The sequence below is a fragment of the Pseudomonas sp. TE24901 genome (genome assembly GCF_054058375.1).
Genome location: NZ_JBSSAF010000008.1, coordinates 286,826 through 343,811, shown reverse-complemented (window position 1 = coordinate 343,811; position 56,986 = coordinate 286,826). Strand labels below are relative to the sequence as shown.

The 56,986-nt window shown below is 59.8% G+C and carries 54 protein-coding genes, 1 tRNA gene and 1 pseudogene (2 of these 56 cut by a window edge); 18 read left to right on the top strand and 38 right to left on the bottom strand.

The genetic code is table 11. The features are described from left to right. From ACVWVP_RS18540 to ACVWVP_RS18525, 4 genes are all read right to left on the bottom strand, one after another. A protein-coding gene (locus ACVWVP_RS18540; protein ID WP_178921834.1) for an OmpA family protein crosses the window boundary here: on the bottom strand, positions 1–536 show its 5' portion. The gene continues 385 nt to the left of window position 1, outside the view; only the first 536 of its 921 coding nucleotides appear in the window; it begins with the start codon at positions 534–536; its stop codon lies off the left edge, out of view. A gap of 135 nt (positions 537–671) precedes the next feature. After that, positions 672–1,595, bottom strand: coding sequence for an OmpA family protein (locus ACVWVP_RS18535; protein WP_259174630.1), 924 nt, complete (start codon positions 1,593–1,595; stop codon positions 672–674). A 135-nt stretch (positions 1,596–1,730) separates the two neighbouring features. Next, a complete protein-coding gene (locus tag ACVWVP_RS18530) occupies positions 1,731–6,041 on the bottom strand; it encodes an Ig-like domain-containing protein (RefSeq protein WP_457407525.1) in 4,311 nt (1,436 codons plus the stop codon). 277 nt (positions 6,042–6,318) lie between these two features. After that, on the bottom strand, positions 6,319–6,990 hold the full coding sequence (locus tag ACVWVP_RS18525) for a response regulator transcription factor (RefSeq protein WP_259174631.1): 672 nt from the start codon (positions 6,988–6,990) through the stop codon (positions 6,319–6,321). 392 nt (positions 6,991–7,382) lie between these two features. Here ACVWVP_RS18525 and ACVWVP_RS18520 point away from each other — a divergent pair, with 392 nt between their 5' ends. Both ACVWVP_RS18520 and ACVWVP_RS18515 read left to right on the top strand, forming a co-directional pair. Beyond that, entirely contained in the window at positions 7,383–8,924 is a 1,542-nt protein-coding gene (locus ACVWVP_RS18520; protein WP_178921826.1) for a catalase, read from the top strand. A gap of 88 nt (positions 8,925–9,012) precedes the next feature. Then, complete coding sequence (locus ACVWVP_RS18515; protein ID WP_178921824.1) at positions 9,013–9,837, top strand: mechanosensitive ion channel family protein; 825 nt, start codon at positions 9,013–9,015, stop codon at positions 9,835–9,837. Positions 9,838–9,904: 67 nt separating this feature from the next. Here ACVWVP_RS18515 and ACVWVP_RS18510 read toward each other — a convergent pair whose 3' ends face one another. From ACVWVP_RS18510 to ACVWVP_RS18490, 5 genes are all read right to left on the bottom strand, one after another. Then, on the bottom strand, positions 9,905–10,321 hold the full coding sequence (locus ACVWVP_RS18510) for a C40 family peptidase (RefSeq protein ID WP_256732864.1): 417 nt from the start codon (positions 10,319–10,321) through the stop codon (positions 9,905–9,907). A gap of 242 nt (positions 10,322–10,563) precedes the next feature. Continuing rightward, a complete protein-coding gene (locus ACVWVP_RS18505) occupies positions 10,564–12,003 on the bottom strand; it encodes a lactate dehydrogenase (protein WP_178921849.1) in 1,440 nt (479 codons plus the stop codon). A gap of 267 nt (positions 12,004–12,270) precedes the next feature. Further along, positions 12,271–13,557, bottom strand: coding sequence for an OmpP1/FadL family transporter (locus ACVWVP_RS18500; RefSeq protein ID WP_457407523.1), 1,287 nt, complete (start codon positions 13,555–13,557; stop codon positions 12,271–12,273). A gap of 247 nt (positions 13,558–13,804) precedes the next feature. Continuing rightward, positions 13,805–14,035: a hexameric tyrosine-coordinated heme protein gene (locus tag ACVWVP_RS18495; RefSeq protein WP_259174635.1), complete on the bottom strand. Its 231-nt coding sequence runs from the start codon at positions 14,033–14,035 to the stop codon at positions 13,805–13,807. A gap of 35 nt (positions 14,036–14,070) precedes the next feature. Further along, on the bottom strand, positions 14,071–15,060 hold the full coding sequence (locus ACVWVP_RS18490) for a catalase family peroxidase (RefSeq protein ID WP_457407522.1): 990 nt from the start codon (positions 15,058–15,060) through the stop codon (positions 14,071–14,073). A 156-nt stretch (positions 15,061–15,216) separates the two neighbouring features. Between ACVWVP_RS18490 and ACVWVP_RS18485 the strand changes: the two genes are divergently transcribed. The 5 genes from ACVWVP_RS18485 (at position 15,217) to pstB (ending at position 19,710) form a co-directional block, all read left to right on the top strand. Beyond that, positions 15,217–15,837 carry a helix-turn-helix transcriptional regulator gene (locus ACVWVP_RS18485; RefSeq protein WP_259174637.1) on the top strand — a complete coding sequence of 207 codons (621 nt, stop codon included), beginning with the start codon at positions 15,217–15,219 and terminating at the stop codon, positions 15,835–15,837. Between the two features lie 148 nt (positions 15,838–15,985). Then, positions 15,986–17,002 (top strand): phosphate ABC transporter substrate-binding protein PstS, encoded by a 1,017-nt coding sequence (gene pstS / locus ACVWVP_RS18480; protein ID WP_178921814.1) that lies wholly within the window; start codon positions 15,986–15,988, stop codon positions 17,000–17,002. 64 nt (positions 17,003–17,066) lie between these two features. After that, positions 17,067–18,062, top strand: coding sequence for a phosphate ABC transporter permease subunit PstC (pstC, locus tag ACVWVP_RS18475; protein WP_176994412.1), 996 nt, complete (start codon positions 17,067–17,069; stop codon positions 18,060–18,062). Further along, the gene (pstA, locus tag ACVWVP_RS18470; RefSeq protein ID WP_178921813.1) at positions 18,059–18,931 is read left to right on the top strand and encodes a phosphate ABC transporter permease PstA; all 873 of its coding nucleotides are present in this window, start codon (positions 18,059–18,061) and stop codon (positions 18,929–18,931) included. Before pstC ends, pstA begins: the two co-directional genes overlap by 4 nt. After that, entirely contained in the window at positions 18,931–19,710 is a 780-nt protein-coding gene (gene pstB, locus ACVWVP_RS18465) for a phosphate ABC transporter ATP-binding protein PstB (protein ID WP_457407521.1), read from the top strand. Before pstA ends, pstB begins: the two co-directional genes overlap by 1 nt. A gap of 126 nt (positions 19,711–19,836) precedes the next feature. Here pstB and ACVWVP_RS18460 read toward each other — a convergent pair. The 18 genes from ACVWVP_RS18460 to ACVWVP_RS18375 all read right to left on the bottom strand — a co-directional run bounded on the left by ACVWVP_RS18460 (position 19,837) and on the right by ACVWVP_RS18375 (position 33,588). Next, positions 19,837–19,912: transfer RNA gene (locus ACVWVP_RS18460), tRNA-Lys, on the bottom strand. Positions 19,913–19,975: 63 nt separating this feature from the next. Further along, a complete protein-coding gene (gene queC, locus ACVWVP_RS18455) occupies positions 19,976–20,650 on the bottom strand; it encodes a 7-cyano-7-deazaguanine synthase QueC (RefSeq protein ID WP_457407531.1) in 675 nt (224 codons plus the stop codon). A 16-nt stretch (positions 20,651–20,666) separates the two neighbouring features. Beyond that, positions 20,667–21,314 (bottom strand): 7-carboxy-7-deazaguanine synthase QueE, encoded by a 648-nt coding sequence (queE, locus tag ACVWVP_RS18450; protein WP_176994303.1) that lies wholly within the window; start codon positions 21,312–21,314, stop codon positions 20,667–20,669. A gap of 165 nt (positions 21,315–21,479) precedes the next feature. Then, on the bottom strand, positions 21,480–22,316 hold the full coding sequence (ybgF, locus tag ACVWVP_RS18445; protein WP_178921807.1) for a tol-pal system protein YbgF: 837 nt from the start codon (positions 22,314–22,316) through the stop codon (positions 21,480–21,482). A gap of 6 nt (positions 22,317–22,322) precedes the next feature. Then, on the bottom strand, positions 22,323–22,823 hold the full coding sequence (gene pal, locus ACVWVP_RS18440; protein ID WP_003209827.1) for a peptidoglycan-associated lipoprotein Pal: 501 nt from the start codon (positions 22,821–22,823) through the stop codon (positions 22,323–22,325). A 55-nt stretch (positions 22,824–22,878) separates the two neighbouring features. Beyond that, entirely contained in the window at positions 22,879–24,159 is a 1,281-nt protein-coding gene (tolB, locus tag ACVWVP_RS18435; RefSeq protein ID WP_178921805.1) for a Tol-Pal system beta propeller repeat protein TolB, read from the bottom strand. A gap of 17 nt (positions 24,160–24,176) precedes the next feature. Next, positions 24,177–25,250 (bottom strand): cell envelope integrity protein TolA, encoded by a 1,074-nt coding sequence (gene tolA, locus ACVWVP_RS18430; protein WP_178921803.1) that lies wholly within the window; start codon positions 25,248–25,250, stop codon positions 24,177–24,179. Beyond that, the gene (gene tolR / locus ACVWVP_RS18425; RefSeq protein ID WP_161634127.1) at positions 25,250–25,702 is read right to left on the bottom strand and encodes a protein TolR; all 453 of its coding nucleotides are present in this window, start codon (positions 25,700–25,702) and stop codon (positions 25,250–25,252) included. Before tolR ends, tolA begins: the two co-directional genes overlap by 1 nt. A 23-nt stretch (positions 25,703–25,725) precedes the next feature. Next, positions 25,726–26,421, bottom strand: a complete 696-nt coding sequence (gene tolQ, locus ACVWVP_RS18420; RefSeq protein WP_010208111.1) for a protein TolQ — start codon at positions 26,419–26,421, stop codon at positions 25,726–25,728. 1 nt (position 26,422) lies between these two features. Continuing rightward, on the bottom strand, positions 26,423–26,878 hold the full coding sequence (ybgC, locus tag ACVWVP_RS18415; RefSeq protein ID WP_015885610.1) for a tol-pal system-associated acyl-CoA thioesterase: 456 nt from the start codon (positions 26,876–26,878) through the stop codon (positions 26,423–26,425). A gap of 139 nt (positions 26,879–27,017) precedes the next feature. Further along, positions 27,018–28,076: a Holliday junction branch migration DNA helicase RuvB gene (gene ruvB / locus ACVWVP_RS18410; protein ID WP_176994308.1), complete on the bottom strand. Its 1,059-nt coding sequence runs from the start codon at positions 28,074–28,076 to the stop codon at positions 27,018–27,020. After that, positions 28,077–28,688 carry a Holliday junction branch migration protein RuvA gene (ruvA, locus tag ACVWVP_RS18405; RefSeq protein ID WP_178921801.1) on the bottom strand — a complete coding sequence of 204 codons (612 nt, stop codon included), beginning with the start codon at positions 28,686–28,688 and terminating at the stop codon, positions 28,077–28,079. It abuts the gene before it with no gap. Between the two features lie 67 nt (positions 28,689–28,755). Beyond that, entirely contained in the window at positions 28,756–29,280 is a 525-nt protein-coding gene (gene ruvC, locus ACVWVP_RS18400) for a crossover junction endodeoxyribonuclease RuvC (RefSeq protein WP_065908840.1), read from the bottom strand. Between the two features lie 158 nt (positions 29,281–29,438). Continuing rightward, positions 29,439–30,185 carry a YebC/PmpR family DNA-binding transcriptional regulator gene (locus ACVWVP_RS18395; RefSeq protein ID WP_178921799.1) on the bottom strand — a complete coding sequence of 249 codons (747 nt, stop codon included), beginning with the start codon at positions 30,183–30,185 and terminating at the stop codon, positions 29,439–29,441. A gap of 135 nt (positions 30,186–30,320) precedes the next feature. Beyond that, positions 30,321–32,096: an aspartate--tRNA ligase gene (gene aspS / locus ACVWVP_RS18390; protein WP_178921798.1), complete on the bottom strand. Its 1,776-nt coding sequence runs from the start codon at positions 32,094–32,096 to the stop codon at positions 30,321–30,323. Between the two features lie 107 nt (positions 32,097–32,203). Then, positions 32,204–32,425 (bottom strand): FmdB family zinc ribbon protein, encoded by a 222-nt coding sequence (locus ACVWVP_RS18385; protein WP_178921795.1) that lies wholly within the window; start codon positions 32,423–32,425, stop codon positions 32,204–32,206. Between the two features lie 165 nt (positions 32,426–32,590). Further along, positions 32,591–32,932 carry a ribbon-helix-helix domain-containing protein gene (locus ACVWVP_RS18380; RefSeq protein WP_178921793.1) on the bottom strand — a complete coding sequence of 114 codons (342 nt, stop codon included), beginning with the start codon at positions 32,930–32,932 and terminating at the stop codon, positions 32,591–32,593. Positions 32,933–33,114: 182 nt separating this feature from the next. Continuing rightward, complete coding sequence (locus ACVWVP_RS18375; RefSeq protein ID WP_176994313.1) at positions 33,115–33,588, bottom strand: Dps family protein; 474 nt, start codon at positions 33,586–33,588, stop codon at positions 33,115–33,117. A 417-nt stretch (positions 33,589–34,005) separates the two neighbouring features. On the opposite strand from ACVWVP_RS18375, the gene ACVWVP_RS18370 reads away from it, so the two are divergent. Continuing rightward, a complete protein-coding gene (locus tag ACVWVP_RS18370; protein WP_083356990.1) occupies positions 34,006–34,608 on the top strand; it encodes a cold-shock protein in 603 nt (200 codons plus the stop codon). An 81-nt stretch (positions 34,609–34,689) separates the two neighbouring features. Here ACVWVP_RS18370 and ACVWVP_RS18365 read toward each other — a convergent pair whose 3' ends face one another. After that, complete coding sequence (locus ACVWVP_RS18365; protein WP_015885618.1) at positions 34,690–34,896, bottom strand: SlyX family protein; 207 nt, start codon at positions 34,894–34,896, stop codon at positions 34,690–34,692. Positions 34,897–34,912: 16 nt separating this feature from the next. Beyond that, a complete protein-coding gene (locus ACVWVP_RS18360) occupies positions 34,913–35,338 on the bottom strand; it encodes an HIT domain-containing protein (protein WP_178921791.1) in 426 nt (141 codons plus the stop codon). Positions 35,339–36,093: 755 nt separating this feature from the next. Between ACVWVP_RS18360 and ACVWVP_RS18355 the strand changes: the two genes are divergently transcribed. Next, the gene (locus ACVWVP_RS18355) at positions 36,094–37,365 is read left to right on the top strand and encodes an OprD family porin (RefSeq protein ID WP_178921789.1); all 1,272 of its coding nucleotides are present in this window, start codon (positions 36,094–36,096) and stop codon (positions 37,363–37,365) included. A 191-nt stretch (positions 37,366–37,556) separates the two neighbouring features. Here ACVWVP_RS18355 and ACVWVP_RS18350 read toward each other — a convergent pair whose 3' ends face one another. Together ACVWVP_RS18350 and ACVWVP_RS18345 are read right to left on the bottom strand one after the other, a co-directional pair. After that, positions 37,557–38,399 carry a mechanosensitive ion channel family protein gene (locus tag ACVWVP_RS18350; protein WP_178921788.1) on the bottom strand — a complete coding sequence of 281 codons (843 nt, stop codon included), beginning with the start codon at positions 38,397–38,399 and terminating at the stop codon, positions 37,557–37,559. 136 nt (positions 38,400–38,535) lie between these two features. Continuing rightward, entirely contained in the window at positions 38,536–39,021 is a 486-nt protein-coding gene (locus ACVWVP_RS18345; protein ID WP_457407520.1) for a YajQ family cyclic di-GMP-binding protein, read from the bottom strand. 123 nt (positions 39,022–39,144) lie between these two features. Here ACVWVP_RS18345 and ACVWVP_RS18340 point away from each other — a divergent pair, with 123 nt between their 5' ends. The 3 genes from ACVWVP_RS18340 to ACVWVP_RS18330 are packed head-to-tail and all read left to right on the top strand — an operon-like array spanning position 39,145 to position 42,726. Further along, positions 39,145–40,062, top strand: a complete 918-nt coding sequence (locus ACVWVP_RS18340; RefSeq protein WP_457407518.1) for a putative 2-dehydropantoate 2-reductase — start codon at positions 39,145–39,147, stop codon at positions 40,060–40,062. Positions 40,063–40,108: 46 nt separating this feature from the next. Continuing rightward, entirely contained in the window at positions 40,109–42,145 is a 2,037-nt protein-coding gene (locus ACVWVP_RS18335; RefSeq protein ID WP_259174642.1) for a sensor histidine kinase, read from the top strand. 2 nt (positions 42,146–42,147) lie between these two features. Beyond that, positions 42,148–42,726 (top strand): cob(I)yrinic acid a,c-diamide adenosyltransferase, encoded by a 579-nt coding sequence (locus ACVWVP_RS18330; RefSeq protein WP_259174643.1) that lies wholly within the window; start codon positions 42,148–42,150, stop codon positions 42,724–42,726. A gap of 124 nt (positions 42,727–42,850) precedes the next feature. Here the strand turns inward: ACVWVP_RS18330 and ACVWVP_RS18325 are convergent, their stop codons facing one another. The 3 genes from ACVWVP_RS18325 to secA all read right to left on the bottom strand — a co-directional run bounded on the left by ACVWVP_RS18325 (position 42,851) and on the right by secA (position 47,886). Beyond that, entirely contained in the window at positions 42,851–43,795 is a 945-nt protein-coding gene (locus ACVWVP_RS18325) for a Nudix family hydrolase (protein ID WP_457407516.1), read from the bottom strand. A 13-nt stretch (positions 43,796–43,808) separates the two neighbouring features. Next, positions 43,809–45,026 carry a bifunctional glutamate N-acetyltransferase/amino-acid acetyltransferase ArgJ gene (gene argJ / locus ACVWVP_RS18320; RefSeq protein WP_178921777.1) on the bottom strand — a complete coding sequence of 406 codons (1,218 nt, stop codon included), beginning with the start codon at positions 45,024–45,026 and terminating at the stop codon, positions 43,809–43,811. Positions 45,027–45,150: 124 nt separating this feature from the next. Further along, on the bottom strand, positions 45,151–47,886 hold the full coding sequence (gene secA, locus ACVWVP_RS18315) for a preprotein translocase subunit SecA (RefSeq protein ID WP_178921775.1): 2,736 nt from the start codon (positions 47,884–47,886) through the stop codon (positions 45,151–45,153). A 305-nt stretch (positions 47,887–48,191) separates the two neighbouring features. Between secA and ACVWVP_RS18310 the strand changes: the two genes are divergently transcribed. Further along, complete coding sequence (locus ACVWVP_RS18310) at positions 48,192–48,647, top strand: DUF721 domain-containing protein (protein WP_178921774.1); 456 nt, start codon at positions 48,192–48,194, stop codon at positions 48,645–48,647. Between the two features lie 4 nt (positions 48,648–48,651). On the opposite strand, the gene ACVWVP_RS18305 is transcribed toward ACVWVP_RS18310, so the two are convergent. Next, positions 48,652–50,130, bottom strand: coding sequence for a helicase HerA-like domain-containing protein (locus ACVWVP_RS18305; RefSeq protein WP_457407515.1), 1,479 nt, complete (start codon positions 50,128–50,130; stop codon positions 48,652–48,654). Between the two features lie 204 nt (positions 50,131–50,334). On the opposite strand from ACVWVP_RS18305, the pseudogene ACVWVP_RS18300 reads away from it, so the two are divergent. After that, positions 50,335–51,366 (top strand): annotated as a pseudogene (locus tag ACVWVP_RS18300) (HAMP domain-containing protein); the annotation flags it as partial. Positions 51,367–51,459: 93 nt separating this feature from the next. Further along, on the top strand, positions 51,460–52,224 hold the full coding sequence (locus ACVWVP_RS18295) for a methyl-accepting chemotaxis protein (RefSeq protein WP_405046581.1): 765 nt from the start codon (positions 51,460–51,462) through the stop codon (positions 52,222–52,224). A 13-nt stretch (positions 52,225–52,237) separates the two neighbouring features. Here ACVWVP_RS18295 and ACVWVP_RS18290 read toward each other — a convergent pair whose 3' ends face one another. Then, a complete protein-coding gene (locus tag ACVWVP_RS18290) occupies positions 52,238–52,408 on the bottom strand; it encodes a hypothetical protein (protein ID WP_178921768.1) in 171 nt (56 codons plus the stop codon). An 86-nt stretch (positions 52,409–52,494) separates the two neighbouring features. Further along, positions 52,495–53,343: a formyltetrahydrofolate deformylase gene (gene purU, locus ACVWVP_RS18285; protein WP_176994328.1), complete on the bottom strand. Its 849-nt coding sequence runs from the start codon at positions 53,341–53,343 to the stop codon at positions 52,495–52,497. A gap of 351 nt (positions 53,344–53,694) precedes the next feature. On the opposite strand from purU, the gene mvaT reads away from it, so the two are divergent. Beyond that, positions 53,695–54,069 (top strand): histone-like nucleoid-structuring protein MvaT, encoded by a 375-nt coding sequence (gene mvaT, locus ACVWVP_RS18280; protein WP_178921766.1) that lies wholly within the window; start codon positions 53,695–53,697, stop codon positions 54,067–54,069. 90 nt (positions 54,070–54,159) lie between these two features. Here the strand turns inward: mvaT and sbcB are convergent, their stop codons facing one another. Continuing rightward, the gene (sbcB, locus tag ACVWVP_RS18275) at positions 54,160–55,587 is read right to left on the bottom strand and encodes an exodeoxyribonuclease I (protein ID WP_457407514.1); all 1,428 of its coding nucleotides are present in this window, start codon (positions 55,585–55,587) and stop codon (positions 54,160–54,162) included. A gap of 166 nt (positions 55,588–55,753) precedes the next feature. Between sbcB and ACVWVP_RS18270 the strand changes: the two genes are divergently transcribed. Both ACVWVP_RS18270 and ACVWVP_RS18265 read left to right on the top strand, forming a co-directional pair. Further along, positions 55,754–56,446, top strand: a complete 693-nt coding sequence (locus ACVWVP_RS18270) for an RDD family protein (RefSeq protein WP_178921762.1) — start codon at positions 55,754–55,756, stop codon at positions 56,444–56,446. Further along, positions 56,443–56,986, top strand: the 5' portion of a protein-coding gene (locus ACVWVP_RS18265) for a stage II sporulation protein M (RefSeq protein ID WP_178921760.1). The gene runs 437 nt beyond the window's last position; only the first 544 of its 981 coding nucleotides appear in the window; it begins with the start codon at positions 56,443–56,445; its stop codon lies beyond the right edge, outside the window. Before ACVWVP_RS18270 ends, ACVWVP_RS18265 begins: the two co-directional genes overlap by 4 nt.

The following is a 56,986-nucleotide window of genomic DNA, read 5'->3' as shown; positions in this document are numbered from 1 at the left end:
AAGCGCGATTCGTCCACCAGGTAGTCGTAATGCCGGCACGCTTCGACCGACGCCGCGCGGGACACGGCGTGCACCTGGGTGCGCGAGGTGGTCAGTTCGGCCTCGGCCGCATCGCGGGCCACCGGCAGCGGGAAGGTGTTGCCGTCTTCGCGTACACGCAGGTAATAGGTCTTGCCGCCTTGCAGCGTGGCCTGGTACAGGTCGCTGTGCTTGCCTTTATAGGTCGGCATATCGTCCAGGTAAGCGCCCAGGGTATGGGTGCCCGGTGCCACGCAAAACGTGGTGTGGCCGCCCGGCAGCAGGCCGGCGTGGAACTCACGGTCGACGTACACATGGGCCGCGCCTTTGCGCTGCACCCCGCCCAGCGCGCGGTAATACACGACCTGGGCCTGGTCTTCGCCGATGGCCGCCACCGGCTCGTAGGTGGCATCGAACACTTTGCCGGCCACGGGTGCCGGCACATTGGCCAAGGCCTGGAAATTGAACAAGGCTGCGCCGATCAGCACGGCAGCTCGGTTCCTGTTAAGTAAAAACATGGGCGTCACTCCGCCGTGGCCACCAGCGAACCGGTGACGGTTTATTGAGTCGAGAAAAAGGCCGCAAACGCACAGCGCTTGCGGCAAAGAACGGGAAGCCCGAAGGCCTCCCGGGGCGGTTTTAGCGTGAGGGCGTTACTGGCCGCTCACGTCCACGCGGACCACGACGCGACGGTTTGGCGCGTTGCACGCCACTTGCTCGGCCTTGCTGCCGTAGCATTCGTCGGTCACGGGCTCACTGCTGCCGGCGCTGCGCGCAATCACGGCGGTGGACGGAATGCCACCGTCGATCAGCAGGCGGCGTACGGTTTGCGCACGCTTGAGGCCCAGGGTCTGGTTGGCCTGGTAGGAACCGATCGGGTCGGTATGGCCCACCACAACCACGCGGTCGAGCTTGGCGTGTTCGCGATTGAGTTGGGTGACCAACTCCAGGATCGCCACACGGCCACGGCTGCTGATGTCCTGGTAGCCCGACTTGCCGAAGGCAAACAGTACGTCGCCGGACAAGGCGTAGTCCTTGAAGGCCTCGGCCGGCTTGTCGACGAAGTTGCACTGCTGCACCTTCGAAGCACGGGACAGCGCCTGCACCTGGGCACGGCTGCCGGCCAGCTCGCGCTCGGCGTCGGCACGGGTCACGGCCAATGGCGCGCCGTTACCGTTTTCACGAACCTTGAGGAAGTAGGTCTTGCCGCCTTCCAGCTTGGCCGAGTACAAGTCGGTGGTTTTGCCACGGTAGCTCGGGGCATCACCGATGTAGGCACCCAGGGTACGGCTGCCCGGCTCCACGCAGAAGGCGGTGTAGCCGCCTGGCAGCAGGCTGGTGTGGAACTCGCGGTCAACGTAAACGTTGGCCGAACCGCGTTGCTGGCCATCGGTGCCACGGTAGTAAATCACCTGGGCCTGACCGTCGGAGACCGGGGCCACCGGCTGGTAACCATTGCCGAACGACTGGATGTCCGCCGACCGGTAGGTGTATTGCTGTTCTGCGTGAGCCAATGGCATCGCGCAGACGGCCGCCGCGAACAGCGCAGCGGTAAGGGTGTTGTTGCGTGTAAACATGATCAAAACTCCGCACGGGTGCCGCTGGGCACCCGGGCTAAAAAAGTAAAAGACAATTGAAGAGCGGCAGTCACCTGCCTGGATCAACCTGGGCACCCGAGCCCCGGGACAATCCCCGGGGCCGGGTGGGCCGGCTTACACCAGGTTGGTGGTGACGCCGTCTTGAACCAGCAGTTGTGCGTCCTGGGACGAGTGTTGGTAGACGTTGTAAACCACGCCCGCCACCGTCGCGGTGCCCGCACTGGCCCAATCACCCGGATCGGTGCCGTCTGGCAGCAGATCCGCGAGGTTGACCACATCGCCGGCATTGCCCTTGATCATCATCTGCGTGCTGTCATCACCGGTGAACAGACTGTTGCCACCCTGTGCCAGGACATCGCTCAGCGACAGGTTCAACACGTTGTCGCCGGTGCCGGTGATGTCGATGACTTCCATCGACGTCACTTGGCCTTCAGCCAGGGCGGTCAGGTTGAGGACCTGGTTTGCGCCGGTGAGGGTAAGAGTGTCTATATTGTCGCTTCCATCAATAACGTATTCATTGTTTTCAAGCTCCGTAACGTCAGTTAATGAAAACAACGTTTCAGAAACCTCACTACCCAGCACTTCATTTACAGTCGGCGCCCCCAAGCTACCCCACTCAAGATTATCAAACAGCACCCCTAGTTCGTCATCAACTGACACTTCAAAGTAAGCAATATTCGCAGTTGAAGAAGAAAACAAACACGTATTCGTTTGATCATCTAGCACCGCAAAAATCTCTTCCACCCCAAGTAAATTTCCGTCAGCATCAAAATATTTGGCAATAGCTTTACTGGTAGGGCTACTCCAGCCGTTCATACTAAAACTAACGTACTCTGTCGGGCCTTTAATATCAAATCTTGTAATAGATTCATCCCGCAGCATCATGATTCTATCACCAAACTCAGGGATATAAGGGATACCAATAATAATACCGACAGCAGCATTACTTGATAAATTTGTCACTGTCAAATCACTAGTAAGCGAGGTTGGCTTATTGAAATCAAAGAATTGAAGCGGCAAGTTTTCAAAATCAAAAGAACCGGAAGCAACTACTACAAACTCAAATGGAGCACTCTCTTCACTAACATTCCCCGCCGAATCCTTTGCAGTGACAGTAACTTCGTGAGAACCAAAAGATAGTGGAGAATCGATTTGGAAAGTCCACACACCTGTATCATCTACCAAAACGGTGTCAAGCTCCTTACCATCTAGGAAGATAGTAACAACGCTGCCAGCTTCAGCTGTTCCCGAAATTTGCGGCAGTTGATCGTCTGTAGTACCGCCAGAGCTGATGGGGCCGGTACTCGAACCTACATCATCCATCAACGCCGTAATGAGCGGAGCCAGCGGAGCCGTGGTGTCGACAATCACGGTCCAGGGCGCAGACGGCGCACTGGGATTACCGGCCGGGTCACGGGCGATTACGGTCAGGTCGTGCTTGCCATCGTTGAGGGAGGGCGAAGGGGTGAAGCTCCAATGCCCATTCTCATCGACCTTCTCAATCCCGAGCAGCTCGCCATTGTCGTAGATTTCGACCGTGTCACCGGGTTCCAGGCCCTCACCGCTGAGGGTCGGGGTGTTGTCGTCGGTGCTCTGGCCATTTCCGATCGGGCCCTGGATCGTGCCTACGTCGTCTGTCACCGCGCCAATCACCGGAGCAGACGGCGCCGTGGTGTCGACGATGACGGTGAAGGCCGGCGTCGGTGCACTTTCGCCGCTCGCCGGGGTGGTGACAGTGGCCGTCAGGTTGTGAGTGCCCTGGGTCAAGGCAGGCATCGTGAAACTCCACGCACCGGTCACTGGGTCGGCCACAACGGAATCCACCAAGGTGGTGCCGTTGTAGATGTTGACGGTCGCACCCGGAGTGGCCTGGCCATTCAGGGTCGGGGTGGTGTCATCGGTGGATTCACCGCTTTCCAGCGGACCTTTGTAGAAGCCAGCGTCGTCGACCACGGAGGTGATGGAGATCTCCACGGCCGTGGCATCCACGATGAACGTCATCGCCGGGCCCATCGGGCCAACGTTACCAGCGGCATCTACCGCCTGGGCAGTCAGCGAGTGCGGGCCGTTCTCCAGAGCTATGGTCGGGGTGAAGCTCCAGTTGCCGTCGCTGTCAGCGGTACGGCTGTCGAGCAGGGCGCCATTGTCATAGATCATGACCACGGAGCCAGGCTCCGCCATGCCTACGAACGTCGGGTTGGAGTCGTCGGTGGTTGCGCCGGACGGAATCGGGCCGGTCACGGCGCCAACGTCATCGATCAACTGCTGCTGAGTGGGAGCGGCCGGGGCGCTGGTGTCCACGATAATCGTGTAGACACCCGTGGCCGGGCTCAGGTTATCGGCAGGGCTTTTGGCCTGGGCGGTCAGGTTGTAAGTGCCGTCCACCAAAGCCGTTTCAGGGGTGAACTCCCACTGACCATTCTCTACTTTGGCAGTGCCCAGCAGCTGGTCACCGTTGTAGATCAAGATGGTATCGCCCGTTGTGCCGGTACCTGTGATGGTCGGCAGGTTATCGTCCGTCGTTGCATCTTTACTCACGTTGCCCTGGATGCTGCCTTGATCGTCCACCACACCGGTGATGGCAGGCGCGGACGGCGAGCCGCCAGTGACAATCTGCAGATCGAAGGCAGGGGTAGGCAGGCTGACGTTGCCGGCGCTATCGGTCGAGGTCACCGTGAACGAGTGCGGGCCGTTGCTCAATGGCAATTGCGGCGTGAAGCTCCAGCTACCATCGGCACCTGCCGTGACACTGTCAAGGATGGCGCCGTTGTCGTAAATGGTCACCACGGAGCCAGGCTCGGCGGTGCCAGTCAGCTCCGGGCGGGCGTCATCGGTAACGTCACCTGGGTTCAGGTTGCCGGTGGAGTCACCTTCGTTATCGATGACCGCACCGAGGGTCGGGGTAACCGGTGCCTGGGTGTCGACGATGATGGTGATCGGATCGGAAGGCTCGCTTGGGTTGCCCGATGGGTCTTTGATCACGACCACGATTTCGTGGCTGCCTTCAGCCAGCTCTTTGCCAGTCTCCGGAGTGAATTCCCACTTGCCGTCGTCGCCCACAACCACGCTACCGATTGGCTCGCCGTTGTCGATGATGACCACGGTATCGCCCGGCGTTGCGCCGCCACCGCTGAAGGTTGGGGTTTTGTCGTCGGTGCTGTCGCCGTCGCCGATGCTGCCTTGGACAGGGCCGACGTTGTCGAAGATGTCGTCAATGCCGCCCTTGCCCGGGCCTGGTTTTTCAGGTGCGGTGATGTCGATGACGATAGGGAACGGCAGCGAAGGCACGCTGATGTTGCCGGCAGCGTCTTCAGCGGCGATGGTGAACTCGTGGGCGCCCTCGGCCAGTTCAGTTTTCGGGGTGAACTCCCAGTTGCCGTGTTCGTCTGCGAGGGCGGTGCCGATGGGTTCGCCGTTGTCGTAGATGTGCACGATGGCGCCCGCTTCAGCGGTGCCTTTGAGCGTCGGGGTGGTGTCGTTGGTGCTGTCGCCGCTGGCCAGCAGGCCCTCGTTTGGCGCGGTGTCGTCGTACACGCTGTCGATGAGCGGGGCAGCGGGTGCGACGGTGTCGACGATGATGATGTGGCCAGGCGAAGGCTCGCCTTTGTTACCGCCAGCATCAACCGGAACGATCACGATGTTGTGGGAGCCGTCAGCCAGACCTGGCTCTGCAGGGGTGAACTCCCACTTGCCGTCGTCGCCCACCGGCGCGGTGCCGATGACTTTGCCGTTGTCGACGATTTCTACAGTGGTACCCGGCCTGCCGATACCGGTGAAGGTTGGGGTTTTGTCGTCGGTGGATTCGCCTGGGCCGATCAGGCCTTGTTTGTCGCCCACGTCATCGATGACGCTACCCAGCGAGCCTTTGTCGCCGTTACCGCCGCCAACCGGGGTGGTTGGGTCGTTGTTGTCGTCTTTGTTACGCGTGGCGGCATATACGCCACCGAGCAGGCCCAGTGCGCCCAGGCCCAGCAGTGCAGGCCAGAACCAGCCGATACCGGCGCCAGCGACCAGGCCATTGCCAAAACCGGCCAACGGTTGGGCGCCCAGCACTTGGGCCGACTCTGCGCCGTCGTACAGGAACGCAGCAGCGCCATCCTGGTCACCGTCAGAGGAGATGTATTCGTAGTAGGAACCGTCTTCGGCGAGGCCGACCAGTTGGCCGCCGCTGCCTTCGAAGTTTTCGATGATCAGTTGAGCCTGGTCCGGGTCAGTGCCTTCCAGGGCGATGTGCAGGTTTTTGCCCACACGCTTGATGGTGAGGTTTTCGGGCGCGAAGCCTTTTTCGCCTTCACCAATGATGTACTTGCCACCCTGTACGGCCTTGATGCGTACAGGAAGACCCGTTTTGGCGGCACCGAGGTCCACCGTTTGGGTAATCGTCTTGCCGTCTACCACGGCGATATTCACAGAGTTAGCGTTCACGTTTTCTGCCTTTGAGTTAGTCAGGATTGCGTACACCGGTTTGTCCGGTATTCCTATCAACCAAGCCACTCCGTTAAGAGGAATCCTTGGATGTCGGAATTCTCCTCACTCGACGTAATAGGCAATATAAGAACTGTCTCAAAACCCCTCAGGCTTAACTATTTTTGTGTGCAATTACTGTGTTGACCGCGCATAAACAAAAACCCGCACGAGGCGGGTCTTCACGATAAAACGAATAACTAACATTGCCAGGGTCAGGCTGTCTTTGAGATTTGTCTCAAAGCCCTTTCATCGTTCGGTATTGGGACAGACGCTTGAACAGATCCATGTCACTGGTCACGCCCAACTTGCGGTACGCCGCCAACTTTTGCGTGCTGACGGTTTTAAGGCTGCGGTTGAACATTTCAGCGATTCGCGTCACGGTCAGCCCGCTGATGCACAGCCTCAACACTTCACGCTCGCGCAAAGACAGCGAAGCGTGGGACGCCAAGGCTTCTTCTGCGCCGGTGGCCTCCCACCAGGTCGACACGGTGTCATTCTCTTGCGCCACGACGATGCTGGAGCAGAGGTAGCGCTGGCCGCATGCCAGCATTTCGATTGCGCGGATAAACACGCCCAGGGGCTGGCGCTTGCAGACCACGCCTTGCACACCGGCGGCCAGCAGGAGCATGGCGACCCTGGGGTCGGCCTCGGGCACCACGACCAATACCCAAATATGCGGGAACTGCGCCCTTAAGGCCTTGATGAAGTCCTGCGCGGCACTGTGTTCCAATTCATTGTCCATGACCAACAGGTCCAAATGGCCCTGCTCGATCGCCTGCCAGGCACTGTCCGTGGTCTCGAACAGACCCGTTACTTCAATACCGGTTTGATCGGCCAGGTGGTAACGCAACCCCTGACGGACCACCTCATGCTCATCCAGCACCCCCACTCTGATTAACCCAGACATCACACACCTCGTCTTCCCAGGAATTTAACCTGCATCCTTTTTCGCGCGGCCTAAACCATTTAACGCCGAATTGAATAATGGCTTCGCTGCTGTTAGCGAATACCCCGTATTAGAACTGTCGGGCACAACACCCGTTAAAAGGTCACTTCACACCCAGGCTGCGAACCGGAATGTTCGATCGATAGAACCACAGTAAGGGCTGAGACAAAGAAAGGCTTTAAGAACTGTCTCAATAACCGAGACACACAACACCTCGGCTGAACTTAGTTAATTGAGACATTTCTTAAATCACTGAGGGGTGTGCGGCGGACACACTAAAAAAGTACTCACGCCTGCCAACACAGTCCCCAGCGGGTTGATGTTGGCTTATTCGTCTTATTTGGAGCCTTACCATGTTTGCCTGCACGCCTGTGCGTTTCGCTCGTCCCTTGCAGTTGTTATGTGTACTGACCCTGGGTTCTGTTTCAGTGGCCGCCCACAGCAGCCCACTCACCCGAGACAATGGCGCGGCGGTGGGCGATAACCAGAACTCGCAAACGGCCGGAACCAACGGCCCGGTGCTGCTGCAAGACGTGCATCTGATCCAGAAGCTGCAGCGTTTTGATCGCGAGCGCATTCCGGAGCGCGTGGTGCATGCACGGGGCACAGGCGCCTACGGCGTGTTTACCGCCAGCGAAAACCTGGTAGACCTCACCAAGGCCGCGCTCTTTACCGCCGGCACCGTCACACCGGTGTTCGTGCGTTTTTCTTCCGTGGTGCACGGCACCCATTCACCCGAAACCCTGCGTGACCCACGAGGGTTTGCCACCAAGTTCTACACGGCCGAAGGCAACTGGGACCTGGTCGGCAATAACTTCCCGACGTTTTTCATCCGTGACGCGATCAAGTTCCCCGACATGGTCCACGCGTTCAAGCCCGACCCACGCACCAACCTGGGCAACGATGCGCGGCGCTTCGATTTCTTTTCCCACGTGCCGGAAGCCACCCGCACCCTGACCGAGCTGTATTCCAATGCCGGCACCCCGGCCAGTTACCGGGAAATGGATGGCAATGGCGTGCATGCCTATAAGTTCGTGAACGCCAAGGACGAGGTGAGCTACGTCAAGTTCCACTGGAAGAGCTTGCAAGGCGTGCGCAATTTCACCCCGGAAGAGGCCACCCGCGTGCAAGGCGCCGACTTCAGCCACATGACCCTCGACCTGATCAAGCACATTGAAAAAGGCGAATTCCCGAAGTGGGACCTGTACATCCAGGTGCTCAAGCCCCAAGAGCTGGCCACGTTCGACTTCGACCCGCTGGACGCCACCAAGGTCTGGCCAGAAGTGCCCATGCGCAAGGTCGGCCAACTGGTGCTCAACCGCAACCCCGCCAACGTGTTCCAGGAAACCGAACAGGTGGCGATGGCCCCTTCGAACCTGATCCCCGGCATCGAGCCGTCGGAAGACCGCTTGCTGCAAGGGCGCCTGTTTTCTTACGCCGACACACAGATGCATCGCCTGGGGGCCAACGCCCTGCAACTGCCGATCAATGCCAGCAAAGCCCCTGTCGATAACGGCAATCAGGACGGCGCGATGAACACCGCCTCGACCCTCACCGGTGTCAATTACCAACCGAGCCGGCTGTTCCCGCGCGAGGAATCTTCCGCTGCACGTTACAGCATGCTCCTACTGACCGGCAGCACCCAGCAGGCCAAGATCCAGCGCGAGCAGAACTTCAAGCAGGCCGGTGATTTGTATCGCTCGTTCAACAGCAAGGCGCGCAAAGACCTGATCCACAGCTTCGGCACCTCCCTGGCGCAGGCCGACACCGTGAGCAAACACCACATCCTGTCGTTCCTCTACAAGGCCGACCCGGAATACGGCGCTGGCGTGACGGATGTGGCGAAAGGCGACCTGGAGCAAGTGAAAAAAATGGCGGCGCTGTTAAGCGACTGAGCCTTCCCTCGACGGCCGCTTCGGCCATCACCCCACAAGGCCTGCGCTCACTGCGCGGGCCGTTTTTTTTATCGCGACAAGGTGCAACGTGGATTTCAAATTCGATCAACTGATTCAACACAGCGAGGCTTGGTTACCCGTCATTCTGGAACACAGCCTGAACATTACCTTGGCCGGCCTCACCCTGGTGCTGGGTTGGTGGTTCATCAGCACGGTGACGCGGCGCATCGGTGAAGTGCTGGGCAAGCGCAGCGTCGACAAAACCTTGCAGGGTTTCGTCGGCAGCCTGGTCAAGATTGCCCTGAAGATCATGCTGGTGATCAGCGTGGCCTCGATGGTCGGCGTGCAGACCACCAGCTTTGTCGCCGCCCTGGGTGCGGCGGGCCTGGCGATTGGTCTGGCGTTGCAAGGCAGCCTGGCCAACTTTGCCGGTGGCGTGTTGATCCTGCTGTTTCGCCCGTTCAAGGTGGGCGACAAAATCGAAGTTCAGGGCGTGTATGGCACGGTCGATGCCATCCTGATTTTCCACACGGTGATTCTCAGCACCGACAACAAACGCATCGTCGTGCCCAATGGCGGTTTGTCCAATGGGGTGGTGGTGAACTTCTCCAGCGAAGCCACGCGCAAAGTGGTGTTCGACGTGGGCGTGGACTACACCGCCAACCTGGACACCGTGCGGCAGGTGCTGCTGGGCCTGTGTGACGACCCGCGCATTCATCGCGACCCCGAGCCCGTGGTGGTGGTGACCACGTTGGGCGACAGTGCGATCACCGTATCGCTGCGCGTATGGACCGACAATGATGACTACTGGGACGTGCTGTACCGGCTCAACGAGAAAACCCGCTGTGCCTTGGCCAAACAGGGTATCGGCATTCCCTTCCCACAACGGGTAGTGACCTTGGTCCAGGGGTGATCCGGCCGGCACAAAAAAGCCCCGCGCTCTTGGCAGAGGCGGGGCTTTTTTGTTTAACGCGTGTTGATCAATGAAAGCGCTTGGCGGTCAGGTAGCTCTTGTTCCAATAGGTGTTGCTCAACGAGTCGATGCGGATGGTCTTGCCGGTCCTGGGCGAGTGAATAAAGCGATCGTTACCGATGTAGATCCCCACATGTTTAAGCTGCGCGGCCCCGTTATGTTTAAAGAACACGGCGTCGCCGACTTTCAATTGGTTGCGCGCCACGGTCTTGGCGTTCGACGCCAGCATCGTGGTGGTGGTACGCGGCAGCTTGATACCGGCCTCGGTGCGGAACAGGTACACCAGCAGCCCGCTGCAATCGAAGCCATCCTTGACTGTCTGGCCGCCCCAGCGATAAGGCGTGCCGATCAGCTCGTGGGCGCGCTCCACCACGCCGTTGATCCTTGGGTTCGCCTGGGCGGACAGGCTTGAGTCGTGCCGCATAAAGCTCACATTCATCACGTCGGCACGGGAAATAGACGCGAATAAATACTCGAACAAACAAAAAACAGAACCTGCCACTAACGATAACTTGAACACGATAAATACCCTTGAATGTTTCTAAACCAGAAGAAACACAAGGGTATTTATAGGAACCCTCCCAAAATATGAGACTTGTCTCAGTAATCTTGGGAGTGCTCTTAGGCCGACAAACGGAAATTCCTACGCTTATCGGTAAGACAACGTCAATGCATCAGCACAGCCGGATAGTCATGCAGCAACACCGAACCCTGCATGGCCGCCAGGGCGTCCTTCAACGTGGATTGCTCCAGCGCGTCTTTGGACTTTTTAACTTCCTTGGCCGCGTGCTCCAGCAGCGCCAGGTAGTCGCGTTTGGACGAGCCTTCTTTCGGCTCCACCGCGTCTGACACCAACTGGGCCATCTCGTATTTTTGGGTCCGGGTGTTCTGCACCGCCGACTGCGACACAGAAGCACTCGCCAGTTGGCCATCCTTATAGGAGAAGCTCGCGGTGCTGCTGGCCTTGTCCTGCACGTGCACATACAGGTAGTTCTGCGATTTGCGGGTACCATCCAACACCGGTGGCTCACCACCGCCGAGGCTTCTGTGGAAGTTTGCCGACAGCACCGACTGCTGGTTCTGGGTCACGCTGCGGTCCGCGCTGCTGCGGCCATTGACCTGGGTCTTCTGCGACACGGTGTAGGAGAAGCTGTCGACTTCCGTAGGACGCATTGGGTTGGACGCACCAACGGCCTGCTTGATCGACGCCTTGAAGTCCGCCAGCCCCGTCAGCAAACCTTTGTCGGTCGGGTTGTTGCTCAAGGCATTCGGTGCGCCAACCGTTTGGGGATGGTTGCTGTTCATGGCACTGAACGCGTCCTTGAACATCGCCATCAAGTCAGCATTGGCGCTACCGCGCTCCTGCACCCGGTCGAACTGGGCGAGGTAGGTTTTCAGCGCGTTGGCTTGCTGTTTGGCGTCACCCTGTATTGCGGTGTTTTTCAGGTCCACGGCCAAGTCGATGTCACCGGCCGGGCCACTCATGCGTGTGGTGCGGGTTTGGCTGTCGGCGTGGAACGCCAGGCTCAGGTCCTCGTCCGCCTGGTTTTTGAGCTTGGCGTTGAGGTCCACCGACTTCAGCACGTGGGTGTCGAACTGGGTCAGTTTGCTCAGGTCGAGTTTCGGCGGTACGGCGGTCAAGCCATCGACCGACGCCTGAAACGCCGCCCCCAATTGGCCGACGGCTTTGAGTTCATCCGCGGTCAAATCGCCGCCGTCGACGGTGGCCTGCACGCCCAAGCCGTGTTTCTGACTGAACAGGCTGAACGTCACCGTCTTGCCGCTGGCGGTCTTGATGCTGAGGCTGACCTGGTTGTCGGCCTTGCTGTGCAACACCGCCTGGTCGGCCTTGATCCCGCCCGTATCACCGGCACGCTCTGCCGTGGTGTTGAGCACCGATTGTGAAATCCCCGCCCCGCCGCCCCCGATGAACTGATCCACCAACGCAGCACCGAGGCCGCTGTAACGGCTGGCCGTGGAAATTGAACCGAAGCGTTGGCTGATCAACTGGGTGACGGCGTCCTGATTATCGTTTTCCCAGGCCCACACGGTCTCGCGGCCGGGGAGCTGCCCGTTTTTGGAATAGAGATCGATAACGTCGGCCACGGGATTTCCGAGGCTGACCACGGAAGAGGGCCTGGTCGGCGAGACGTCGAGGGTGTTGGCCAGTGCTGCCGGGGGTGAGGTCGTGGCGGCGCGAAGAATGAGGGGATTGGTCGCGATGATCGGCGTTAGCGTAGTCATGACAGTCCGTGTCTTAAAAGCTGATTAGCCTTCAATCTAACCAAGACACGCCGCGATTGACAGCATTGAGATCAAAATTTACGGCAAAGGGCCACGTCAAAAAACCGGCCCTTTGCCATTATCTTCAGGTCAGAAGCGGTAAGTCACCGAACCACCAAAACCATTGGCGCTGTTTTCGTACTTGGCGTCGTAGGTCAGGGCCAACTGAGGGTTGTTGTCGCGCACCTTGATCGGCTCTTCCTTCAGGTAGGAATAGGCCACGTCGAAGGTCAGGTTATCCACAGGGGTCCAGCCGGCACCAAGGCTGAACACGGTGCGGTCGCCCGTCGGAATACGCACGGAGCGGTCGGTGTTGTTGGTTGGGGTCTGGTCCACCGAGAAGCCGGTACGCAGCACCAATTGCTTGTTGAGCTGATACGACAGGCCGATCGCATGGGACCAGGTGTCGTGCCAGTGCTGCTCTTCGGTGATGGAGTCCAGGCCGGCCAGTTGCGCAGTGAGGTCGGACACGCCGGTGTTGTTGACCGTGATCTTCTTCAACTGGCTCCAGCGGGTGTAGGTACTGCCCACGTAGAGGGTCAGGTCATCGGTCAATTGGTGGGTGACCGAGAAGTCCACAGACGATGGGGTGGTGACGTCCAGCTTGGCGTCATACTTCTGCGGCCCGCCGTCCAGCAGGTCGGTCAGCACGCCCGAGGCGTTGGTGTGACCGCTCAGGTGGTAGACCACTTGCGAGTGGTACGTGACGCCGATGCGGGTGCTGTCCAGGGCCTGCACCAGGATACCGGCGTTGAAGCCCGTGGCGGTGTCATCCCCTTTGATCTTGGCGGTTTCGGTGCCCAGGCCAAACGCCGGGACCTTGGAATCCAGCTCGCCGCTGATTTTGTTGAAGGTAGGGCCGAAACCGACCGAGACCTTGTCGTTGAACGCGTAGCTGACGGTCGGCTGCACGGTGATGACCTGAACCTTGCTCTTGTTGCCAAAGCCGTTGCCCTGGAAGCTGTGTTCATAGTCGGTCACCAGGCCAAACGGAGCGTAGACCCCCAGGCCAAAGGCCCAGTGCTCATCGATCGGCGTGACCAGGTAGCCCATCGGCACGGCAATGCCGGGGACCATGTCGCCTTTGTTGGTGCCCGGGTTGTCGGCGCCGCCTTGGGAAGAGCTGGCGCCCTTGATGTTGGATTTGGCATCGAGGTAGGTCGCGCCGATGCTCACTTCATTCTGTTTGATGCGGGACATGCCGGCCGGGTTGCCGAACACCGTGCTGGCGTCGTCGGCCGAGGAAGAGCGACCGGCGTAGCCCGTACCCATTGAACTGATGCTTTGTTCATTGAGCGCGAAACCACCGGCGAGCAGGTGTGTGGAGGCAAGCGAAACGGCGAGCGCCAGGGCGCTTCTCAGAGTTTTTTTATTCATTATTAGGACTCGAATGATTGGGCAGCGATGAGGAAACTACCAACGATCGAGCGGGGCGATTATGAAGAGTTTTTCATGCTCAGGATTGTCGGACAATCCTATTGGTTTCAAAGACTTTGAGCGTTTTACGCTGTCTTTTTATGACTTTTTAACCCGATCGTGACCGGCGGGTTTCACACCGTTGACCCTGTCGATTCCAACGTTTTTCAGGGGCAGCCAATGGCAAGCATTGGCTGCCCTCTTCGCCCTACGGGTTCCAGTATTTATTGGCCGCCGCGATGGTGGCGAATTCTGTCGCCACCACCTGGCCGATGCCTATCAGCATTGCCGCGTCATTGGCGTACACATCGCGCAAGCGGCCGCGCACCGCCTCGTCGGGTTGGGTGGCCTTGATCACCAGCCGCGCCATCTTGATCGCCAGCTCGCGCCCCTCTTCCGGGGTGGCGGTGATCAGTGAATTGTTCGGTATCAGACTCATCAGGGCGTTCCTCTTATTATCGATGGGGCGATGGCTTACTGCCGACGGCCGAATGAAACAGGGTAGGCGGCGGAACGCGCATTGATCATCGGATCCTGCGGTTCGATGCCGGCCGGCACGTTGTTGGGCAGGAACATCAGGCTTTTCTGCGCGGCGACGTTGTCGGCCACGGCCTGGGTGATTTCAAGCGTGCCCAGTTCTACCACGGGGCGGCTGGCGGGCCAGGCGATGGAGGGGTCGTCGAGCTTGTCGCCCTCGGCAGCTTCCTGCACCACCAGTTTGAAACGCACGGCGCCCTTGGCGATGCGCTGCTGGATCTCGTCGCTCAAATAATCCGGCTTGGCCTTGGCGGTTTGCGCCTCGCTGAGGAAGTGGCTGCCGCTGACCGGCAGGAACTGGTAGCGACCGAAGGTGACCTTACCCGCCGCGTTGATGAAGCGGAACGTGTTCACGCCGTAGTACGGCAGCGTGGCGAAGCTTTGCGGCGCCGGTTTAGGTGCGGTGAGGAAGGCCTTGGCCACCGGGTGCGTGCCGAGGTAGCCGTCCAGCGGGGTCGGCTTGGCGACATCCGGGCCGCTGGTGCCCAGGGCAATCAGCAGGTCGCGGAAATCATCGGCCGTAGGCGACGGAAAGCCGTTGAACGAGTGCGCGACGATATCGGTGCTGCCACCGCCCGGCAGGCTGAAACGCACCGCCAAGCCACGTGGGCTGGCCAGGCCGTGGTTATCCGGAATGTCCGGGATACCGGCGAAGTTGGAGAAACGCACGGTGACCGGCACCGCCGTGGCTTGCAGGTGCGGCGCCTTGCTGATGGCCGCGGCGGCAGGGCTTGGGGTGAAACGGCCTTCGAGCACGATCCCTTTGGCATGCACCGCACGGGCGCCGGCGTGTTTACCGAAGACGCCGTTCAAGGCGTCCACCAGTTGGGTGGGTGTGGACGATTGCGGTGGGTCTTGCGCCAGGGCGCTGCCTATCAAGGTGAAGGCGAACGGGAGCGCGATCAACAAGCGTTGGGCGTTTTTCATGGGACGGACCTGCGGGTGGGTGGGTGATTTCGGCGAATTCTAATCACCTAACGACAATAATGACAATATGTTTTGTCATTATTGTTTTTCCTCTTCGATCCACGCCGTATGGCGTTATACTCAGCCTCCCTCAAACCCCAGCGAACCGAGCCACTCGTGAGTACCAAAAGTGACATCCTGCACCTCCTCCAGCGCGAGCCACTCACCGTGGTGCAGTTGTGCGAATCCCTGGCAGTCACGCGCAATGCGGTGATCGTGCAGCTCAAGCAACTGGAGGCCGAGGGGCTGGTGCGGCGCAGCAAGGTTCGCCCGCGCAACACAGTGGGCAAGCCGCCGGTGGTGTTCGAAGCGGCGCCGGGCAGTGAGGACGTGACGTCCACGGCCTACCAAGTGTTGCTGACCCAATTGCTCGCCACGCTCAAGGATCGCTACGACGTCGACGAACTGGGCGATGTACTGGAACAGACCGGTCGCCAACTCGCGCAACGTGCCGGCCTGGCCAACCCTGCCACGTTCGACAGCGGCCTGCGCGCCGCCATGGCCGCCGCCGATGCCCTGGGCGCCAGCACTGAGGCCGTGCCGCAAGAAGGCGGCGTGATGGTGCGCAACTTCACCTGCCCGGTGGGCAGCGTGGTGCGCGAAGAACAGTGCGTGTGCCGGGCGATGGCGGCGTTTTTCTCCGAAGCCACGGGGATGCCGGCGAGCGAGCAGTGCCTGCGTGAAGATCGGCTGATTTGCCAGTACTTCATCGAACAACAGCCAGCGACGGCTGAATAAGGCGGTCGGCACCGTCAATCGCAAACATTTCTAAATGTTTCTTCATAAAGCCAAACCGTCATCAAAAAGACACATATCGGGAATTAAATCGTCACGTCTTAGACAGGTGGACCCCTCCACTTACCCCTTCCCTTGAGGTGTTGTCGTGATGTTGCCGACTAAAAAAACGCTGTCTGTTTTGTTGTCCGCCCTGTGCCTGAGTGGCGTGGCCCACGCCACCGACGTGACCGGTGCCGGCTCCAGCTTTGTGTACCCGGTGCTGTCCAAGTGGTCCCAGGACTACAGCAAGAACTCCAGCAACCGCATCAACTACCAGTCGATCGGTTCGGGTGGCGGCATCGCCCAGATCAAGGCGGCCACCGTCGACTTCGGCGCCTCCGACGCCCCGCTATCGGCCGATGACCTCAAGGCCGGTGGCCTGGGCCAATTCCCCAGCGTGATCGGCGGCATCGTGCCGGTGATGAACGTCGAGGGCGTGGCCGCAGGCCAGCTGAAACTCGACGGCGACACCCTCGCGAAAATCTTCCTCGGTGACATCAAGGCCTGGAACGACCCGGCCATCGCCGCCCTCAACCCGGGCCTGAAACTGCCCAGCGCGAACATCACCGTGGTGCATCGCTCTGACGGTTCGGGCACCTCGTACAACTTCACCAACTACCTGTCCAAGGTCAGTGACAGCTGGAAAACCAAGATCGGTTTCGGCACCACCGTACCCTGGCCAGTGGGTGTGGGCGGCAAAGGCAACGAAGGTGTTTCGGCCTACGTGAAGCAGATCAAGAACTCCATCGGCTTCGTGGAATACGCCTACGCGCTGCAGAACAAAATGACTTTCGCCCAGTTGAAGAACGCTTCGGGCAAATTCGTCGAGCCTAACGCCAAGGCCTTCCAGGCGGCTGCGGACACCGCCGACTGGGCCAGCGCCAAGGACTTCAACCTGATCATGACAGACGCCCCAGGCGAAGGCGCATGGCCAATCACGGCCACCACCTGGATCATCATGTACAAGCAGCCCAAGAATGCTGAGCAAAGCCAGGCGGCGTTCAGCTTCTTCAAGTGGTCGCTGGAAAAAGGTCAACAGCAGGCGGCAGCGTTGGACTACGTAGCACTGCCGGACTCTCTGGTGTCGCGAATCGAAGGTTACTGGAAGTCTGACTTCACCCACTGATTCGCCCTACGACCACCGCCCTCAGTCACCTGGGTGATTGAGGGCGACGGTGAGCACATCCGATATGAACGACACCGTCCAACCTCTGGTTATGACTACTCACGCCAGCGACACACACGGCGACCGCCGCGCCGCTCGCGATCAACGCCACGATCTGTGGTTCAAACGCTCGATGTTCGGGGCCGCCATGCTGGTGCTGCTGTTGCTGGCCAGTATCGCGGCCTCGACGCTTTGGGGCGGAGGCCTGGCCTTCCGCACCTTCGGTTTTGACTTCATCACCAGCACCGAGTGGGATGCGGTCAACAACCACTTTGGCGCCGTGGTGCCCATCTACGGCACCCTGGTGACGTCTTTCCTGGCCTTGCTGATTGCGGTGCCGGTGAGTTTTGGCATCGCGATCTTCCTGACAGAAGTGGCACCGCCCTGGCTGAAAATGCCGGTGGCCTCGGCCATCGAGTTACTGGCTGGCATCCCATCGATCATCTACGGCATGTGGGGGCTGTTCGTGTTCGGGCCGTTCATGGCCGAGCACTTGTCCCCGCTGATCAACGACTACCTGGGCGCCCTGCCCTTCGTGGGCTCGCTGTTCCAAGGGCCGCCGTTGGGGATTGGCATGCTGACCGCAGGCATTGTGCTGGCGGTGATGATCATGCCGTTCATCACGTCGGTGATGCATGAGGTGTTTCGCAGCGTGCCGACGCAGTTGAAGGAATCGGCCTATGCACTGGGCAGCACGACGTGGGAAGTGGTGTGGGACATCGTCCTGCCCTACACACGCTCGGCGGTGGTCGGCGGCATCTTCCTCGGCCTGGGCCGCGCACTCGGGGAGACCATGGCGGTCACCTTCGTGCTGGGCAACGCGCAGCAATTTTCTGCGTCGTTGCTGATGCCGAGCAGTTCGATTGCGTCGGTCATCGCCAACGAGTTCAGCGAGGCCTACACCGACCTGCACCGCTCCGCGCTGATCGCCCTGGGCTTCCTGCTGTTTATCGTGACCTTTGTCGTGCTGGCATTGGCCCGGCTGCTGCTCATGCGTCTGTCCCGCAAGGAGGGGTTATGAGTCCCAACGAACGCCTCTACCGCAAACGCGCACTCAAAAATGGCGTAGCGATGTTCCTCAGTTGCGCCGCCACGGCCTTTGGCCTGTTGTGGCTGGCGTGGATCCTGCTGACGACCATCATCAACGGGTTTCAAGCGCTGAACCTGCGCCTGTTCAGCCAGATGACCCCGCCCCCCGGCACCGAAGGCGGCCTGGCCAACGCGTTTTATGGCAGTGCGCTGATGTCGGTGATTGCCTTGCTGATCGGCACGCCCATCGGCTTGATGGCCGGTATCTGGCTGGCCGAGTTCGCGCGCCATTCACGCCTGGGCACCACGGTGCGGTTCATCAACGACATCCTGCTGTCCGCGCCATCGATCGTGCTGGGGCTGTTTGTCTACACCGCCGTCATCCTGCCGCTGAACCTGCTGACCAATCACCAGGTGGGGTTTTCCGCCATCGCCGGTGCGTTGGCCTTGGCCCTGCTGGTGATTCCGGTGGTGGTGCGCACCACCGATGAAATGCTCCAGCTGCAACCCTCGACCATGCGCGAAGCGGCGCTGGCCCTGGGTGTGCCGCAATGGAAGTTGACGCTGCAGATCGTGCTGAGGGCGGCCAAAGCCGGTGTGGTGACAGGCATCCTGCTCGCCTTGGCCCGGATCACCGGGGAGACCGCGCCCCTGCTGTTTACCGCCTTCGGCAACCAGTTCTGGAGCAGCAACCTGCTCAAGCCGATTGCCAGCGTCCCCGTGGTCATTTTCCAGTACGCCATGAGCCCGTTCGAAGACTGGCACGCGCTCGCCTGGGCCGGTGCATTGGTCCTGACGTTGTTCGTGCTGCTGCTCAGCCTGGCATCTCGCCTGATCCTTTTACGCAATAGGTCTCACTGATGGACGCCACCGGCATAGATCACGAAAAAACCAAAATCCGCGTGCGTGGGTTGGAGTTTTTCTACAACCACCAGCGCTCCCTGAAATCCATCGACATCGATATCCCGGAAAAACGCATTACCGCCATCATCGGCCCGTCGGGCTGCGGCAAGTCCACGCTGCTGCGCGTGTTCAATCGCATCTACTCGATGTACCCGAAGCAGGAAGCGCGCGGCGAAGTGCTGCTCAATGGCGAGAACATCCTCGCCCCCGGCTATTCGATGAACCGCCTGCGCAGCCACGTCGGCATGGTGTTCCAGAAGCCCGTGCCGTTCCCGATGTCGATCTACGACAACATCGCCTACGCGGTGCGCCATCACGAGAAACTGTCGCGGCGCGAGATGAACGACCGCGTCGAGCAAGCCTTGCGTGGTGGCGCCCTGTGGGACGAGGTGAAGGACAAGCTCAACCAGAGCGCCCAGAGCCTCTCAGGCGGCCAGCAGCAGCGTCTGTGCATCGCCCGCACCATCGCGCTGCGCCCGCAGGTATTGCTGCTGGACGAGCCCACGTCGGCACTCGATCCGATCTCGACCGGGCGTATCGAGCAGTTGATTACCGAGTTGAAGACCCAATACACGGTGATCATCGTGACCCACAACATGCAGCAGGCGGCGCGGGTGTCGGACAACACCGCGTTTATGTTCATGGGCGAGCTGATCGAGTACGGCAATACCGATGAGATCTTCACCAAGCCGAAGATGAAGCAGACCGAGGACTACATCACCGGGCGCTTTGGCTGATAGCCGCTCGGCCAAAAAAACGGGGGAGCCCTTAAGGGGGCTCCCCCGTTGTGTTTTCGCAAGGCAAAAAAAAACCCGGAAATCCTCACTTGCGTGGGCCTTCCGGATTTTCTAAACCGCCAAATATGGTGGGTCGTGTGGGATTCGAACCTACGACCAATTGGTTAAAAGCCAACTGCTCTACCAACTGAGCTAACGACCCGCTGTGTGGTGGCGCGTATAATACTGATTTCTAAGGATTATTCAACACCTTATTTTAAATAAATCAGAAATAACGCGTAGGGTCCGCAATTCCGGCCGCGTGGAAGCCTTCTGCACGCAGTCGGCAGCTATCACATTTCCCACAAGCACGGCCGTCATCGTCTGCCTGATAGCAGGAAACAGTCAGCGAGTAATCGACGCCAAGTCCTACGCCAGCCTTCACGATATCGGACTTACTCAGGTTCTGCAGCGGCGCGAGGATACGGAAGCCCTGCCCTTCTACACCGGCCTTTGTCGCCAGGTTGGCCATGCGCTCGAACGACTCGACAAACTCCGGACGGCAGTCCGGATAGCCGGAATAGTCCACCGCATTCACGCCGATAAAGATGTCACGGGCGTTGAGCACTTCGGCCCAACCCAGGGCCAGGGACAGGAACACGGTGTTGCGCGCTGGCACGTAGGTGATCGGGATGCCTTCGCTCGGCGCTTCCGGCACGTCGATGCTGCTGTCGGTCAATGCGGAGCCGCCGATACCGTTGAGGTTCAGGCCGATCACCTTGTGCTCGATCACACCCATTTCACGGGCGACGCGAGCGGCGGCGTTCAGCTCGGCGCGATGGCGCTGGCCGTAGTCGAAGCTCATGGTGTAGCAGCTGTAGCCTTGTGCCTGGGCCATCGCCACCACGGTGGCGGAGTCGAGGCCACCGGACAACAGGATTACAGCGCGTTTTTGATCAATCGTGGGTTCAGTCATATCAGCGTCCCGGCTCGTCGTTCCAAAGGTATTTGTGTAGCTGCAACTGCAGGCGTACGGGCAGGTTATCGGCAACCACCCAATCGGCCAGGTCCCGTGCGTTCAGGTCGTGATGACTTGGGGAAAACAGCACCTCGCCCGCGCGACGATCCAGGCCATATTGGATCAGCTTGGAGTTCGCCCAGTCGTAGTCTTCACGGGAGCAGATGACGAACTTGACCTGGTCGTTGGCCGTCAACAGCTCGATGTTCTCGTAGCGGTTGCGGTGCGCCTCCTTGGAGCCCGGGGTCTTGAGGTCGACCACCCGGCTCACACGCGGGTCGACCGCGGAGATATCCAGGGCGCCGCTGGTTTCCAGGGAAACCTCGTAACCGGCGTCACACAGCTGCTGGAGCAAAGGGATGGCATTGGGCTGGGCCAGGGGCTCGCCGCCCGTCACACAGACGTAGCGCGGCCGGTAGCTGGCAACCTGCTCCAGGATGTCTTCGAGGGTGCGCACAGTGCCGCCACTGAAGGCGTAGGCGCTATCACAGTATTGGCAACGCAAAGGGCAACCGGTCAGCCGCACAAATACAGTGGGCAGGCCAGCCGTTCGCGTTTCACCCTGTAACGAGTAAAAAACTTCGGTGATGCGTAATGTGTCTTGCATAGTCGCCACGGGCGTAACAGCTAAACAGGCTGTCCGCCTCCGTCAGGCACTTCAAGGGATCCCGCCAACGCGTAAACCCCAGGAAGCGTGTTTCATAAAAGGGCGTGGATTCTAACGAAAAAACCCGCGTCAGGCGCGGGTTTCTTCTAAACGGGCAAGCATCGCTTACAAGCGTTGCAAATCCCGTTGAGCCAACTGGGCAGCGGATGTCCCGGGATACTGGGCCACCACCTGCTGCAGAATGCCTTTGACCTTGTCGGTATGACCCAGGCGGCGCTCTACGTCAGCGAGTTTGTACAGCGAATCCGGCACCTTGGCGTGCTTGGGGTACAGCTGGCTGACCTTGGCAAATGCCTGGCCTGCTGCTTGCAGATCACCCTTGGCCAGGTTCACCTCACCCAACCAGTACTGGGCGTTGCCCGCGTACTGGCTGTTTGGGTATTTGCGCAGGAATGCGGTAAAAGCCTGGCTGGCCTTGTCGAAATCCTTGGCTTTGATCAGGTCGAAGGCTGCGTCGTAATACAGCTTTTCCTTCGCCGGATCACCCGGTTCGCTGCTGGCGGCAGGGGCTTGGCTGGCAGCCACGGCCCCTGCTGCGGCACCACCGGCAGCAGCGTTTGGCGCGCCACCGGTAGAAGAATTATCAGGAGTTGCGGCAGGTTGAACGCCGGCTCCAATGCGTCGATCAAGATCCTGGTATCGCTCCAGGCCTTCTTGCTTGAGCTGGTTCACTTGATTCTGCAGTACTTCAATGGCGCCTTGTTGCTGCGCGATTTGATCCTGCATACGTTGCAGCTGGTTGAACAGTTCGCCCTGTGCCGAGGGGGCGGACGTAGCCGCTCCCCCCGCATAGGCGCCGTTCGTGCCATAACCCGCTGGCGGATAACTGCTCCCGCTATTGTTATAGCCAGAGTTGCTATCTTCCACAGGAACCGCAGCCCACACCGCGAGCGGTGCGAGGCTGAGAGCCAATACAGTTAGAGCACGACGGCACGTTCGCATGACGAATTACTTACGCAGTTCGACGCGACGGTTCTGAGCCCAGGACTGCTCGTCGTGGCCAGTAGCAACTGGACGCTCTTTACCGTAGGAAACCAGTTCCAGTTGGCCTGGAGCAACACCTTGCAGTACCAGGTAGCGCTGAACGGCTTTCGCACGACGCTCGCCCAGTGCCATGTTGTACTCACGAGTACCACGTTCGTCGGTGTTACCTTCCAGAACAACGCGAGCGCCGTTAGCTTTCAGGTCCTTCGCGTGAACGTCCAGAGCGCGCATGGCTTCTGGCTTCAGGTCCGAACTGTCGTATTCGAAGTAGAAAGTGGTGATAGCGCGCAGAGCAGCTTCTTCGCTCAGGGAGCCGTCAACTGCACCAGTGTTAGCGCCGTAACCAGCGTTTGGATCAACAGCTGCGCCTTCACCGGCATTGTCGCCGCCTTTAGACGAGCAACCAACGGCTACGGACAGAGCCAGAGCCAGAGCAGCAAACTTACCAAACTTCAGCATTTCCATCGTGAAACTCCTAATGAACCCCAGTGTGTTAAGCAAATCTTTTTGTAGCGCCGCGTCAGTTCAGGTAAGGGGACCAGGATGGTTCTCTGACTTCGCCTTGAGCGGTAGGAAGTGGGAGCCTTACACGTCCATTAATGGACACGAGCATCAAGACTCCCCGGCCCTGCTGGCGGGTGGCGTAGATTACCATGGTGCCGTTGGGCGCAACAGTGGCTGACTCATCAAGGTTGGTATCTGTAAGGATTTTTACCGTTCCACGCTGCAAATCCTGGGCCGCAACCCGGAAATTAGTGAAACCATCCTGACGGTGAATCATTACCAACGTCTTTTCATCGGCCGAAAGTTTAGGGTTGGCGTTGTAGTTACCAATAAAAGTAACACGCTCCGCACCACCACCATTCACATTAGCCTTGTAGACCTGTGGCTTGCCGCCTCGGTCAGAGGTGAAGTAAATGGTCGAACCATCCTTGCCCCAGAACGGTTCGGTGTTGATGCCCGGGCCGCTGGTTGCACGCGTGATCTGGCGCGTGGCCATGTTCATCACGTAGATATCCGGGTTGCCGTCCTTGGACAGCACGAACGCCAGGCGCGAACCATCCGGTGACCAGGCAGGCGCGCCGTTGAGGCCTTCGAAGTTGGTGATCTGCTCACGACGGCCAGTATCGATGTGCTGGACGAAGATACGCGGACGCTTCTGTTCGAAAGACACGTAGGCAATACGCTTGCCGTCCGGCGCAAAGCGCGGCGACAGGATTGGCTCACGGGATTGCAGCAAGGTCACGGCACGGGCGCCGTCGTAGTCCGAACGCTGCAAAGTGTAACGAGTGTTGTCTACAGAGAAACGCTCAGCCGTAACGTACAGCAGGCGTGTCGAGAACGCACCCTTGATACCGGTGAGTTTTTCAAACGACTGGTCCGAAATGTAGTGGGCCATGTCGCGAATCTGCTCGGCGGTACCCGAGACGCTGCCGGTCAGGACCTGCTGCTCGGTGGCCACGTTGAACAGCGTGTACTGGATCTGCAGGCGACCGCCGGCTGGCACGATGTTGCCCACCATCAGGTACTGCGCGCCCACGGCTTTCCAGTCGCGGAAGATGACTTCGCTGGCCTGGGTCGGCTGGCTGATCATGTTGCCTTTGTCGATTGGCGCGTAGTAACCGGAGTTGCGCAGGTCGTCGCTGACGATCTGGGCCATGTCGTCCGGCAGCACGCTGCCGCCCTGCCAGCCAAACGGTACGACGGCAATCGGGGTGGCCCGATCGCTGCCGCTGGTGACCAGGATGTTCTTTTCATCCGCCGCCGCTATCCCTGCCATACAGCAAATAACGACAAGCATTCCTCGAAGAATGTTTCTCACGGGGCTAGATCCTCAGGTGTGAATGTCATCTTGAATGAACGATAGGGAGCGAAGTCACTTGGTTTCATTCCCTGCATCTCGGTCAACCGGCCAATGTTCTTGACCGCTGCAACCGCCGAACTGTCGAACGATCCATCGCCACTGGAACTGGCCACGCCGACCGAAGCCACCGTACCGTCCGGCAACATACCGATCTGCAGTACCACTTTCATGCCTTTGCGTGCCGAAGGTGGACGTGTCCAGCCTTCTGCTGCCCGCGCTCGAATCAGGTCGTCGAAACTGCCTGCGACTTGATCGCCCTGCTCATCGGCCAAGGCTTGCTGACGCTGCGGCGTGTCGGAGAGCAAGTCTGCCAAGGCCTGGGCCTTTTTCTCTTCGGCGGATTTGCGCGCTGCTTCCTGGGCCTTTTTCTTGGTGGCGTCGGCGGCAGCTTTCTTCTTCGCGTCGTCGGCGATTTTCTTCTTCGCCTCGTCTGCTTCAGCTTTTTTCTTGGCGTCTTCGGCGGCTTTCTTCTTCGCGTCTTCGACTATCTTTTTCTTGGCGTCTTCAGCGGCCTTTTTCTTGGCCTCTTCTTCGGCAGCTTTCTTCGCTTCGTCTTCGGCTTTCTTCTTGGCTATATCAGCCAATTGTTTCTCTTCGGCCTTTTTCGCTTCGGCAGCTTTCTCGGCTTTCTTGGCTTCATCAGCCTTTTTCGCCTCGTCGGCCTTCTTCGCTTCGTCAGCCTTTTTCGCTTCCTCGGCCTTTTGAGCCGCCTCTTCTTTCTTTTGTTCCGCAGCAGCCTTCACCGCTTCCTGCTCGACCTTCTTCTGTTCCATCTGCTCGACTTCAGTCTGGCGCGCAGCCGACTTCTGGGCCTCACCCGCAATCTTCTGATTGGTCTGGGTGGTGGCCTGGCTCTTCGATTTCAGCTGATACAGGGTCGCCTGCACGATCGGCTTGGCTGGCGGCAGGTCCGGAGTCATGGCAAAGCTGACGAACAGCATGCCAAACACCAGGACGTGCAGGGCAATTGCCCAGACGCTAGGCCAGAAGTAGCTTTCCGAGGCGGACGGCTCTCGCTGTTGCTGCATCAGGGCGCCTCGGTAATCAAGCCAACGTTACCCACGCCGGCCTTCTGCAGCCCGCCCATGGCGCCCATGACGGAGCCGTAGTCGACCGCCTTGTCACCGCGGATGAAGACCTGGGTGTGCTTGCCGCCTTCGTTGCCGGAGCGAATGATCTTGGTCACCGCATCGGTCATCGCCGGCAAGGTCAGCGCCTTGTCCTGCTGCTTCTGAGTGTCGACTTCGCTGCCAAGGTTCCAGTAATAGGTCTTGTCGGACTTGATCGAAATGGTCAGCACCTGGGTGTTGTTGTCCTGGGGCAAGGCTTCGCTGGAAACCTTGGGCAGGTCAACCTTCACACCCTGGTTGAGCATCGGCGCGGTCACCATGAAAATCACCAGCAGCACCAGCATCACGTCGATGTAAGGCACTACGTTCATCTCGGCGACCGGCTTGCGCTTGGTGCGTGCTCGAGTGATTAAAGCCATCGGGAAATACCTGCTTATTCTTCGCTGGTGTGCACTTTACGGTGCAGGATCGCCTGGAATTCGTCGGCGAAGGTGTAGTAACGGCCAATCAGGTTTTCGCCACGGGCGGCAAAACGGTTGTAGGCGATTACTGCGGGGATGGCAGCGAACAGGCCGATCGCGGTGGCGATCAGGGCTTCGGCGATACCCGGGGCCACGGTGGCCAGGGTCGCTTGCTGGGCCTGGGCCAGGCCACGGAAGGAGTTCATGATGCCCCATACGGTACCGAACAGGCCGATGTACGGGCTCACGGAACCGACGGTAGCGAGGAACGGCAGGCTCTGCTCCAGCTTCTCTTCTTCGCGGGAGATGGCAACGCGCATGGCACGGGCCACGCCCTCCATGACCGCTTCCGGGTCAACACCAGGCTGCTGGCGCAGACGGGAGAATTCCTTGAAGCCGGCGCGGAAGATCTGCTCGACGCCCGAATCCGGGTCCGGGTTGCTGCCGGCCTGGCGATACAGCTTGGACAGGTCGATCCCCGACCAGAAGCGCTCCTCGAAGCTCTCCAGGGCACGTCGACCGGCACGCAGCAGGTTGCTGCGCTGAAAAATCATGACCCAAGAGGTAACCGATGCGGCTACCAGGGTCAGCATGACCAGTTGAACCACGACACTGGCATTGCTGACCAGGCTCCACATGGAGGAATGGTCGACGACGGTAGGTTCCACGCTAAATCTCCTGCTTTGATTGTTTACCCGCGCCGCTTACGTCGGCAAAGGCCGCACGTAGAGCTTCGGGAATGGCCCGGGGTTTCAAACTATTGGTGCGCACACAGGCCACCAGGAACTGCCCCTCACAGAGCAGCGTTGCATCCGTCGCCCGCCTGACCTGCTGTTTGAAGCGCAGGCTGACACGGTTCAATTCGATTACTTCAGCGCTGACCAACAATTCGTCGTCCAGCCGCGCCGGCGCGTGATACCGCGCCTCGCTGGAATGCACGACAAATAACAGGTCCTCCCCTGCCAGCTGGGATTGGGCAAAGCCCAGCTCCCGTAGCCGCTCGGTTCGAGCCCGCTCCATGAACTTGAGGTAGTTGACGTAATACACGATGCCGCCCGCATCGGTGTCCTCGTAATAAACGCGACAGCGATGTGCGAACGACTGATCCCCGTTTTGCGCGCGCATACTCTAGTGCTTACTCCTCAGGTTGCCAATCCGGCAGGGCAACTGTTTTTTCATCCATCGAAACATTTCCAGTCACTGAGTGACGACACCAGCCACTAGGACAGCACAAACTTCAGATAAATCGACTGGCGTGACCTTTTTAATCGTCCACTGCATCGAGGAATTCGTCTACCACGGGCATCTCACCCAATCGTGACGGAATGTTTAACCCAAAGTGCAAATAGGCATGGCGCGTCACCACTCGCCCCCTTGGCGTGCGCATGATGTAACCCTGCTGGATCAGGTAAGGCTCCAGCACGTCCTCGATGGTATGACGCTCCTCGCTGATGGCCGCCGCCAGGCTGTCCACACCCACCGGGCCACCGTCGAACTTCTCGATCATGGTCAGCAGCAGGCGTCGGTCCTGGTGATCGAAGCCGTGCTCGTCCACGTCCAGCAGGTTCAAGGCCAGGTCGGCCACGGCCTTGGTGATGTGCCCCTTGGCCCGCACTTCGGCAAAATCGCGCACACGGCGCAGCAAACGGTTGGCAATTCGCGGCGTGCCACGGGCGCGGCGCGCGATTTCAAACGCGCCTTCCGGGTCCAGCGGCAAACCGAGAATCCCCGCCGAGCGGCTGACAATGGTCGCCAGGTCGCCGGTGCTATAGAACTCTAGACGTTGAACAATGCCGAAACGGTCTCGCAACGGGTTGGTCAGCATGCCCGCACGGGTTGTGGCCCCCACCAGGGTGAACGGCGGCAGGTCGAGCTTGATCGAGCGCGCGGCAGGGCCTTCGCCGATCATGATGTCGAGCTGGAAGTCTTCCATGGCCGGGTACAGCACTTCTTCGACGATGGGCGAGAGCCGGTGGATCTCGTCGATAAACAGCACGTCATGGGGTTCAAGGTTGGTCAGCAGCGCCGCCAGGTCGCCCGGACGCTCCAGCACCGGACCGGAAGTGGACTTGATCGACACCCCCATTTCCTGGGCGATGATGTTGGCCAGGGTGGTCTTGCCCAGGCCGGGCGGGCCGAAGATCAACGTATGGTCCAGGGACTCACTGCGCCCGCGCGCCGCCTGGATGAACAACTCCATCTGCTCGCGCACGGTGGGCTGGCCGATGTAGTCGGCCAGGCTCAGGGGACGGATGGCCCGGTCCTGGATTTCTTCGCGGTCGCGTGGGCCGGTGGCCGCGATCAGACGATCAGCTTCAATCACTTAAATCATTCCCTTCAGGGCTCGGCGGATCATGTCTTCGCTGCTCAGGTTCTTGTCCTTGATGGCCGACACGGCCTTGCTGGCCTCCTGCGGCTTGTAGCCCAGGGAGATCAGCGCGCTGACCGCATCGCTTTCGGCACTGGCCACCTGGCTTGCCGGCATATCCGGCTGGTTCGGCACCAGGGCAAACATGCTCGGCGCGACTTCCCAGGCCTTGAAGCGGTCCTTGAGTTCCACCAGCAGGCGCTCGGCGGTCTTCTTGCCGACACCCGGCACCTTGGTCAGGGCCGAGGTGTCCTGGGCGGAAACCGCACGCACCAGCTCATCCACTTCCAGGCTCGACATCAACGCCAGGGCCAGCTTGGGCCCCACGCCGTTGAGGCGGATCAGCTCACGAAAGAAGTCACGGTCGCGCTTGCCAATGAAACCATAGAGCAATTGCGCATCTTCGCGCACAACGAGGTGGGTATGCAGGGTCAGCGGCTCGCCGACTGACGGAAGGCGATACAGGGTGGTCATGGGCACTTCCAGCTCATAGCCCAACCCATTCACATCCAGAATCAGGTGCGGCGGCTGTTTCTCAGCCAGGGTGCCGCGCAAGCGTCCAATCACGGTTCGAATCCTTAAAGCGTAGGGTCAGATCAAGGCCTGACCGGAAAAAACGATTGCGCTGATGCTATCAGAGACGCAGCCGCCCGCCACGACTGCGTGCAGTGCCCAGACCGTGAGGCAACAGGCTGGAGCGGGTATGGGCGTGGCAAATGGCGATGGCCAGGGCGTCGGAGGCGTCGATTTGCGGTTTGGCGGTGAGCTTGAGCATGTGCATGACCATCATCTGCACCTGCTCCTTGTTGGCTGCACCGGTGCCGACCACGGCCTGCTTGACCTGGGTCGCGGTATATTCGGCAATCTCCATGCCCTCCTCCGCCCCGGCCACGATGGCCGCGCCACGGGCCTGGCCAAGCTTCAGCGCGGAGTCGGCATTTTTGGCCATGAACACCTTTTCGATGCCCATGGTGACCGGCCCGTAGGTCTGGATCACTTCCCGTACACCGCGATAGACGATCTGCAGGCGCTCGGCCAACTCGCCTGCGCCGGTGCGGATGCAGCCCGAAGCGACGTAGATGCAGCCGCGAGGGGTTTGTTGCACCACGCCAAAACCGGTGATGCGCGAACCGGGGTCGATACCTAGGATTAAAGTCATAACGCCTGCGGGTTGGGTAAACACAATTTCTGCTACAAAGAAGATCCAATGTGGGAGCGGGCTTGCCCACGAAGACGGTGGATCAGCCAATATTTTCAGCGACTGGTACACCGCATTCGCGGGCAAGCCCGCTCCCACATTTTGATCTACGTCTGGCCTCAGCTTAGCTGTGCGGCGACTTCTTCCGGGATATCGGCATTCGAATACACGTTCTGCACATCATCCAGGTCTTCGAGCATATCCAGCATCTTCAGCACTTTCTGCGCGCCATCCAGGTCCAGCTCGGCGCTGGTGGTCGGCAGCATCACGATTTCCGCGTCTGTGCCTTTGAACCCGGCCGCTTCCAGCGCGTTACGCACGGCGTAGAAGCTGGCAAACGAGGTAAACACGTCGATGGAGCCATCTTCGTTGGTCACCACGTCATCGGCATCAGCTTCCATGGCCGCTTCCATCAGCGCGTCTTCGTCCGTACCCGGGGCGAAGGAGATCTGCCCCTTGCGCTCGAACAGATAGGCCACCGAACCGTCGGTGCCGAGGTTGCCGCCGCACTTGCTGAACGCATGGCGCACGGCCGCTGCGGTGCGGTTGCGGTTGTCGGTCATGCACTCGACCATCACCGCCACGCCACCCGGGCCGTAGCCTTCGTAGCTCAGCTCGACCATGTCGTCGGTGTCGGCAGCACCGGCACCACGGGCCACGGCGCGATCGATGATGTCGCGGCTCATGTTCGCGCCCAGGGCCTTGTCCAGCGCCAGGCGCAGACGCGGGTTGGAACCCGGGTCACCACCACCCTGGCGGGCGGCGACGGTCAGTTCGCGGATCCACTTAGTGAAAATCTTGCCTTTCTTGGCATCCTGACGCTCTTTGCGGTGCTTGATGTTCGCCCACTTGGAATGGCCAGCCATAACACAACTCCGAAATTCTGTAGAAACCTTGATCAACCCCGCCCCAGGCGGGAGGTAGTCCTTTAACGCAAAGGCGCATCCGAAGATGCGCCCTTTTAGACTGCGTAAACCTCAGTGCGCTTTCACGCAGTGGCCTTACTCAGCCTTTGGCGTCTCACGCAGACGGATGTGCAGTTCGCGCAAGGCCTTGGCATCCACCACGCCCGGAGCCTGGGTCATGACGTCCGCAGCACTCTGGGTTTTCGGGAAGGCGATCACTTCACGGATCGACTGGGCGCCGGTCATCAGCATCACCAGACGGTCCAGGCCAAACGCCAGGCCACCGTGCGGCGGTGCGCCGTACTTCAGGGCGTCGAGCAGGAAGCCGAATTTCTCTTCCTGTTCCGCTTCGTTGATACCCAACAGGCGGAATACCGCTTGCTGCATCTCTTTACGGTGGATACGGATCGAACCGCCACCCAGTTCAGTGCCGTTGAGCACCATGTCGTAGGCACGGGACAACGCGCCAGCCGGGTTGGCTTCCAGCTCGGCCGGGGAGCACTTCGGCGCGGTGAACGGGTGGTGCAGGGCGCTGAAGCTGCCGTCGTCGTTCTCTTCGAACATCGGGAAGTCAACGACCCACATCGGGGCCCATTCGCAGGTCAGCAGGTTCAGGTCGTGACCCAGCTTGATGCGCAGCGCGCCCAGGGCTTCGCTGACGATCTTGGCCTTGTCGGCACCGAAGAACACGATGTCGCCGTCGACTGCACCGACGCGGTCGAGGATCGCGTTCAGGTTGTCCAGCGGGATGTTTTTCACGATCGGCGATTGCAGGCCGTCAATGCCGTTGGCGCGCTCGTTGACCTTGATGTACGCCAGGCCCTTGGCACCGTAGATGCCGACGAACTTGGTGTAGTCGTCGATCTGCTTGCGCGGCATGCTCGCGCCACCTGGCACGCGCAGGGCGGCAATGCGGCATTTAGGGTCGTTGGCCGGGCCGCTGAACACCTTGAACTCGACTTCCTTGAGCTGGTCGGCCACGTCCACCAGTTCCAGCGGGTTACGCAGGTCTGGCTTGTCGGAACCGTAGCGGCGCATGGCTTCTTCGAAGGTCATGTGCGGGAAATCACCGAACTCCAGGTTCAGTACTTCCTTGAACAGGTTGCGGATCATCTGCTCGGTCAGGCCCATGATCTCTTTTTCATCGAGGAAGCTGGTCTCGATGTCGATCTGGGTGAATTCCGGCTGGCGGTCGGCGCGCAGGTCTTCGTCGCGGAAGCACTTGGCGATCTGGTAGTAACGGTCGAAGCCGGCCACCATCAGCAATTGCTTGAACAGCTGCGGCGATTGCGGCAGGGCGAAGAACGAACCGGCGTGAGTACGGCTCGGCACCAGGTAGTCACGCGCGCCTTCCGGGGTGGCCCGGGTCAGGATCGGCGTTTCCACGTCCAGGAAGCCGTTTTCGTCGAGGAAACGGCGGATGCTGGTGGTCATGCGCGAACGCAGGCGCAGCTTCTCGGCCATTTCCGGACGACGCAGGTCCAGGAAGCGGTAGCGCAGGCGAGTTTCCTCACCGACGTCGGAGAATTCGTTGAGTGGGAACGGCGGGGTTTCCGACTCGTTCAGCACTTCCAGCTCATAGCCCAGCACTTCGATGCCGCCGGACGCCATGTTCTTGTTCACGGCACCGGCCGGACGCAGGCGAACCTTGCCGGTGATCTTCACGACGTATTCGCTGCGCACGCGGTCGGCAGCGGCGAAGCTTTCGGCGCGGTCCGGGTCGAACACCACCTGGGCCAGACCATCACGATCACGGATATCGAGGAAAATCACCCCGCCGTGGTCGCGGCGACGGTGAACCCATCCGCAAAGGGTGATTTCCTGACCTTCCAGGGTCTCGTTCAGTTGGCCGCAATAGTGGCTGCGCATCATGGTAGTGGTTTCACTTCTCGTAATTCGAAATTCGGTGGAGGCCTGCCTCGTCACCGTACATTAAAGCAGGGGACGGATAATGCAGGAGCCTGCGCGTTGAGTTCAACTCAGTCTGCTTTGTCGCCGCCCGCCAGGTTCTTCTTCGAGCCGGTCTTGAAGTCGGTCTCGTACCAGCCGCCGCCACTCAGGCGGAAGCCTGGCATGGACAACATCTTCTTGAGGTCCGGCGCCTGGCAGGCCGGGCAATCGACCAGCGGCGCGGCGCTGATCTTCTGAATGGCTTCCAGCTGATGACCACAGGAAGCACATTGGTAGTCGTACATGGGCATGGCGATGTCTCGGCGATCAGAACGTTACTGCGCCACGCCTGTTCCGGGGCAACCCCTGCATGCGCAGCAAAGCGCGGGATTATATCTGTTAAATCGAGGCAGCGCAGCCGGCTTTCTGCCCCGGGCCGCGCCGCCCGTGAAGCGGGCCGGCCCCGGGCAGGCAGATTACTCCGGGTTGTGCGAACAGGCGCGGCCCGCGAGCACGTGAACCACGCACACGACCCTGACCAGCCCGCTGAAGTTCTTCACCCCGCCATAGCGCAAATGCACTTCCCGGTCGACGTAGGACAACAACGCGCTGACCGAACAGGCGTTGATCCTGGCGATCTCCGTGAGGATGTTCCAATAGATCAGCTCAAGCCGCAGGCAGGTGGAAAACCCATTGAGCCTCACCGACCGGGACAACGGCTTGGCCAGCCCCATGTCGAACCCCTTGGCAAAGGGGTCGATCTTTATCTTATGAAAACCACCGGCTTCCATCACTCCATTACCCACTCCGCGTGACATACACCTGACACTCCATTGCCAAACAGCCGCCCATGGGTTTCTCCCATTGGGCAATGGGCCTTATCAAACAGCAGGAAACAAAAGGCAGCCAGAAGACGGGGAGCTGAACGTTGTAGGACAACGCCAGGAAGCGCAGAGAAACAAGTGGGCGGCGCCAGGACAGCGCCACCCGGTAGGTAGGGTTACTGGTTTTCGAGCAGGGAACGCAGCATCCACGCGGTTTTCTCGTGAACCTGCATGCGCTGGGTCAACAGGTCGGCTGTCGGCTCGTCGCTGACCTTGTCAAGCAACGGGAAGATACCTCGTGCAGTTCGCGTGACCGCCTCCTGACCCGCCACCAGTTGCTTGATCATCTCTTCGGCACTGGGCACGCCCTCCTCTTCCTTGATGGACGACAGGCGGGCATAGATCGAATAGGCACCCGGCGCCGGAAACCCCAGGGCACGGATGCGCTCGGCGATGGAGTCCACGGCCAGCGCCAGTTCGTTGTACTGCTCTTCAAACATCAAGTGCAGCGTGCGAAACATGGGGCCCGTGACGTTCCAGTGGAAGTTGTGGGTCTTCAAATACAGTACATAGGTATCGGACAGCAGCCGTGAAAGCCCATCGACGATGGATTTACGGTCTTGTTCGCTGATACCAATATCGATTGCCATGTTTTTCCCCTTCAATTGACGAGCATTCATTGATCAGGTGCAGGACCACTCTAGCAAGAGTGCAGACGGCATGCAGCCCGATGCCCGGGTACAAGGTGCGGCAAATCGCCCCCACGTGCGAATGACGCCGGTCCGCACTAGGTAGGAAACATCGCCAAAAGCACGCTGAAAAGCCCGCACCTGTCTAGGACAAGTGTTTGACGCAGAAATGCCCTGCTCGCTGTAACACCCCGAAATGCTTGATTTGAGTAGGCACAGCCTTTGCTGTTAAATAGACGACGTGTGGCTGCCGTTATCGTTCTGCGGCACGTCACATAGGCTGATAACCGCGCACGTGCTCAACGCCTCCCATTGTTCAGAAGCGAACCGTGCCAGTCAGCTCTTCCGCGTGATCCATCTTAAAGTGAGTTAATCAAAATGTTGAAAATCGTCCACCTGCTAACGGGCGTTGCAGCGTTGCTGCTGTCCTTTATACCGAGCTTGCAACAGGGAAGCCCTCCCTACCTGGAACAACACGACGCTCTGTACCTGGCCTTGTTCGGCCTTCTTAACCTGACGCTGGCTCCAGTGATTCCTTACTGGAACAAAGGCACGCGTCATCAACTGCAAAACCTGGTCAGTGCGCTGCTGGTGCTGACCGTTGTCGTACAAACCCTCACCCTCCTGGCACCGATGCCTGAAGTGGGCGGCCATCCGGCCATCCTGCTCAGCCTGGTGATTGCTGTGGTCGCCATCGTTCTTCACCTGGCCATCAGCTTCTACCGTTCGTCCCCTGCGGCCGCCTCGCAAAACTACGACATGACCAACCGGGATACCGGGACCGTCAAGTGGTTCAACACCTCCAAAGGCTTCGGCTTTATTTCCCGCGATTCGGGCGACGACATTTTCGTCCATTTCCGGGCTATCCGCGGCGAAGGCCATCGTGTCCTGGTCGAAGGCCAGCGCGTGGAGTTTTCCGTCATGAACCGTGACAAGGGCCTGCAAGCCGAAGACGTGATCGCGGCACTGCCACGTCGCTGATTGCACCCTCGCCACAAAAAAACCGCGACCCAGCCTTGCTGGATCGCGGTTTTTTAATGCCCGGCTATCAGTGGCGAACCATTAATAGTGTGGCGGTGGCGCTTCTTCTTCCGAGGTCTCGAACTGGCCGCCCATTTCTTCCTGACGCTTGAGCAGTGCAGTCATCTGCAGTTGCAGGCGTTCGACCGCCCGCTGCTGGGTGACGAGAATGTCGTTGAGGGTCTCGATGGTGTCGTCCTGGAAAGCCAGGCGGCTTTCCAGGTCCGTCACACGGTCTTGCAAATCCATAAGTCAGTCCTGCCACTCAAGCGTGGGAAAAGATGAAGTCAGCCGGTAACAGTTCACGCAAGCGCGCGCGAATCGCGGCCACCTGATCCTCGGTGTAAGGCTGCGCCGGATGCTTGCCCCATACCGGAGCAGGCCAGGCAGCGTCATCACGCCTGCGCACAATCACATGCACATGCAACTGGCTGACGACGTTACCCAGCGCACCAATGTTCATCTTGTCGGCGGCCAGGCCTTCGTTCAGCACTTGCGCCAAGGCCGTCGTTTCCCGCCACAACGTTTGTTGATCGGCGACATCCAGTTGAAACACTTCGCTGATACCGTTGATGCGCGGCACCAGGATGAACCATGGATAGTTCGAGTCATTGGACAGCAGCAGGCGGCACAGCGGGAAGTCCCCGATGGCCAGTGTGTCTTGTTGCAGGCGTTGATCTAGGGCGAACACCGCGGGCACTCCGTTCGGCAGGTCAGTTTCAAGGGCCCAGCATACCTGCGAATGCCCGGGGCTTCACGGCGAATACAGCTCGAACAATGAGCGCCTGGGCCAGATCCGGCAAAAAATACTGCACCCTTTCGAGGCAGTCCGATATTTGAGCTACGCTAGACCGGGCCTCAACGGGACGCACCAAAATGACCCACCTGTGCCTCAAAGGGATCCGCCAAGTACCCACTCATGAGGGTGAACCGGTAACGTTTTTGCCAGGCACGGGTTTTGTGTACCCCCGAACCGATGGAATGGCTGGGCGTCAAGCCCAAACCAAACGGCGTAAAAAGCCCGTGCTTATGCGGTTTTTACATTGCTGTAACGCTTTTCACGAAAAAATGACATTCGGTTACCGGTTTGTGCACGCTTGTTGCATTCACCCACACATCGTCGGCAACGACACGCGCCAGGAGGCCGGTGTTTCGCGATAAAAAACAGTAGCGTTTCAATGCGTATCAAGGACGGAATCAAACTTCCAAAGGGTTTGAAAACAGCATTGAAGTTGTCAGTCCGGGAACATTCGGACTGTGAATTTGCGACATGGAGCTAGCAATTTACGACAGCCTCGTAAAGAAGCTGAAAGGATAGATGGGTAAGTATCGTCAATAGAGTCTGCGTGATATAACTTTGCGCCGACACAAAAAAGAAAGAGCCGCCCAGATAAAAATACAGGTGGGACGGCAGTACTCTTCCTAAAACCAAAGGAGCAAATCACGATGCGCGTGATGAAGTGGAGCATGATCGCCCTGGCTGTTTCAGCAGGCACCTCGCAGTTCGCAATGGCGTCCGCCCAGGACGATTCCAAGGGCTTTGTTGAAGACAGCACTTTCAGCATCAACACTCGCCTCCTGAACTTTGGTCGCGACTTCCGTAACAACGACACCGGCAAAAGCCGCGTCAACGAAACCGGCCTGGGCTTCAACGGCCTGTTCCAGTCGGGCTACACCCAAGGCACCATCGGTGTCGGTGTTGACGTCATCGGCCTGCTGGGCGTGAAACTGGACAGCGGCAAGGGTCGTTCGGGCACTGGCCTGTTCCCAACCGGTTCGGACGGTCGTGCACAAGACGATTACTCCAAAGGCGGCGGCGCTGTTAAGTTCCGCATCTCCGACACCGTGCTGAAAGTCGGCGACCAATACACCACCGCTCCTGTCTTCGCTTCCGATGACAGCCGTTTGCTGCCAGAGCTGCCACAAGGTATCTCGATCACCAGCAACGAAATCAAAGGCCTGAAACTCGAAGGCGGTCACTTCACTTCCAGCGTGGCACAAGCACAGACTTACCGTGACAGCCTGGGCCTGACCAAAACCGACTTCATCGGTGGTGTCTATGCCCTGACTCCAGAAGTCAGCGCCAGCCTGTACTACGCGAAGACTGAAGACTACTGGAAGAAAACCTACGCCAACCTGAACTGGACTCACGCGCTGAGCAACGACCAGTCCCTGGCCGTTGACTTCAACATCTACAGCACCAAGAGCGATGGCGCCGGCCTGCAACGCGCAGAAAAAGACGGCACCACCAAACTGGATAACCGTGCGTACAGCCTGCAAGGCGCGTACACCATCCAGGCTCACACCTTCACCCTGGCCTACCAGAAAGTCAGCGGCGACGGTGACTACGGCTACGGCGTAGACGGCGGCGGCACGATCTTCCTGGCCAACTCCATCGCCCGTTCCGACTTCAACGCTGAAGACGAGAAATCGTTCCAGGCTCGCTACGACCTGAACATGGCCACCTTCGGCGTGCCAGGCCTGAGCTTCATGACTCGTTACGTGAAAGGTACCGGCGCGAACACCGCCGACACCTCGAACGGCAAAGAGTGGGAACGCGACATCGAAGCCAAATACGTGATCCAGAGCGGCCCGGCAAAAGACCTGAGCCTGCGCGTACGTCAAGCGACCTATCGTTCGTCTGACGGCGTGTACTACGGTTCGGCGTCCATCGACGAACTGCGTCTGATCGCGCAATACCCGCTGAACATCTTGTAATAGCTCGTTTGATTACAACGATGGCTTAAGGCTTCGGCCTTAAATAAAAAGCCGCCCCCTTGCAAACAAGGGGGCGGCTTTTTTATTGCTGTTTTATTTCAATCGAAAAATAACTAGCAAGCTAACTAACGAGATTAACCCGTCGACCTCGAACCTGACCTTTTGGCCAAGTTCGATGCCCCTGCACTTAGTTACTTCGTAACACTTTCCTGCATCACTCGAATAACTCGCTGTGGAAATGGAATATCAATCCCGGCAGCCTTCAAGCGGTCACGTGCAAGTTCATTGAGCATGAACACTACATCCCAGTAATCCGCCGTTTTGGTCCAGCAACGCAGGGAAACCGTGATCGAGCTGTCCCCCAGGGTCGACACCACCGCCACCGCAGCCGGATCGGCCAATACCCGTGGATCTTTGGCCAGTTCCAGCAGGACTTCACGCGCCTTCTGCAAGTCGGCTTCGTAGTCCACGCCCACGTCGAATACCACTTTGCGCGTCGGCTGACGGTTGGTGTTGGTGATCAGGCCGTTCGACAGGCTGCCGTTGGGGATGATCACGGTCTTGTTGTCGCCGGTGCGCAACACGGTATGGAAGATCTGGATGCTGTCGACCGTGCCCGACGTGCCCTGTGCTTCGATCCAGTCACCAATGCGGAACGGGCGGAACAGCAGGATCAGCACGCCGCCGGCAAAGTTCGCCAGGCTGCCTTGCAGCGCCAAGCCGATGGCCAGGGTGGCGGCACCGATCGCGGCAACGAACGAGGTGGTCGCCACGCCGATCATCGACGCCACGTTGACCACCAGCATGACCTTGAGCGCAATGTTCGCCAGGCTGGTGATGAAGTGTTGCAGCGCCAGGTCTGCGTTACGCAGGGCCAGCAAACGCCCCACTCGATGAGTCAATACGTTGATCAACCACCAGCCGATGGCCAGGGTGATCACCGCCAGCAAAAACCGGCTGCCGTATTCCATGATCATCGGGATCCACGATTCCGAGGTCTTGATCAGGTGATCCACTTCAGCGTTCAAATCCATCTACATTCTCCTGTCTAGCGGATGTTCGGTGTTTTCAGGTGCCCAAAAATGCAATTGAGCCCCGCAGGGCTCAATAGTAGGCAATGGCTCTGGGGCGTGGGACGCCAAAAACGCCCTCAGGTTCCCCAAAGTGCCATCAGTCGCGAAAGTTATTGAACTGCAGCGGCATGTCGAAGGTCTTGGCGCGCAGGGCCGCGATGGCGTCTTGCAGATCGTCACGCTTCTTGCCGGTAACGCGCACCTGCTCACCCTGGATGGCGGCCTGGACCTTGAGCTTGGCGTCCTTGATATGGGCCACGATCTTTTTCGCCAGCTCCTTGTCGATGCCTTCCTTGAGCGTCGCTTCCTGCTTCATCAGCTTGCCGGAAGCGTAGGCGTCCTTGACTTCAAGGCATTGCACGTCGATCTTGCGCTTGACCAGGGACAGCTTGAGGATTTCGATCATCGCTTCCAGCTGGAAATCGGCTTCAGCGGTCAGGTTGACAGTCAGTTCCTTTTCCTTGAACTCGAAGCTGCCCTTGCCTTTCAAGTCATAGCGACGGTCCAGTTCCTTGACGGCGTTCTCGACGGCGTTGGTGACTTCGTGTTTGTCCAGTTCGGATACCACGTCGAACGAAGGCATGTCATTTCTCCAATATAAGGGGCGGGCTCAGTAGAGATGGAGCGCGCCCGAGCTAAAATGCCGGGGCATTATAGCGGTTCTTTCGCCCCGTTCATCGTGGGCGCCCCAACGGAGCACAAACAGATGTCGACCACCTGGCACATTCTCGGCGCGGGCAGCCTGGGCACTCTCTGGGCCACACGCCTGGCCCGTGCAGGCGTGCCCGTCCGGTTGATACTGCGCGATGAAGCACGCTTGGCCAGCTACCAGGCGGCAGAAGGCCTGACCCTTGTAGAACAGGGTGTCTCGAATACCTACCCGGTAATCGGCGAAACGCCCGACAGCCCGGGGCCGATTCATCGCCTGCTGGTAGCGTGCAAAGCCTACGACGCCCAAAGCGCCGTCGCACAGTTGCAGCACCGGCTTGTACCGGACGCCGAACTGGTCCTGCTGCAAAACGGCCTCGGCAGCCAGGACGCGGTGGCGGCCCAGTTACCCCAGGCCCGCTGCATGTTCGCCTCCAGCACCGAAGGTGCGTTTCGCGACGGTGACTGGCGCGTGGTGTTTGCCGGTCATGGCTATACGTGGCTGGGGGACGCTGCCCATCCAACACCCCCGCTGCTGCTCGAAGACCTGAGCGCTGCCGGCATCCCCCACGAATGGAGCACCGACATCCTCACCCGCCTGTGGCGCAAGCTGGCCCTCAATTGCGCGATCAACCCGCTGACCGTGCTGTATCAATGCCGTAACGGCGGCTTGCAGGCCCATCAGTGCGAAGTGGCGACCCTGTGTGCGGAGCTGGCCGAACTGCTGGAGTGCTGCGGCCAACCCGCAGCCGCCCACGACCTGCACAGCGAAGTGGAACGGGTGATCCAGGCCACCGCTGCCAACTACTCCTCGATGTATCAGGACGTGGCCAACGCCCGACGCACCGAAATCAGCTACCTGCTCGGGTACGCTTGCCTCGCGGCGGCTCGCCATCAATTGACCCTGCCGCACCTGCAACAAGTGCAAGCGCGCCTGGTCGAGCAGTTGCGCGCACGCGGATTGCCCAGCGACTGAACCACGCGCTACCCTGACTACTTGTCTATTGCCTGCGAAAAACCTGATGCCACTGCGCCAGCGTCTAGAAAACCTACCGGTCGGGCAGAAACTGCTGGCCGCCTTGCTGGTGCTGCTCACCACCGTGTTGCTGGTGGCCAACCTGACTTTTATCAGTGCGGCCTACTGGATCTCCCAGGAAAGCATGGCGCCCCAGGCCCTCCAGGCCATTGGTCGGCTGGTGTCCAACCCGGCGCTCGCCGCCGAAGCCCTCGAATCCCCCTCCAAGGCCGACGCGCTCCTTAACGAACTGACCAGCTATTCACCGCTGCGCGCGGCGGCGCTGTACGACGGCGAAGGCAACCGCCTGGCCCAGATGCAACACGGCGATCGCCTGCACTTGCCGGACAACTACCGGCACATCGAAGCCTGGCGCGTCACCGAGTTTCGCAGTAACCAGGTCATCACCCTGCCCCGTGCCGGCCAGCCTTCCGGGCACCTGCTGCTGGTGGCCAGCAGTGAGCTGCCGGTGGCCTTCTACACCGGCACATTGACCGCCAGCCTGGGCATCCTGATTTTCAGTGTGCTGTTGTGGCTGATCATCGCCCGTCAGATCAAGCGCCTGATCACCCGGCCGATCCACGAACTGGAAGAGCTGTCGCGCCAGGTCACCCGCGAAGAGAACTACGCCCTGCGCGCCGGCCGTGGCAACCACGACGAAATCGGCAGCCTGGCCGAAGCCTTCAACACCATGCTGTCACGCATCGAAGCCCGTGAGCAGCAGCTCAAGCGCGCCCGTGACGATTCCCAGGCCGCCTACGACCAGGCCCAGGGCCTGGCCGAAGAAACCCGCCACACCAACCGCAAGCTGGAACTGGAAGTCCAGGTGCGCAGCAAGATCGAGAAAAAACTCACCGGTTTCCAGAACTACCTCAATAGCATCATCGACTCGATGCCCTCGGCGCTGATCGCCCTGGACGAACAGCTCTACGTGACCCAGTGGAACCAGGAAGCCAGCGCGCTTTCCGGCACGCGCCTGGATGAAGCGCTGAACCAGCCGATTTTCCTCGCCTTCCAGCCGCTCAAGCCCTACCTGCCCCAGATCAAGGCCACGGTCGAACAACACACGGTGGAACGCATCGAGCGGGTCACCTGGGTCAAGGACGATGAGCCCAAGCATTACGCCCTGACCTTCTACCCGCTGATGGGTGGTGCCGGGCGCGGCGTGGTGATCCGCATCGACGACATTACCCAGCGCCTGTCCCTGGAAGAAATGATGGTGCAGTCGGAAAAAATGCTCTCGGTGGGTGGGCTCGCCGCTGGCATGGCCCACGAGATCAACAACCCCCTGGGTGCGATCCTGCACAACGTACAGAACATCCGCCGGCGCTTGTCCCCCGACCTGCCCAAGAACCTGGAGCAGGCCGAACAGGCCGGCATCGAGCTGGACACCGTCAACCGCTACCTGCAAAGCCGCGAGGTGCCGCAACTGCTCGACGGCATCCAGCAAGCCGGTGCACGGGCGGCGAAGATCGTCACCCACATGCTCAGTTTCAGCCGGCGCAGCAACCGGCAGATGGCGCCTTGCGACCTGCCCGCGCTGATTGACCAGGCGGTGGAGATCGCCGGTAACGACTTCGACTTGACCATCGGCTTCGACTTCAAGGGCCAGGCGATCATCCGCCAGTTCGACCCGCAACTGGGCCCCGTGCCCGGCACCGCCAACGAACTGGAGCAGGTACTGCTCAACCTGTTGAAAAACGCCGCCCAGGCGATCCACCTGCGCGAAGACGACAGCGAGCCTGGGCGCATCATCCTGCGCACCCGGCTCAACCCGCCGTGGGCGGAAATCCAGGTGGAAGACAACGGCATCGGCATGAGCGAAAACGTGCGCAAGCGCACCTTCGAGCCCTTCTTCACCACCAAGGAAATCGGCCAGGGCACCGGGCTTGGGCTGTCGGTGTCGTACTTCATCATCACCAACAACCACAAAGGCCAGATGGAAGTGCACTCCACGCCGGGCCAAGGTACGTGCTTTACCTTGCGCTTGCCGCTGGCCGGCAGCCAACTGCCCCCCTACGAACTTACCCAACTGGAGCACTGACCATGGGCTTTCGCCTGTCGAAGATCTACACCCGTACCGGCGACAAGGGCGAAACCGGCCTGGGCGATGGCCGCCGTGTGCCCAAGGACCACCCACGGGTGGAGGCCATTGGCGAGGTCGATACGCTGAACAGTCAGTTGGGGTTGCTGTTGGCCAACCTGGAAGAACAGAGCGGCAAGCACCCTGAACTCAAGGACGTGATCGAAGTGCTTACGCCTTGCCAGCATCGCTTGTTCGATCTGGGCGGCGAGCTGGCGATGCCGGTGTACAAGGCGTTGAATGCCGCTGAAGTGGACCGATTGGAAGCGGCGATTGACCGCTGGAACGAGGAAGTGGGGCCGCTGGAGAACTTCATCCTGCCCGGGGGTTCGGCGCTGATTGCCCAAGCCCATGTATGCCGCAGCCTGGCGCGCAGTGCAGAGCGGCGGTGTCAGCAGTTGAATGCGGTGGAACCGTTGGACGGCGTGGGGTTGGCGTATATCAATCGGCTGTCGGACTTGCTGTTTGTGGCAGCGCGGGTGATTGCCAGGCGCCAGGGTGTGGCGGAGGTGTTGTGGCAGGCGGCTGCCAAACCCCATTAGTTTTCAGTGCCTGATCTGACGCCTTCGCGAGCAAGCCCGCTCCCACATTCGACCGCATTCCAAAGGTAGAACTCGGTCAAGTGTGGGAGCGGGCTTGCTCGCGAAGAGGCCCGTCAGAACACCATCAAACCTCAGGCCAGAACGCCCGGATGCCAGCAACACCCTGGGCACCGGCTTCCCAAGCCTGCTCCCGCTCAGCCGGCCCAACGCCACCCAGCAGAAACACCGGCTTGCTGAACCCACTGATCAAAAGCGCCGCCTGCTCCCACCCCAACGGCTGCGCGTCAGGATGAGTCTGGGTCGATTGCACCGGCGACAGCGTGACAAAATCCACGTCCATCAACTCGGCCAGCGCCAGTTCCTCGGCATTGTGGCAAGAAGCCGCCAACCAGCGGTCCTTGGGCAGCGGCCGGCCTTTGCTCGCGTATTTGCGCAGTTGCGCCGAGGTCATGTGCCAGCCCGCCGAGGGGAAATCCCCCAACCACTCAAAGGGCCCCTTGAGCATCAGTTGCGCCTTGCCCGCACACAGGCCCACGGCGTCCACCGCCAAGTCCCGGTATTTAGGGTCGTAGCCGTTGGGCGCACGCAGTTGAACCAGCTTGATGCCACCGGCAATGGCTTTCTGGATACCGCGCAACAATGCGGGGGTTTCCAGCTCGCCAGGCGTGATCAAGTACTCGGCAGGCAAACGCGCTGCGGCAACGATGGGCGCATTGGCTGCCGGGAACTCGTAGTTGATCAGGTCCCGCTGGGCCACCCATTCCAACGGCTGCCCTTCGGCACCATGGGGTTCGCCGGTAAAGGCCGAGACTTCCCAGACATCCAGTAATACCTGTTTGTCCGGGTAGTCATGCTGCACCTTGATCAACGGGCGCGCCGCCGTGACCTGAATGCCCAGCTCTTCCTGCAATTCGCGGGACAGGGCGGTTTCAACCGACTCATCGGCTTCCACCTTACCCCCGGGAAACTCCCAGAGGCCGCCCTGATGCTGGGTATCGGCGCGGCGCGCCAGCAGGATCCTGCCGTCGACACCGCGGATCACCGCTGCTGCTACATGCACTCGTTTCACCGCGCTTATCCTCTTAGGTACGGTATTCCGCGTTGATCTTCACGTACTCGTGGGACAGGTCAGTGGTCCAGATGGTTTCGCTGCACTCACCGCGGCCCAGCTCGATGCGGATGGTGATTTCTTCCTGCTGCATCACCGCCGAGCCCTGGGCTTCGGTGTAGGTCTCGGCACGCGCGCCACGGCTGGCGATGCACACGCCGCTCAGGAACACGTCGATCTTGCTCACGTCCAGGTCTGGCACGCCGGCACGGCCGACGGCAGCCAGGATACGGCCCCAGTTCGGGTCGGAGGCGAACAGCGCGGTCTTGATCAGTGGCGAATGCGCCACGGTGTAACCCACGTCCAGGCATTCCTGGTGGTTGCCGCCGCCATTGACTTCAACGGTGACAAACTTGGTCGCGCCTTCACCGTCACGCACGATGGCCTGGGCCACGTCCATGCACACTTCGAACACCGCCTGCTTCAACGCCGCGAACAGCGGGCCGCTGGCCTCGGTGATTTCCGGCAGGTTGGCCTGGCCGGTGGCGATCAGCATGCAGCAGTCGTTGGTGGAGGTGTCGCCATCGATGGTGATGCGGTTGAACGACTTGTTGGCGCCGTCCAGGATCAGGCTGTGCAGCACGTCACGGGAGACTTTGGCGTCAGTGGCGATGTAACCGAGCATGGTGGCCATGTTCGGACGGATCATGCCTGCGCCCTTGCTGATGCCAGTTACAGTGACGGTGACGCCGTCGTGTACGAACTGGCGGCTCGCGCCTTTTGGCAGGGTGTCGGTGGTCATGATGCCGGTGGCGGCGGCAGCCCAGTTATCCACAGACAGGTCGTCCAGCGCGGCTTGCAGGGCACCTTCGATCTTCTCGACCGGCAGCGGCTCGCCGATCACGCCGGTGGAGTACGGCAACACTTGGCTGGCATCAACCCCAGCAAGCTGGGCCAGCTTGGCGCAGGTGCGCGCAGCGGCCACCAGGCCTGGCTCGCCGGTCCCGGCGTTGGCATTACCGGTGTTGGTCAGCAGGTAACGAATGTTACCGGCTACGCGCTGCTTGGCCAGGATCACCGGTGCTGCGCAGAACGCATTGAGGGTGAACACGCCAGCGACGGTTGAACCTTCGGCACAGCGCATCACCACCACATCCTTGCGCCCCGGGCGCTTGATGCCGGCCGAAGCGATACCGAGTTCAAAACCGGCGACCGGGTGCAAAGTGGGCAAAGGACCAAGACCAACAGCCATGAATGCGCTCCTTAAAAATGAGGTGATATCTGTGCCGTCGTAAGCGACGGTGAAATTAATGGCAAAACGCCGCGACGGCAAAGGCCGGTCGCGGCGCGGGGTGTTGCAGCGTCAGGCAAAAATCTTAGTTGATTTCGCCGTGGCAGTGTTTGAACTTCTTGCCCGAACCGCACCAGCACAGTTCGTTGCGGCCCAGCTTCTGGTCGTTGCGAACCGGCGTCTGGGCCAGGGCCACATCGACCTCTTCGCCCAAGACTTCAGGTTGCTCAAGACCCGGGGCTTCGTCGTGCTGGAACTGCATGCGCGCAGCCAGCGCCTCGGCTTCCTGACGCAGGCGTGCCTCTTCCTCGATCGGGTCTTCACGACGCACCTGAACGTGGGACAGCACGCGGATCGAATCGCGCTTGATCGAGTCCAGCAGCTCGGAGAACAGCGTGAACGACTCGCGCTTGTACTCCTGCTTCGGGTTCTTCTGGGCGTAGCCACGCAGGTGGATACCGTGACGCAGGTGATCCATGGTCGACAGGTGGTCTTTCCACAGGTCGTCCAGCACGCGCAGGACAATCTGCTTCTCGAAGGTGCGCAGTGCTTCGGCACTCGCCTGCTCTTCTTTCTCGTTGTATGCGGCCAGCAGCTCGGTCATGAGCTTCTCGCGCAGGGTCTCTTCGTACAGGTGGTCGTCTTCGTCCAGCCATTGCTGAACCGGCAAGTCCACACCGAAGTCGCTCTTGAGCGCCGCTTCCAGGCCGGCAACATCCCACTGCTCTGGCAGGGACTGTGGCGGAATGTGTGCGCTAACGGTGGCGCTGAGCACGTCCTGACGGAAGTCAGCGATGGTCTCGCCAATGTTGTCGGCAGCCAGCAACGTGTTACGCATGTGATAGATCACTTTACGCTGTTCGTTGTTGACGTCGTCGAACTCGAGCAGTTGCTTACGAATGTCGAAGTTGCGGCCTTCCACCTTGCGCTGTGCTTTCTCGATGGCGTTGGTCACCATGCGGTGCTCGATCGCTTCACCGGACTGCATGCCCAGAGCCTTCATGAAGTTCTTCACGCGGTCCGAGGCGAAGATGCGCATCAGGCTGTCTTCCAGCGACAGGTAGAAGCGGCTGGAACCGGCGTCACCCTGACGACCGGCACGACCACGCAGCTGGTTGTCGATACGGCGCGATTCGTGACGCTCGGAAGCGATCACCTGCAGGCCGCCGGATTCCAGCACGGCCTGGTGACGTTTCTGCCAGTCGGCCTTGATCTGGGCGATCTGCTCGGGGCTCGGGTTTTCCAGGGCCGCGACTTCCACTTCCCAGTTGCCGCCCAACAGGATGTCGGTACCACGACCGGCCATGTTGGTGGCGATGGTCAGTGCGCCTGGGCGACCGGCCTGGGCGATGATCTCGGCTTCTTTTTCGTGGAACTTGGCGTTGAGGACCTTGTGCTCGATGCCTTCCTTGTTGAGCAGGTTGGACACGTGCTCGGAAGTCTCGATGGTGGCAGTACCGACCAGAATCGGGCGACCCTGGGCCATGCCGTCCTTGATGTCATTGATGATTGCCGCGTATTTCTCTTCAGCCGTCAGGAACACCAGGTCGTTGAAGTCTTTACGCGCCAACGGCTTGTTCGGCGGGATGACCATCACGGCCAGGTTGTAGATCTGGTGGAATTCGAACGCTTCGGTGTCGGCCGTACCGGTCATGCCGGACAGTTTGTTGTACAGACGGAAGTAGTTCTGGAAGGTGGTGGACGCCAACGTCTGGCTTTCGGCCTGGATGTTGAGGTTTTCCTTGGCTTCGATGGCCTGGTGCAGGCCTTCGGACAGACGACGCCCCGGCATGGTACGGCCGGTGTGTTCGTCGACCAGGACCACCTGGCCGTCCTGCACGATGTATTCGACGTTGCGGTGGAACAGCTTATGGGCGCGCAGGCCGGCGTAAACGTGGGTCAACAGGCCCAGGTTGTGCGCCGAGTAAAGGCTCTCGCCTTCAGCCAGCAGGCCGATCTGGGTCAGCATGTCTTCGACGAACTGGTGACCGGCTTCGTTGAGTTCGACCTGGCGGGTCTTCTCGTCGATGGTGAAGTGACCTTCTTTGGTCACCACGCCTTCAACTTCTTCAACGTGCTGGGTCAGGCGCGGAATCAACTTGTTGATTTCGGTGTACAGGCGCGAGCTGTCTTCGGCCTGGCCGGAGATGATCAGCGGGGTACGGGCTTCGTCGATGAGGATGGAGTCGACTTCGTCGATCACGGCAAAGTTGAGTTCGCGCTGGAATTTTTCTTCCATGCTGAACGCCATGTTGTCGCGCAGGTAGTCGAAACCGAATTCGTTGTTGGTGCCGTAGGTGATGTCGGCAGCGTAAGCGGCGCGTTTCTCTTCCGGCGGCTGGAACGGCGTTACCACGCCGACGGTCAGGCCGAGGAATTCATACAGCGGGCGCATCCAGTTGGCGTCCCGGCGAGCCAGGTAGTCGTTCACCGTCACAACGTGCACGCCCTTGCCGGACAGTGCGTTGAGGTAAACGCCCAGGGTTGCCACCAGGGTCTTGCCTTCACCGGTACGCATTTCGGCAATCATGCCTTCATGCAAGGTCATGCCGCCGATCAACTGGACGTCGAAGTGGCGCATGCCCATGACACGCTTGCCGGCTTCACGGGCGACCGCAAAGGCTTCGGGAAGCAGCTTGTCGAGGGTTTCACCTTTGGCTATGCGGGCCTTGAACTCTTGGGTCTTGGCGCGCAATTGGTCGTCCGACAGGGCAACCATCTGCTCTTCGAAAGCATTGACCAGTTGCACCGTCTTGAGCATGCGTTTGACTTCGCGCTCATTCTTGCTTCCAAAAAGTTTCTTTAACAAAGGCGCAAACATATCGGCAGGTTCTTCCACACATAGGGATGGAGGGCGCACCGTGAGTGGCCCGAGCAGCCCTCACGGCCGCATGCGAACGCGCATTCTACCCGGAATCGTGGGTGAGGAAAGTGGCGTTGTTCCCCGATGCTGGCATGGTGCTGTGAGAGGGCCTGTTTAAAATAAGGGCTTTTACCGGAACTTCAACCCATGGAGCGCAGAAGTTACCTATTGATTTGGCAAGCGTTGACCTGCAGTTGCATTGCCCGGGGGCCTGCGGGCGCTTTCTGTTAAGATGGCGGCTCTGTTACTTAAGGTGTCTAAACATGGCATTTCGCCCTCATACAGCTCGCATCCCCAGCGTGTTGCTCCGCGAAGCCAAGCCGTTGAAAGCCATCTTTGGCCACGCGCAACGCCTGGGCCATCTGCAACGCCTGCTCGAAAGCCAATTGCAACCGGCCGCACGTGAACATTGTCATGTGGCGTCCTGGCGTGAAGGCAATTTGCTGTTAATTGTCACCGACGGTCATTGGGCCACGCGTTTGCGTTACCAGCAAAAGCGCCTGCAACGTCAATTGATGGCCTTCGATGAGTTCGCCAACTTGACGCGTATCCAGTTCAAGGTGCAGCCGCCTACCGTGCAACAAGGCGCAGTGGGCCACACGATGGACCTGTCGGTAAATGCCGCCGAAACCATCCAGGCGACGGCCGACGGCATCAGCGACCCCGGCCTGCGCGCCGCCCTGGAGCGGCTCGCCGCCCACGCCAAGCCCAAGGCCTGAACCGCTACTTGCGCTTGCTGCCACCCAGCAACGACCCCAGCAACCCCCGCACCAACTGGCGCCCCATCTGATTGGCCGCCTGCTGCATCGCGGATTTCAGCGCCTTGCCCGCCGTAGTGCCCAGAAAGGCACCCGCCTTGTCCGTGAAACTTGGCTCTTCGGTAGCCGGCTTGGCCTCTTCGGCCGTCCCCAGGTCTTTGCGCGCCATCAGCACTTCATAGGCCGACTCCCGGTCAATCGGTTTGTCATAGCGCCCCAGCAACGGTGAACTGGCAATCAGCGCCGCGCGTTCGGCCTCGCTGAGCGGCCCGATACGCGACTGCGGCGGCGCCACCAGTACGCGCTGGACGACTTCCGGCGTGCCTTTTTCCTGCAGCGTGCCCACCAACGCCTCACCTGTGCCCAGCTCGGTCAGCACCGCCAGGGTATCGAAGGTGGGGTTCGGCCGAAAACCGTCTGCCACTGCCCGCAGGGACTTCTGCTCCTTGGTGGTGAACGCCCGCAGGCCGTGCTGGATGCGCAGGCCCAATTGCGCCAAGACCGTGTCAGGCAAATCCCCCGGAGACTGTGTGACAAAGTAAACGCCGACACCTTTGGAGCGAATCAAGCGCACCACTTGCTCCAACCGCTCCTGCAACGCCTTGGGCGTATCGGCAAACAGCAAGTGGGCCTCATCAAAAAACAGCGCCAGCAACGGCTTGTCGGCATCGCCGCGTTCGGGCAATTGCTCGAACAACTCCGCCAACAGCCACAGCAGGAAGGTCGCGTACACCTTGGGCGCCTCATGCACCAGGCGGCTGGCGTCGAGCAGGTGGATACGCCCTCGCCCATCACTGGCGGGTTGCAGGATGTCTTCAAGCTGCAGGGCCGGCTCGCCAAACAAGGCCTCGGCGCCCTGTTGCTCCAGGACCGCCAGGCGCCGCAGCAGGGCCTGGCTGGAGCCGGTGGTCATCAGCGCCGCGTCCTCGCCCAGCAATTCCGGGTGGTAGCGCAGGTGGTTGAGCAGCGCCTTGAGGTCCTTGAGGTCCAGCAGCAGCAAACCTTCGCGGTCGGCCACCTTGAAGGTCGCGTAGAGCGCCGACTGTTGGCTGTCGGTGAGTTCCAGCAGCGCGCCGAGCAACAATGGGCCCATTTCGCTGATGGTGGTGCGCAATGGATGACCGGACTGCCCATGGATGTCCCACAACGTCACAGGATAGGCCTTGGCGGTGTACCCCAGGAAAGGCATGCCGGCGATGCGCTCGGCCACCTTGCCCTGCGGATTGGCTGCGGCCCCGAGGCCACACAGGTCGCCCTTGATATCAGCCGCGAACACCGCGACGCCCGCGTCGCTGAAGGCTTCCGCCAGGCGTTGCAAGGTGACGGTCTTGCCCGTGCCGGTCGCACCGGCAATCAGCCCATGGCGGTTGGCCAGGCGCATGGCCTGGGCGATGGGTTGGCCGTCCAGGCCCGCGCCGATAAGGAGTTGCGTGGTATCAGGCATTTCGTCACCTCTGGTTAATCTTTAGTGCCGCCAGGTCGATATAGAGAGGTGTGAGACCCACAAAGTCTAAAAATAGGTCGGATAGTTCCTACAGGGACCAACGGAGCTATCGCAAGAAATATCACACCTTTTTTGACGCTGCCATTTTGCGCATCCCATAAGGACGCGCTTCGGATAATAAGACCTTAGCGGACCCTACAAGCCATGAATAAAAATCTGCGCTTCAGCCACAAAATCCTGCTTGCAGCCTCCCTTATCGTCATCGCCGCATTTGCGCTGTTTACCCTCTACAACGACTACCTGCAACGCAACGCCATTCGCGACGACCTCAACAACTACTTGCATGAAATGGGTGATGTCACCGCCAGCAACATCCAAACCTGGCTCACCGGGCGCATTGCCCTGGTTGAAAACGCCGCACAGAACATCGCCATCAACCCGGAACCCTCAGCCGTTGCCAAGCTGCTCGAACAGAAAGCCCTGACGTCATCCTTCATGGCGACCTACGTGGGTGACAGCAAAGGCGCGTTCACCATCCGCCCTGACACCAAGATGCCGGACGGCTTCGACCCACGTGTTCGCCCCTGGTACAAAGGCGCCCAGGCCAGCAACGGCTCGACGCTCACCGAGCCCTACATCGATGCCGCGACCGGCAAACTGATCATTTCCATCGCCACGCCCAGCACCCAGGGCGCCCAGAGCATTGGCGTCGTGGGCGGCGACCTGAGCCTGCAAACCCTGGTGGATAACATTGGCGCGCTGAACTTCGGCGGCATGGGTTATGCCTTCCTGGTCAGCGCCGATGGCAAGGTCTTGGTACACCCGGACAAAAACCTGGTGATGAAGACGCTGGCCGATGTGTACCCAAAAAACACGCCGACCATCAGCACCGGCTTCAGTGAGGTCGAAGCCAACGGCAAGGACAACATCGTGACCTTTACACCGATCAAGGGTCTACCCTCGGTGAACTGGTACCTCGGCATTTCGGTGGATAAAGACAAATCCTTCGCCATGCTCAGCGAATTCCGCACCTCGGCGGTGATTGCCACGCTCATTGCCGTGGTGATCATCATCGCCCTGCTCGGCATGTTGATCCGCATCCTGCTGCAACCGCTGCACGTGATGACCCGCGCCATGCAAGACATCGCTGACGGTGAAGGCGACCTCACACGCCGCCTGGCCATTCAGAACCACGACGAATTCGGCACCCTAGGGAACGCGTTCAACCGCTTCGTGGAGCGCATTCATACGTCGATCCGCGAAGTGTCCTCAGCCACCGAGCAGGTCAATGAAGTGGCACTGCGGGTGGTGAGCGCTTCCAACTCATCGATGATCAATTCCGACGAGCAGGCCAACCGCACCAACAGCGTGGCGGCGGCCATCAATGAACTGGGCGCCGCTGCCCAGGAAATCGCGCGCAATGCGGCGCAAGCCTCGCATCAGGCCAGCGATGCGCGGCACCTGGCCGAAGATGGCCAGCAGGTGGTGGAGCGCAATATCAAGGCCATGAACCAGTTGTCCGAAATGATCAGTGCTTCGAGCAGCAATATCGAAGCGCTCAACAGCAAGACGGTCAATATCGGGCAGATTCTCGAGGTGATTACCAGCATCTCCCAGCAAACCAACTTGCTGGCACTCAACGCCGCCATCGAAGCGGCCCGTGCCGGGGAAGCGGGTCGCGGGTTCGCCGTGGTGGCCGATGAAGTGCGCAACCTGGCCCATCGCACCCAGGAATCGGCGCAACAGGTGCAGAAGATGATCGAAGAGTTGCAGGTCGGTGCCCGGGATTCGGTCAGCACCATGGGCGAAAGCCAGCGCCATAGCCACGACAGCGTAGAGATCGCCAACCTGGCCGGTGAGCGCCTGAACAGCGTGACCCTGCGCATTGGCGAGATTGACGGCATGAACCAATCGGTGGCCACCGCCACTGAAGAACAGACCTCGGTGGTCGAGTCGATCAACATGGACATCACCGAGATCAACACCCTCAATCAGGAAGGCGTCGAAAACCTGCAGTCCACCCTGCGTGCCTGTGCCGACCTGGAACAACAGGCGGCGCGCCTGAAACAACTGGTGGGCAGTTTCCGGATCTAACCCGCGCGGGGCGTTACTTACCCTCCGGTTCGGCCTTGCCCTTCTCTTGCTCCCACAGCTCGGCGGCACCCGGAAATTCGGTGCCGTCGTCGCTGCTCAGTTCTTCCGGGTCAAACCGGCTCAAACAGCCCTCTCCCAGGGTGGCCGGGGCCTTGGAAGTGGCTTTATCCAGTGGATCGCTCATGCTCTAAACCTCTGCGCCCAACAAAGAAAAAGGGCCTGGGACGATTTAACGCCCAGGCCCTTCATTCTTCAATCAAAACCCTTGGATCAGAACACGACGGTCTTGTTGCCGTGCACCAACACGCGGTCTTCCAGGTGGTAACGCAAGCCACGGGCCAGGACCATCTTCTCGACGTCACGGCCGAAACGCACCATGTCTTCGATGCTGTCACTGTGGCTCACACGTACCACGTCCTGCTCGATGATCGGGCCGGCGTCCAGTTCCTCGGTGACGTAGTGGCACGTCGCGCCAATCAGCTTCACGCCACGCAGGGAGGCCTGATGGTAAGGCTTGGCACCAATGAACGACGGCAGGAAGCTGTGGTGAATGTTGATCACCTTGCCGGCGTATTCACGGCACAACTCCGGTGGCAGGATCTGCATGTAGCGCGCCAGCACCACCACATCCGCCTCATGCTGCTTGACCAGGCGGGAGACCTCGGCGAACGCCGGCTCCTTGTCCTGCGGGTTTACCGGGACGTGGTAGTACGGGATGCCGTGCCATTCGACCATGCTGCGCAGGTCGTCGTGGTTGGAGATCACACAGGCGATCTCACAGTCCAGCTCGTCGCTGTGCCAGCGGTGCAGCAGATCGGCCAGGCAGTGGGACTCACGACTGGCCATCAGCACCACGCGTTTTTTCTGCTCGGTGTCGGTGATCTGCCAGGTCATCGAGAACTCTTCGGCGATGGGCGCAAAGGCCTCGCGAAACGCTTCAAGACCAAACGGCAACGTATCGGCACGAATCTCGTGACGCATGAAGAACCAACCGCTGAGATTGTCCGAGTGATGGCTCGCCTCGGTGATCCAACCGTTGTGGGAAGCCAGAAAGTTACTGACCTTGGCAACGATGCCAACCCGGTCCGGGCAAGCAATCACCAGCCGAAAAGTGCGCATTAGGGGGAAACTCCAGAACTTCGCAAAGGCCGCCATTCTAGCGATTGCGCAGAAAATCTGCAGTATTCCTTGTGGCTTATTCTGATCCCCCGTGCCAGCCACACCCCTTAATAGCGTAAGGTTTTACCCTTGCTACATGGCGGTACAACGGCAAGATCAGGGAAATATCAAAAAACAACGGCGATTATCTTTAGGCCTACGACCTACTAATTAACTCGATTGCATAGCTTCGCCACAAACATTCAAAGTAATTCACATAAATGCCTTGTTAAATGTTTACTTGACGAAATTGCCTGACTATTATTGCCCCACTCCCCTTGTTCAACCCGCGCTCTACATAAGGTAGTCCCCATGTCTCTGATCAACGAATACCGTGCCACCGAAGAAGCTATCAAAGAGCTGCAAGCCCGTTTGAAGAACCTGTCCCAAGACGACAAGCTGCAAACCGAGCTGGAATTCGAAGGTAAACTGCGCGCCCTGATGGGTGAATACTCCAAATCCCTTCGCGACATCATCGCGCTGCTGGATCCAGAGTCAAAAGTTAAAGCGCCACGCGGTGCTGTGAAAACTACTGGCACCAAGCGCGCTCGCAAGGTCAAGCAATACAAGAACCCACACAACGGCGAAGTGATTGAAACCAAAGGCGGCAATCACAAGACCCTGAAAGAGTGGAAATCCAAGTGGGGCGGTGACGTGGTTGAAGGCTGGGCAACCCTGCTGGGCTAAGCCTCATCGGGTGTTAACCTGATACGCAACACATTAAAAACGCCAGCTTGCTGGCGTTTTTTATTGCCTGGGTATTTTGTTGTTACCCGATTACAGATTCAGGCGAACCGCTAAAGAGTCGGCATACACCTGCCATTGGTCGAGTACCTGACGCTGAAACGGCGTAGCACTAACAACCAACTCATCAGCGGCCTGTTTAAATGCCTCAAGGGTATTGGGCGCTCCCCATTCCGCGCTCGACAAACGCTGCTGACAAAAAAGTTTCCAGCGCTGTTGCTCCTCGCTGTTCAAGGTTTCAGGAAAGTTACGCGCACGGTAGCGAAACAATAATTCCGGCAAACGATGATCATCGAAAGGCCACTGCTCACGCGCGAGTTGCAGTGGTTCAGCTGCTCGCACTTGTTCACATAAACGACGATCACGATCACCGATAAATCCATCGTAGAGCTGCTGCTCCGGGTCCGCACTCGGTTCGAAATCTTCCTCGGCGTAAATGGCTGCCAACTTGTCCCGCCACACTTCCTGTGCGTCAGTTAGTCGCAGCGCCCTTGCCAGGCAAGTCTCCTTATCCAGCTGAAGCCGCTGGAGGTCCGGCCCACGCAGCACATTCAATGGGGCGACCACCGGGCAACGGTTGATATGCACCAACTTGAGCGGCACCGGCAATTCGCCGTCGGCCAATTCATCACGACGCGTGTAAAGGCGTCGGCGCAACGTATCGGCATCAAGGTCCAGCAAGCCTTGTGGATCCAGCCCCAGATCACACACGATCAGCGCATTGCGATTGCGTGGGTGCCAGGCCAGCGGCAGCACGATACCCAGGTAATGACGCTCGGCAGAAAATCTCCCCGAAATGTGCACCATCGGTTGCAGCAGGCGCACCTGATCCATCACCCGTTGCTTGCTGCGCAGTTGAAACAGCCACTCATACAACTTGGGCTGTTTCTCTCGGACCAGACGCGCCAGGGCGATGGTGGCACGCACATCGGACAGCGCATCGTGAGCCTGCCCATGGTCGATGCCGTTGGCCTCGGTCAGTCGCTCCAGTTTCAGGGTGACGCGCCCATCCTGTTCGGGCCAGACGATCCCTTCAGGTCGCAGCGCGTAGGCGGTGCGAACCACATCGATCAGGTCCCAACGGCTATTGCCACCCTGCCATTCACGGGCGTAAGGATCGAAAAAGTTGCGGTACAGGCTGTAGCGCGTCATCTCATCGTCAAACCGCAGGGTGTTATAGCCGGCACCGCAGGTTCCCGGAGCAGCCAGTTCGGCGTGCACCCGGGTCATGAAGTCGGCTTCCGCCAACCCCTTCTGCGCCAGGACGCCAGGCGTGATACCGGTGATCGCGCACGCGGCCGGGTGCGGCAGGATGTCATCGCTGGGCTGGCAATGAAGATTGACCGGTGGGCCGACCTCGTTGAGTTCGAGATCGGTACGAATCCCGGCAACCTGCAGTGGGCGATCGCTGCGCGGGTTGATGCCGGTGGTTTCGTAGTCGTACCAGAAAATGGTGGTCACGGGCTGTTCCTGTACTGAAGATCGGCAAAGTCTAGGCGCTGCAAGGCGTCAGAGGCCAGCGATAGATTACTGTACAAATACCCAGTAAAAACTTGAATGGTTGCTTCCACCGTCGACACTGCTAGCATCCGTGTCACTCAGCCGCTCTGCACTGCCAAGGATCGCAATGCCATCAGTTCCGTTGGATACCCGCTACCAGATCGAGACCCCGGAGGGTATCGATCTGCCCTTGCGCCCTGCCGGCCTGCTGCCACGTGCAGTGGCCTTTGCCTTTGACCTGGGGGTGCGCGGGCTGATCATGGGTATCCTGCTAATACCTCTGGCCCTCTTGGGCAACATCGGTATCGGCCTGGGCTCGTTGCTGCTGTTCCTGGTCAGTTGGTGGTACATGGTGCTGTTCGAGGTGCTGAACCAGGGCTGCTCCCCCGGCAAGCAGGTCATGGGCCTGCGGGTGGTGCAGGACGACGGTACGCCAGTGGGCTGGTCCGCGTCACTTATCCGTAACCTGCTGCGTTTTGTCGACATGCTGCCCTTCGGCTACTTCCTGGGCGCCATCAGTTGCCTGCAACACCCCCATTTCAAACGCCTCGGCGACCTGGCTGCGGGCACGCTGGTGGTCTACCGCGAACGGCCACTGGCTCGCCCTCAGGTGCCCCAGGCCCAAGCCTTGCGCCTGCCGTTCCCACTGGAGTTGAGCGAGCAGCGGGCGATCCTTGGCTTTGCCGAACGCCAGGGTGAGCTGTCTGCCGAACGAGTGCATGAACTGGCCTCCATCCTCGCCACGCCCCTGCAGGTGTCTCCGGCCCGTGCCGTCGAGCAACTCAATGGTGTGGCGCGCGGACTGTTGGGGCCAGCATGAAGCAGAGCCTGTTCGAAAGCCGTCACCAACCCCAATGGCAGGCCTTTGCCGAACAACTGAATCAGTTGGAGCAAGGCAAGGCCAAGGCGAGTGACATGGCCGAGTTCCCCCACCACTATCGAAGGCTGTGCCAGCATCTAGCACTCGCCCAGGAGCGAGGCTATAGCAGCTACCTGGTCGATCCACTGCAGCAACTCGCCCTGCGAGGCCATCAACAGCTGTATCGCCATCGTAGCCAACTGACCGCTAATGTCCTGGGTTTCATCCTGGCAGGCTTTCCGCGGCTGGTACGGGAGCAATGGCGTTTCGTATTGATCGCCAGCCTGCTGTTCTTTGCCAGCCTGGTGGGCATCGCCTTGCTGGTCTACCTGTTTCCCGACCTGATCTACAGCATCGTCAGCCCCCAGCAGGTCGCCGAGATGCAGGCCATGTACAACCCCAACGCCAGCCGCCTCGGCCGTGCCGCCGAGCGTGCATCCAGTGAAGACTGGATGATGTTCGGCTACTACGTGATGCACAACATCGGCATCGCCTTCCAGA

What these genes read in the sequence shown, in the direction of transcription:
- ACVWVP_RS18535 (WP_259174630.1), bottom strand. Translation starts at nt 1,595, where the DNA reads ATGTTTACACGCAACAACACCCTTACCGCTGCGCTGTTCGCGGCGGCC.
- ACVWVP_RS18525 (WP_259174631.1), bottom strand. Translation starts at nt 6,990, where the DNA reads ATGTCTGGGTTAATCAGAGTGGGGGTGCTGGATGAGCATGAGGTGGTC.
- ACVWVP_RS18520 (WP_178921826.1), top strand. Translation starts at nt 7,383, where the DNA reads ATGTTTGCCTGCACGCCTGTGCGTTTCGCTCGTCCCTTGCAGTTGTTA.
- ACVWVP_RS18510 (WP_256732864.1), bottom strand. Translation starts at nt 10,321, where the DNA reads ATGCGGCACGACTCAAGCCTGTCCGCCCAGGCGAACCCAAGGATCAAC.
- ACVWVP_RS18500 (WP_457407523.1), bottom strand. Translation starts at nt 13,557, where the DNA reads ATGAATAAAAAAACTCTGAGAAGCGCCCTGGCGCTCGCCGTTTCGCTT.
- ACVWVP_RS18495 (WP_259174635.1), bottom strand. Translation starts at nt 14,035, where the DNA reads ATGAGTCTGATACCGAACAATTCACTGATCACCGCCACCCCGGAAGAG.
- ACVWVP_RS18490 (WP_457407522.1), bottom strand. Translation starts at nt 15,060, where the DNA reads ATGAAAAACGCCCAACGCTTGTTGATCGCGCTCCCGTTCGCCTTCACC.
- pstS (WP_178921814.1), top strand. Translation starts at nt 15,986, where the DNA reads ATGTTGCCGACTAAAAAAACGCTGTCTGTTTTGTTGTCCGCCCTGTGC.
- pstC (WP_176994412.1), top strand. Translation starts at nt 17,067, where the DNA reads ATGAACGACACCGTCCAACCTCTGGTTATGACTACTCACGCCAGCGAC.
- pstA (WP_178921813.1), top strand. Translation starts at nt 18,059, where the DNA reads ATGAGTCCCAACGAACGCCTCTACCGCAAACGCGCACTCAAAAATGGC.
- pstB (WP_457407521.1), top strand. Translation starts at nt 18,931, where the DNA reads ATGGACGCCACCGGCATAGATCACGAAAAAACCAAAATCCGCGTGCGT.
- queE (WP_176994303.1), bottom strand. Translation starts at nt 21,314, where the DNA reads ATGCAAGACACATTACGCATCACCGAAGTTTTTTACTCGTTACAGGGT.
- ybgF (WP_178921807.1), bottom strand. Translation starts at nt 22,316, where the DNA reads ATGCGAACGTGCCGTCGTGCTCTAACTGTATTGGCTCTCAGCCTCGCA.
- pal (WP_003209827.1), bottom strand. Translation starts at nt 22,823, where the DNA reads ATGGAAATGCTGAAGTTTGGTAAGTTTGCTGCTCTGGCTCTGGCTCTG.
- tolB (WP_178921805.1), bottom strand. Translation starts at nt 24,159, where the DNA reads ATGCTTGTCGTTATTTGCTGTATGGCAGGGATAGCGGCGGCGGATGAA.
- tolA (WP_178921803.1), bottom strand. Translation starts at nt 25,250, where the DNA reads ATGCAGCAACAGCGAGAGCCGTCCGCCTCGGAAAGCTACTTCTGGCCT.
- ybgC (WP_015885610.1), bottom strand. Translation starts at nt 26,878, where the DNA reads ATGCGCGCGCAAAACGGGGATCAGTCGTTCGCACATCGCTGTCGCGTT.
- ruvC (WP_065908840.1), bottom strand. Translation starts at nt 29,280, where the DNA reads ATGACTTTAATCCTAGGTATCGACCCCGGTTCGCGCATCACCGGTTTT.
- ACVWVP_RS18395 (WP_178921799.1), bottom strand. Translation starts at nt 30,185, where the DNA reads ATGGCTGGCCATTCCAAGTGGGCGAACATCAAGCACCGCAAAGAGCGT.
- aspS (WP_178921798.1), bottom strand. Translation starts at nt 32,096, where the DNA reads ATGATGCGCAGCCACTATTGCGGCCAACTGAACGAGACCCTGGAAGGT.
- ACVWVP_RS18385 (WP_178921795.1), bottom strand. Translation starts at nt 32,425, where the DNA reads ATGCCCATGTACGACTACCAATGTGCTTCCTGTGGTCATCAGCTGGAA.
- ACVWVP_RS18380 (WP_178921793.1), bottom strand. Translation starts at nt 32,932, where the DNA reads ATGTCACGCGGAGTGGGTAATGGAGTGATGGAAGCCGGTGGTTTTCAT.
- ACVWVP_RS18375 (WP_176994313.1), bottom strand. Translation starts at nt 33,588, where the DNA reads ATGGCAATCGATATTGGTATCAGCGAACAAGACCGTAAATCCATCGTC.
- ACVWVP_RS18370 (WP_083356990.1), top strand. Translation starts at nt 34,006, where the DNA reads ATGTTGAAAATCGTCCACCTGCTAACGGGCGTTGCAGCGTTGCTGCTG.
- ACVWVP_RS18365 (WP_015885618.1), bottom strand. Translation starts at nt 34,896, where the DNA reads ATGGATTTGCAAGACCGTGTGACGGACCTGGAAAGCCGCCTGGCTTTC.
- ACVWVP_RS18355 (WP_178921789.1), top strand. Translation starts at nt 36,094, where the DNA reads ATGCGCGTGATGAAGTGGAGCATGATCGCCCTGGCTGTTTCAGCAGGC.
- ACVWVP_RS18350 (WP_178921788.1), bottom strand. Translation starts at nt 38,399, where the DNA reads ATGGATTTGAACGCTGAAGTGGATCACCTGATCAAGACCTCGGAATCG.
- ACVWVP_RS18345 (WP_457407520.1), bottom strand. Translation starts at nt 39,021, where the DNA reads ATGCCTTCGTTCGACGTGGTATCCGAACTGGACAAACACGAAGTCACC.
- ACVWVP_RS18340 (WP_457407518.1), top strand. Translation starts at nt 39,145, where the DNA reads ATGTCGACCACCTGGCACATTCTCGGCGCGGGCAGCCTGGGCACTCTC.
- ACVWVP_RS18335 (WP_259174642.1), top strand. Translation starts at nt 40,109, where the DNA reads ATGCCACTGCGCCAGCGTCTAGAAAACCTACCGGTCGGGCAGAAACTG.
- ACVWVP_RS18330 (WP_259174643.1), top strand. Translation starts at nt 42,148, where the DNA reads ATGGGCTTTCGCCTGTCGAAGATCTACACCCGTACCGGCGACAAGGGC.
- argJ (WP_178921777.1), bottom strand. Translation starts at nt 45,026, where the DNA reads ATGGCTGTTGGTCTTGGTCCTTTGCCCACTTTGCACCCGGTCGCCGGT.
- secA (WP_178921775.1), bottom strand. Translation starts at nt 47,886, where the DNA reads ATGTTTGCGCCTTTGTTAAAGAAACTTTTTGGAAGCAAGAATGAGCGC.
- ACVWVP_RS18310 (WP_178921774.1), top strand. Translation starts at nt 48,192, where the DNA reads ATGGCATTTCGCCCTCATACAGCTCGCATCCCCAGCGTGTTGCTCCGC.
- ACVWVP_RS18305 (WP_457407515.1), bottom strand. Translation starts at nt 50,130, where the DNA reads ATGCCTGATACCACGCAACTCCTTATCGGCGCGGGCCTGGACGGCCAA.
- ACVWVP_RS18295 (WP_405046581.1), top strand. Translation starts at nt 51,460, where the DNA reads ATGATCAATTCCGACGAGCAGGCCAACCGCACCAACAGCGTGGCGGCG.
- ACVWVP_RS18290 (WP_178921768.1), bottom strand. Translation starts at nt 52,408, where the DNA reads ATGAGCGATCCACTGGATAAAGCCACTTCCAAGGCCCCGGCCACCCTG.
- purU (WP_176994328.1), bottom strand. Translation starts at nt 53,343, where the DNA reads ATGCGCACTTTTCGGCTGGTGATTGCTTGCCCGGACCGGGTTGGCATC.
- mvaT (WP_178921766.1), top strand. Translation starts at nt 53,695, where the DNA reads ATGTCTCTGATCAACGAATACCGTGCCACCGAAGAAGCTATCAAAGAG.
- ACVWVP_RS18270 (WP_178921762.1), top strand. Translation starts at nt 55,754, where the DNA reads ATGCCATCAGTTCCGTTGGATACCCGCTACCAGATCGAGACCCCGGAG.